Origin of the sequence: Kitasatospora sp. NPDC056184, from assembly GCF_042268405.1 — a bacterium.
GTDB lineage: Bacteria > Actinomycetota > Actinomycetes > Streptomycetales > Streptomycetaceae > Kitasatospora.
In genome coordinates this window covers 57672-115342 of record NZ_JBHJUI010000018.1, presented here as the reverse complement: position 1 = coordinate 115342, position 57671 = coordinate 57672, and the positions used below count along the sequence as shown (strand labels likewise).

The 57671-nt window shown below is 72.0% G+C and carries 46 protein-coding genes and 2 pseudogenes (2 of these 48 cut by a window edge); 28 read left to right on the top strand and 20 right to left on the bottom strand.

Going from position 1 to position 57671, the window contains the following annotated elements; translation table 11 throughout:
* Nucleotides 1-2599 carry the beginning of an RHS repeat domain-containing protein gene (locus tag ACFC0B_RS29630; protein ID WP_376092442.1) on the bottom strand. The gene continues 3455 nt to the left of window position 1, outside the view, so 2599 of the gene's 6054 nt are visible here — the first part of the coding sequence; the start codon lies at nt 2597-2599; its stop codon lies off the left edge, out of view.
* A gap of 410 nt (nt 2600-3009) precedes the next feature.
* Between ACFC0B_RS29630 and ACFC0B_RS29625 the strand changes: the two genes are divergently transcribed.
* From ACFC0B_RS29625 to ACFC0B_RS29610, 4 genes are all read left to right on the top strand, one after another.
* Complete coding sequence (locus ACFC0B_RS29625) at nt 3010-7128, top strand: FG-GAP-like repeat-containing protein (RefSeq protein ID WP_376092439.1); 4119 nt, start codon at nt 3010-3012, stop codon at nt 7126-7128.
* Between the two features lie 272 nt (nt 7129-7400).
* The gene (locus ACFC0B_RS29620) at nt 7401-8024 is read left to right on the top strand and encodes a hypothetical protein (RefSeq protein ID WP_376092436.1); all 624 of its coding nucleotides are present in this window, start codon (nt 7401-7403) and stop codon (nt 8022-8024) included.
* A 113-nt stretch (nt 8025-8137) separates the two neighbouring features.
* Complete coding sequence (locus ACFC0B_RS29615; RefSeq protein ID WP_376092433.1) at nt 8138-8518, top strand: hypothetical protein; 381 nt, start codon at nt 8138-8140, stop codon at nt 8516-8518.
* Between the two features lie 249 nt (nt 8519-8767).
* Nucleotides 8768-9997: a hypothetical protein gene (locus ACFC0B_RS29610; RefSeq protein WP_376092430.1), complete on the top strand. Its 1230-nt coding sequence runs from the start codon at nt 8768-8770 to the stop codon at nt 9995-9997.
* Nucleotides 9998-10016: 19 nt separating this feature from the next.
* Here the strand turns inward: ACFC0B_RS29610 and ACFC0B_RS29605 are convergent, their stop codons facing one another.
* From ACFC0B_RS29605 to ACFC0B_RS29580, 6 genes are all read right to left on the bottom strand, one after another.
* Complete coding sequence (locus ACFC0B_RS29605) at nt 10017-10271, bottom strand: hypothetical protein (RefSeq protein WP_376092427.1); 255 nt, start codon at nt 10269-10271, stop codon at nt 10017-10019.
* Nucleotides 10272-10274: 3 nt separating this feature from the next.
* Entirely contained in the window at nt 10275-10601 is a 327-nt protein-coding gene (locus tag ACFC0B_RS29600; RefSeq protein WP_376092424.1) for a cupin domain-containing protein, read from the bottom strand.
* 81 nt (nt 10602-10682) lie between these two features.
* A complete protein-coding gene (locus ACFC0B_RS29595; RefSeq protein ID WP_376092421.1) occupies nt 10683-11909 on the bottom strand; it encodes an MFS transporter in 1227 nt (408 codons plus the stop codon).
* A 98-nt stretch (nt 11910-12007) separates the two neighbouring features.
* The gene (locus ACFC0B_RS29590) at nt 12008-12319 is read right to left on the bottom strand and encodes an ArsR/SmtB family transcription factor (protein ID WP_376092418.1); all 312 of its coding nucleotides are present in this window, start codon (nt 12317-12319) and stop codon (nt 12008-12010) included.
* 78 nt (nt 12320-12397) lie between these two features.
* Nucleotides 12398-13069, bottom strand: coding sequence for a response regulator (locus ACFC0B_RS29585; RefSeq protein WP_376092415.1), 672 nt, complete (start codon nt 13067-13069; stop codon nt 12398-12400).
* Nucleotides 13066-14340, bottom strand: a complete 1275-nt coding sequence (locus tag ACFC0B_RS29580; protein WP_376092412.1) for a sensor histidine kinase — start codon at nt 14338-14340, stop codon at nt 13066-13068. Before ACFC0B_RS29580 ends, ACFC0B_RS29585 begins: the two co-directional genes overlap by 4 nt.
* A gap of 135 nt (nt 14341-14475) precedes the next feature.
* Between ACFC0B_RS29580 and ACFC0B_RS29575 the strand changes: the two genes are divergently transcribed.
* The gene (locus ACFC0B_RS29575; RefSeq protein ID WP_376092409.1) at nt 14476-15699 is read left to right on the top strand and encodes an alpha/beta hydrolase family protein; all 1224 of its coding nucleotides are present in this window, start codon (nt 14476-14478) and stop codon (nt 15697-15699) included.
* On the opposite strand, the gene ACFC0B_RS29570 is transcribed toward ACFC0B_RS29575, so the two are convergent.
* From ACFC0B_RS29570 to ACFC0B_RS29545, 6 genes are all read right to left on the bottom strand, one after another.
* On the bottom strand, nt 15653-17239 hold the full coding sequence (locus ACFC0B_RS29570) for an alpha/beta hydrolase (RefSeq protein WP_376092406.1): 1587 nt from the start codon (nt 17237-17239) through the stop codon (nt 15653-15655). The genes ACFC0B_RS29575 and ACFC0B_RS29570 overlap by 47 nt on opposite strands.
* Before the next feature lie 102 nt (nt 17240-17341).
* Nucleotides 17342-17803 (bottom strand): pyridoxamine 5'-phosphate oxidase family protein, encoded by a 462-nt coding sequence (locus ACFC0B_RS29565; protein ID WP_376092403.1) that lies wholly within the window; start codon nt 17801-17803, stop codon nt 17342-17344.
* 76 nt (nt 17804-17879) lie between these two features.
* The gene (locus ACFC0B_RS29560) at nt 17880-18656 is read right to left on the bottom strand and encodes a hypothetical protein (protein ID WP_376092400.1); all 777 of its coding nucleotides are present in this window, start codon (nt 18654-18656) and stop codon (nt 17880-17882) included.
* Nucleotides 18657-18742: 86 nt separating this feature from the next.
* Nucleotides 18743-19426, bottom strand: a complete 684-nt coding sequence (locus ACFC0B_RS29555; RefSeq protein WP_376092397.1) for a hypothetical protein — start codon at nt 19424-19426, stop codon at nt 18743-18745.
* 196 nt (nt 19427-19622) lie between these two features.
* Nucleotides 19623-19817, bottom strand: coding sequence for a hypothetical protein (locus ACFC0B_RS29550; RefSeq protein ID WP_376092394.1), 195 nt, complete (start codon nt 19815-19817; stop codon nt 19623-19625).
* Nucleotides 19807-20268, bottom strand: coding sequence for an ATP-binding protein (locus tag ACFC0B_RS29545; RefSeq protein ID WP_376092391.1), 462 nt, complete (start codon nt 20266-20268; stop codon nt 19807-19809). Before ACFC0B_RS29545 ends, ACFC0B_RS29550 begins: the two co-directional genes overlap by 11 nt.
* Before the next feature lie 141 nt (nt 20269-20409).
* Here ACFC0B_RS29545 and ACFC0B_RS29540 point away from each other — a divergent pair, with 141 nt between their 5' ends.
* Together ACFC0B_RS29540 and ACFC0B_RS29535 are read left to right on the top strand one after the other, a co-directional pair.
* Nucleotides 20410-21285 carry a helix-turn-helix domain-containing protein gene (locus ACFC0B_RS29540; protein ID WP_376092388.1) on the top strand — a complete coding sequence of 292 codons (876 nt, stop codon included), beginning with the start codon at nt 20410-20412 and terminating at the stop codon, nt 21283-21285.
* A gap of 2 nt (nt 21286-21287) precedes the next feature.
* Nucleotides 21288-21473 (top strand): DUF397 domain-containing protein, encoded by a 186-nt coding sequence (locus tag ACFC0B_RS29535; protein WP_376092385.1) that lies wholly within the window; start codon nt 21288-21290, stop codon nt 21471-21473.
* 45 nt (nt 21474-21518) lie between these two features.
* On the opposite strand, the gene ACFC0B_RS29530 is transcribed toward ACFC0B_RS29535, so the two are convergent.
* Nucleotides 21519-23204, bottom strand: a complete 1686-nt coding sequence (locus tag ACFC0B_RS29530) for an IS1182 family transposase (RefSeq protein ID WP_376092383.1) — start codon at nt 23202-23204, stop codon at nt 21519-21521.
* A 131-nt stretch (nt 23205-23335) separates the two neighbouring features.
* On the opposite strand from ACFC0B_RS29530, the gene ACFC0B_RS29525 reads away from it, so the two are divergent.
* From ACFC0B_RS29525 to ACFC0B_RS29510, 4 genes and pseudogenes are all read left to right on the top strand, one after another.
* Nucleotides 23336-23518, top strand: coding sequence for a DUF397 domain-containing protein (locus ACFC0B_RS29525; protein WP_376092380.1), 183 nt, complete (start codon nt 23336-23338; stop codon nt 23516-23518).
* Nucleotides 23515-24243 carry a hypothetical protein gene (locus tag ACFC0B_RS29520; protein WP_376092377.1) on the top strand — a complete coding sequence of 243 codons (729 nt, stop codon included), beginning with the start codon at nt 23515-23517 and terminating at the stop codon, nt 24241-24243. Before ACFC0B_RS29525 ends, ACFC0B_RS29520 begins: the two co-directional genes overlap by 4 nt.
* Before the next feature lie 367 nt (nt 24244-24610).
* Nucleotides 24611-24919: pseudogene (locus tag ACFC0B_RS29515) on the top strand (transposase); the annotation flags it as partial.
* 23 nt (nt 24920-24942) lie between these two features.
* On the top strand, nt 24943-25161 hold the full coding sequence (locus ACFC0B_RS29510; RefSeq protein WP_376092374.1) for a transposase: 219 nt from the start codon (nt 24943-24945) through the stop codon (nt 25159-25161).
* A 6-nt stretch (nt 25162-25167) separates the two neighbouring features.
* On the opposite strand, the gene ACFC0B_RS29505 is transcribed toward ACFC0B_RS29510, so the two are convergent.
* Nucleotides 25168-26001 (bottom strand): DUF4097 family beta strand repeat-containing protein, encoded by an 834-nt coding sequence (locus tag ACFC0B_RS29505; protein WP_376092371.1) that lies wholly within the window; start codon nt 25999-26001, stop codon nt 25168-25170.
* A gap of 269 nt (nt 26002-26270) precedes the next feature.
* On the opposite strand from ACFC0B_RS29505, the gene ACFC0B_RS29500 reads away from it, so the two are divergent.
* The 3 genes and pseudogenes from ACFC0B_RS29500 to ACFC0B_RS29490 all read left to right on the top strand — a co-directional run bounded on the left by ACFC0B_RS29500 (nt 26271) and on the right by ACFC0B_RS29490 (nt 27561).
* Nucleotides 26271-26447: a hypothetical protein gene (locus ACFC0B_RS29500; protein WP_376092368.1), complete on the top strand. Its 177-nt coding sequence runs from the start codon at nt 26271-26273 to the stop codon at nt 26445-26447.
* A pseudogene (locus tag ACFC0B_RS29495) lies at nt 26444-27274 on the top strand (IS3 family transposase); the annotation flags it as partial. The gene ACFC0B_RS29500 and the pseudogene ACFC0B_RS29495, both read left to right, overlap by 4 nt.
* Nucleotides 27275-27375: 101 nt before the next feature.
* Nucleotides 27376-27561, top strand: a complete 186-nt coding sequence (locus tag ACFC0B_RS29490) for a hypothetical protein (protein WP_376092533.1) — start codon at nt 27376-27378, stop codon at nt 27559-27561.
* A 294-nt stretch (nt 27562-27855) separates the two neighbouring features.
* On the opposite strand, the gene ACFC0B_RS29485 is transcribed toward ACFC0B_RS29490, so the two are convergent.
* Nucleotides 27856-34752, bottom strand: coding sequence for an RHS repeat-associated core domain-containing protein (locus ACFC0B_RS29485; RefSeq protein WP_376092365.1), 6897 nt, complete (start codon nt 34750-34752; stop codon nt 27856-27858).
* A gap of 354 nt (nt 34753-35106) precedes the next feature.
* On the opposite strand from ACFC0B_RS29485, the gene ACFC0B_RS29480 reads away from it, so the two are divergent.
* Entirely contained in the window at nt 35107-39507 is a 4401-nt protein-coding gene (locus ACFC0B_RS29480) for a LamG-like jellyroll fold domain-containing protein (protein ID WP_376092362.1), read from the top strand.
* Nucleotides 39508-39792: 285 nt separating this feature from the next.
* On the top strand, nt 39793-40509 hold the full coding sequence (locus tag ACFC0B_RS29475) for a hypothetical protein (RefSeq protein WP_376092359.1): 717 nt from the start codon (nt 39793-39795) through the stop codon (nt 40507-40509).
* 150 nt (nt 40510-40659) lie between these two features.
* Here the strand turns inward: ACFC0B_RS29475 and ACFC0B_RS29470 are convergent, their stop codons facing one another.
* Nucleotides 40660-42150, bottom strand: coding sequence for a glycoside hydrolase (locus ACFC0B_RS29470; protein ID WP_376092356.1), 1491 nt, complete (start codon nt 42148-42150; stop codon nt 40660-40662).
* Between the two features lie 219 nt (nt 42151-42369).
* On the opposite strand from ACFC0B_RS29470, the gene ACFC0B_RS29465 reads away from it, so the two are divergent.
* Nucleotides 42370-43074: a hypothetical protein gene (locus ACFC0B_RS29465; RefSeq protein ID WP_376092353.1), complete on the top strand. Its 705-nt coding sequence runs from the start codon at nt 42370-42372 to the stop codon at nt 43072-43074.
* Between the two features lie 177 nt (nt 43075-43251).
* Here ACFC0B_RS29465 and ACFC0B_RS29460 read toward each other — a convergent pair whose 3' ends face one another.
* Together ACFC0B_RS29460 and ACFC0B_RS29455 are read right to left on the bottom strand one after the other, a co-directional pair.
* The gene (locus ACFC0B_RS29460) at nt 43252-43509 is read right to left on the bottom strand and encodes a helix-turn-helix domain-containing protein (RefSeq protein ID WP_376092351.1); all 258 of its coding nucleotides are present in this window, start codon (nt 43507-43509) and stop codon (nt 43252-43254) included.
* Nucleotides 43509-44117 carry a DUF2975 domain-containing protein gene (locus ACFC0B_RS29455; protein ID WP_376092348.1) on the bottom strand — a complete coding sequence of 203 codons (609 nt, stop codon included), beginning with the start codon at nt 44115-44117 and terminating at the stop codon, nt 43509-43511. The genes ACFC0B_RS29460 and ACFC0B_RS29455 overlap by 1 nt, the downstream gene beginning before the upstream one ends.
* A gap of 375 nt (nt 44118-44492) precedes the next feature.
* On the opposite strand from ACFC0B_RS29455, the gene ACFC0B_RS29450 reads away from it, so the two are divergent.
* Together ACFC0B_RS29450 and ACFC0B_RS29445 are read left to right on the top strand one after the other, a co-directional pair.
* Entirely contained in the window at nt 44493-44963 is a 471-nt protein-coding gene (locus tag ACFC0B_RS29450; RefSeq protein WP_376092345.1) for a hypothetical protein, read from the top strand.
* A 313-nt stretch (nt 44964-45276) separates the two neighbouring features.
* On the top strand, nt 45277-46446 hold the full coding sequence (locus ACFC0B_RS29445) for a methyltransferase domain-containing protein (RefSeq protein WP_376092342.1): 1170 nt from the start codon (nt 45277-45279) through the stop codon (nt 46444-46446).
* On the opposite strand, the gene ACFC0B_RS29440 is transcribed toward ACFC0B_RS29445, so the two are convergent.
* Nucleotides 46415-46966, bottom strand: coding sequence for a hypothetical protein (locus ACFC0B_RS29440; protein WP_376092339.1), 552 nt, complete (start codon nt 46964-46966; stop codon nt 46415-46417). The two genes, ACFC0B_RS29445 and ACFC0B_RS29440, sit on opposite strands and share 32 nt — an antisense overlap.
* A gap of 106 nt (nt 46967-47072) precedes the next feature.
* Here ACFC0B_RS29440 and ACFC0B_RS29435 point away from each other — a divergent pair, with 106 nt between their 5' ends.
* From ACFC0B_RS29435 to ACFC0B_RS29395, 9 genes are all read left to right on the top strand, one after another.
* The gene (locus ACFC0B_RS29435) at nt 47073-47582 is read left to right on the top strand and encodes a GNAT family N-acetyltransferase (RefSeq protein ID WP_376092336.1); all 510 of its coding nucleotides are present in this window, start codon (nt 47073-47075) and stop codon (nt 47580-47582) included.
* A 133-nt stretch (nt 47583-47715) separates the two neighbouring features.
* Nucleotides 47716-48486 (top strand): hypothetical protein, encoded by a 771-nt coding sequence (locus ACFC0B_RS29430; protein ID WP_376092333.1) that lies wholly within the window; start codon nt 47716-47718, stop codon nt 48484-48486.
* The gene (locus ACFC0B_RS29425) at nt 48486-50057 is read left to right on the top strand and encodes a hypothetical protein (protein ID WP_376092330.1); all 1572 of its coding nucleotides are present in this window, start codon (nt 48486-48488) and stop codon (nt 50055-50057) included. Before ACFC0B_RS29430 ends, ACFC0B_RS29425 begins: the two co-directional genes overlap by 1 nt.
* The gene (locus ACFC0B_RS29420) at nt 50054-51631 is read left to right on the top strand and encodes a S41 family peptidase (protein WP_376092327.1); all 1578 of its coding nucleotides are present in this window, start codon (nt 50054-50056) and stop codon (nt 51629-51631) included. The genes ACFC0B_RS29425 and ACFC0B_RS29420 overlap by 4 nt, the downstream gene beginning before the upstream one ends.
* 669 nt (nt 51632-52300) lie before the next feature.
* Nucleotides 52301-53806 carry an amino acid adenylation domain-containing protein gene (locus tag ACFC0B_RS29415; protein WP_376092324.1) on the top strand — a complete coding sequence of 502 codons (1506 nt, stop codon included), beginning with the start codon at nt 52301-52303 and terminating at the stop codon, nt 53804-53806.
* A 98-nt stretch (nt 53807-53904) separates the two neighbouring features.
* The gene (locus ACFC0B_RS29410; RefSeq protein ID WP_376092321.1) at nt 53905-54147 is read left to right on the top strand and encodes a phosphopantetheine-binding protein; all 243 of its coding nucleotides are present in this window, start codon (nt 53905-53907) and stop codon (nt 54145-54147) included.
* Nucleotides 54144-55517, top strand: coding sequence for a flavin monoamine oxidase family protein (locus ACFC0B_RS29405; RefSeq protein ID WP_376092318.1), 1374 nt, complete (start codon nt 54144-54146; stop codon nt 55515-55517). The genes ACFC0B_RS29410 and ACFC0B_RS29405 overlap by 4 nt, the downstream gene beginning before the upstream one ends.
* Nucleotides 55518-55636: 119 nt before the next feature.
* Nucleotides 55637-57373 carry a class I adenylate-forming enzyme family protein gene (locus ACFC0B_RS29400; protein ID WP_376092315.1) on the top strand — a complete coding sequence of 579 codons (1737 nt, stop codon included), beginning with the start codon at nt 55637-55639 and terminating at the stop codon, nt 57371-57373.
* Nucleotides 57374-57380: 7 nt separating this feature from the next.
* Nucleotides 57381-57671 carry the 5' end (the start) of a KamA family radical SAM protein gene (locus ACFC0B_RS29395; RefSeq protein WP_376092312.1) on the top strand. 1146 nt of this gene lie beyond the right edge of the window, so only the first 291 of its 1437 coding nucleotides appear in the window; its start codon is at nt 57381-57383; the stop codon falls past the right edge of the window.

The window sequence follows — 57671 nt, the reverse complement described above, 5'->3', positions numbered from 1 at the left end:
TCGTGGCGCAGGTGTCGTCGTTGCCGTTCGCCTCGTCGCCGAGGTCGGAGACGGTGCTGACCATGCCGTACCCGTCGAAGGTCCGGGACAGCGAGGTGACGCGCTCGCCGCCGCTCACCGCGGTGCGGGTGCGCTCCTTCTCCACCCCGGTGGAGTACGCCTCCAGGGCGGGCAGGCCGGTCCTGGCGCGGGTCGCGCTCGCCGCGGGGGAGCGCCAGGGCGTGTAGGAGGTGGCGGAGACCAGTGCGCCGCCGTCGCCGTTGTAGGTGCTCTTCTCGCGCGCCTGTCCGGCGAACTGCGGGCGGTCGGTGGCCACCGCGCCGGTGGAGTCGGCGACCTGGGCCCCGTCGATGCCCCGGAAGTAGCGGGTCTCGGTGAGGGTCCGGGCGTCGTACCCGGCGCCGGTACGGGTCTGCACCCGGCCGTAGCCGCGGAACACGGAGTGGACGCGGTCCTCGGCCTTGGTGAACTCGTCCTCGTTCTTCGCCCAGGCGGCGCCGTCCAGGTAGGAGTACTCGGTGACCTTGTCCGGGCTCTCCACGACGTTGTCACCCTCGACGACCTTGGTGACCACGTAGGTGTTGAACCAGTCGAGCTTGGCGGTGGTGCCCTCGGCCGCCCACTTCACCGGGTAGCAGCGGGTGGTGTTGCCGCCGTCCGAGGGCGGCAGGGTGGTCGGGGTGCAGTCCTGCTCGGAGTAGTACGCCCCGATGGTGCCGCCGGTCTCGGTGGTGACCTGGTTCAGGCGCAGCCGGACGAACGGGGCCAGCCCGTCACCGGTCCTGTCCACCCGGTTGGCCATCTGCTCACCCGCGAACGTGACCGCCGGGAGCGTGGTGCTGCCGTTGCTCCTACCCGTGCGGGCGACCGAGGCCAGCCACATCGGGGTGGAGATGCCGTCGCCCGAGGGCGGGAAGCTCTGCACCAGGTTCCAGGTGTCGATGTCCTGGTGGGTGCCGCCGGTCAGCACCTTGGTACTGATCGCGGTCAGCCGCTTGCGGGACCAGAAGGTCGGCGAGGCGTTGGTCTTGCAGTCCGCGCCGTCGGCGCAGTACTGGTCGAACGGGACGTCGGGCCAGTTCCTGGCGTTGGCCTCGTCGAAGGTGCCGCAGTTCGCCAGGCAGCGCTCGTCGACGTCGAACTTGACCACGCCCGCCGGCTTGGCGCTGTAGACGGTGTCGGAGCGCAGGCCGTACTCGACCCGGTCCAGCCAGCCGCCGCGCACATACGGCGTCGCGGTGCCCTTGCCGGTGGTCGAACTCCAGTTGCGGGCGTAGTTGTTGGACTCGGTGTTCCAGTAGTACGCCATCGCGTTGCCGCGCGGGTCGACCACGTAGTCCAGCTGCCAGCGCCAGGCCTGCTGGCACCAGGCGCCCGCGAAGGAGGCGTTGTAGCAGGGCTCGCCGGACTGGTTGCCGAACACCGGCACCGTCCACGCCGACTTCGTCTCGGCCGCGCCGGCGGTGTACCCGGGCAGCCGGTTCAGGCCGAAGAAGTACTGGGTGCCGTCGACCGTGGTGATCTTCCAGTACTCACCGTCGTTGTCGCCGTTGGTCGCGCCGGTGAGCCGCTCGACCCTCTCGCCCGAGTCGGTCGCCGGGTGCCAGCCCTTGCCGGCCTCGTAGACCAGCTCGGTGTGCTTGTCCCCGAGGGAGAGCACCGCGTTGTCGTTGTACCAGCACAGGTCGCCGACCTTGGCGGTGTTGGTGCCGCCGGACTGGTCGTCGTTGCAGCCCTTGTAGCGGCGCTCGACGAAGCCGGGCTCGTAGGACCAGCCGTCACCGAGCCAGCCGGGCTGGTTGTTGGAGGCCGAGGTGCGGCCGTCCACCGAGGACGAGGAGTACCCGAGCGCCACGGTGGGCTGGAGCGCGCCCGGCACCGAGGGCACGCTGATCGGGTAGGACCAGTCGAAGCTCCCGGTGGAGCCGCCGGCCGTCCAGGCGCCGGACGGCTGGAGCGAGGTCGCCCGGTAGTCGCCGGACGGGCCCGAGGCCGCGGCGGTGGCCGCGAGCACCATCGGCGCACCGGCGCCGGCCGCGGCCGGGGCGGCGAGCGGGGCGCTCTTGGCCGCGGCGGCCTCGGCGGCCGGCCGGGACGCCGCCTCCACGGAGGCCGAAACGGTGCCCTTCACGGGCTCGTTGACCGACGCCAGCGGTTCCGGCGTCCGGCACTCGGCGTTCTCCGGGGTGGTCAGCACACAGCCGGGAAGCCGCACCAGGGTGAGGCGGGACGCCCAGTCGCCGCCGTACGTCTTGGCGAAGGAGGAGTAATCGACGGAAACGTCGACCTTCTCCGCCGTGCCCGATCCGGGACCGGCCACCGAGAACAGGACGCCGTCGATCCCCGCCGCCCGGGCCTTCTCCCGGTCGGCGACCGTGACGCCGAGCCGTTCGGCCGGTACGTCGTCGGACTGCTTGCGCAGTGAATTCGCTTTCGTTCCCGGCGATTTGTCGGCCGCGCCGCGCACCCGCGCGGAAATGCGGCCGGATCCCGGCCAGACGGCCGCGGGCACCGGCCCCTCGGTCGCCGCGGCCTGGTTCGGCCGCTTCTCCTCGCCGAACCGCACCGGCGCGACCGGCACCGGCTTGACGTCCTGCAAGGCCGGCAGGTCAGGCCGTGTGCTGCGGGAACCCGCAGCGACGGCCGAACCCGGCAGCGCCCCCAGCAATGCCGTGGCGGCGACGGCCGTCGCCAACCAGCGAACAACGGAATGTCTCACTCCGGTCCCCTCCGAAGATTCTGAATGAAGCCGGGGAAGGCTAGCAAGGGGGCCCGGGCACATCCTTTGCCACGTCCACCTGCAAATCCGGGCAATATGTCCGGTTGTGCGGCCAATGATCGCCATCGCGCGAATTACGGCTGAATGCCACTCAACGTTCGTCCGAATACCGATTCATGAGGGGAAGTCACTCTCACGACCGGTCGGAAAAACCGTGCCGGAGGGGGGTTGACCGGCCGGTATAGAGTCCTACCGCTTCGTGCAAGGAAACCCATCCCGAAGGAATCAGCGTGACCAACCTTTCCTACAACGGCCGCAGAGGCTTGCGGCCGAACGGGGCGATAGCCCTGGCACTGGCGGGGGGGCTCGCGGTCGGCCTCGCCGTCGTGCCGCCCACCGCCGCCCGGGCGCTGCCGGCCGCTCCGGCCGTCGCCGGCACCACCTCCCCGGACGACGGCTCGGTCAGCCCCGAGGAGAAGGCCCTCCAGCAGGCCAGGTCGACCGGCGCCCCCGCCGAACTCGTCAACGCCCGCACCGAGTTGTCGGACACCTGGGCCAACCCGGACGGCACCTTCTCGGTGCGCCACTACGGGACCCCGGTCCGCGTGCTGCGCGGCGGCGCCTGGGTGGCCACCGATCCGACGCTGCAGGTCTCGGCCGACGGCTCGGTCCGGCCGAAGGCCGCCTCGGTCACCGTCGCCTTCTCCGGCGGCGGCACCGGTCCGCTGCTGACCGGCGTGAAGGACGGCCGCACGCTCTCGCTCTCCTGGCCGAAGCCGCTGCCCGCGCCCACGCTCTCGGGCAACGTCGCCACCTACACCGAGGTGCTGCCCGGCGTCGACGTCCAGCTGAAGGCCGAGGTCGAGGGCTTCTCGCAGCTGGTGGTCGTCAAGACGCCCCAGGCGGCGGCCAATCCGGAGCTGGCGACGCTCAAGTACACGATGTCCACGGTCGGGGTGACGGTCGCCACCGACCCGGCCACCGGCGCCGTGCGGGCCACCGACCCGGCCGGCCGGCCGGTGTTCACCAGCCCGCCGCCGATGATGTGGGACTCCACCACGGTCAGCAGCGCCCCGCCCGCCGCCCCGGCCGCGAAGTCGGCGGCCGCCCCGGCGGCCGAGGCCCTCAGCGTCGCCGGCCCGACCGCCGACCCCGCGAGCGGGTTCGAGCAGCCGGCCGGCGCCAAGGACGCCGTCATGCCGACCGCGGTCAGCGGCAGCACCCTGCAGATCACGCCGGACCAGGCGCTGCTGACGGCCGCCGACACCCGGTACCCGGTCTACATCGACCCGTCCTGGGCGTGGGGCGGGCGGCAGAACTGGACGCGGGTCTACAAGAAGTACCCGAAGATGAGCTTCTGGAACGCCAACGAGGTGGCCCGGGTCGGCTACGAGAGCGAGACCAACGGCCTCTCCCGGTCCTTCTTCCAGCTGGACACCAGCAACATCAAGGGCCGGAAGGTGATCTCCTCCACCTTCCGGATCAACAACGTCTGGTCCTGGTCCTGCCAGGCCCGTCCGGTCCAGCTCTGGCACACCGGCGGCATCGACAAGAACACCACCTGGGAGCACCAGCCCGGCAAGATCGACTGGCTGGGGACCGTCAACCAGTCCAAGGGCTGGAACTCGGGCAGCTGCCCCGGCGGCAACCTCGAATGGGACGTCACCTGGAAGATGCAGCGGGTCGCCGCGGCCGGGGACCCCAACATCACCCTCGGCCTGTACGCCGAGAACGAGGGCGACACCTTCGGCTGGAAGAAGTTCGACTCCAAGTCGGCCTACCTGGAGACGAAGTACAACGACCCGCCGCTGACCCCCTCCGGCCTGGGCACCAACCCGCGCACCGACTGCGCCACCGGCGGCCTGATCGGCAACACCACGGTCAGCCTGTACGCGCTGGTGGACGACCCCAACGCGGGCAACCTCTCGGCGCAGTTCCAGATCTTCCGCGGCGGCGCGCTGGTCGCCGACAAGTGGATCCCGGCGCTCAAGGGCCGGGTCTCCACCCTGGTCGTGCCGGACGCCGAACTGCCCACCGGTGACTACACCTGGCAGGTCCGGGCGTACGACCAGAGCGAGTACTCGGGCTGGAGCACCACCTGCCGCTTCACCGTCGACCGGACCCGCCCGGTCAAGGCCCCCAAGATCGACTCCGCGGCCTTCCCCGACGGCGAGAACGGCTGGCCGGCCGGCACCGGCAAGGCCCGCACCCCCGGCGACTTCACCCTCTCCGCCAACGGCGTCGGTGACGTCGTCCGGTACGGCTACTACACCGACTGGGACCAGTCGGTGAAGTCCAGGGACGTCCCCGCCGGCGGCTCCGCCACCATCTCGCTCACCCCCTCCGGCGTCGGCCCGCACTTCGTCCACGCCTTCAGCCAGGACGCCGCCGGAAACCGCTCCGACACCGCGACCTACCTGTTCTACGCCGGCCGCTCGCAGAGCAGGGACCAGGCCTACGACCTCAACGGCGACGGCCACAAGGACATCTGGAGCGTCGACTCCAACGGCACCCTGCTGACCTACGCGGGCCAGGGCGACGGCCGGTTCTCCTCCGCCACCAACGGCGGTCTGAGCTTCACCGACCCGCGCATGACCTACTCCGGCGACTGGGGCGAGGACGGCTACAACGACCTCGTCAGCCTGGAGTACGACAGCGTCGACAAGCGCCGCAAGCTCTGGAGCTACCCGAACAACGGCCTCGGCACCGCGACCGTCAACTTCGGCAAGCGCAAGCAGGAGCTCAAGGTGTTCTGCCCGGTCGCCGACGAGGAGGGCACCTGCCCGTCCGGCAACGACCACTTCCAGAGCCCGAACACCCAGATCCTCTCCCCCGGCGACCTCAACGGCGACGGCGTCCCGGACCTCCTGGTGCGCGACGGCAAGCTGCTCTGGGCCTACTACGGCGCCCGCAACGACTACCTGGACAACACCGACCCGGTCCTGGTCGGCGGCGACGACTGGGACAAGTACACCGTGATCGCCCCCGGCGACCTCAACGGCGACGGCGTCCCGGACCTCTGGCTGCGCGACGAGGCCGGCGGCGACATCCTGCGCACCTACGGCAGCAAGGACGCCAACGGCGTCGTCGACCTGGCGACCTGGGGCACCAAGGACCGCACCAAGGTGGGCTACGGCGTCACCAAGGACCTCTGGCCGACGGTCGGTTCGATCGGCGACATCAGCGGCGACGGCGTCCCGGACCTGTGGGCGCGCAAGGCCGACAACACCCTGTTCGCCTGGTACGGCCAGGCCTGGAGCGGCACCGTCAACTCCTTCTCCGGCGGCTGGACCGTCGACGGCGTCGTCGGCGCCCGGATCCCCTCCGGCACCAACCTGTCCTCCGGCCAGGAGTACGCCACCGGCACCGCCAAGCTCACCATGCAGGCCGACGGCAACCTGGTGCTGACCAAGGCCGGCAAGACCTTCTGGGCCTCCAACACCGCCGGCAACCCGAACGCGTTCGCCCGGATGCAGGCCGACGGCAACCTGGTCGTCTACAGCGCCGACGGCTCCAGGGCGCTCTGGAGCTCCCGCACCAACGGCAAGCCCAACTCCTACGCGATGGTCCTCGAACACGGCGTCCTGGTGATCTACAACGCCGTCGGCCAGGGCCAGTGGACCAGCGGCAGCCAGAGCCGCCCCGACTTCAACGCGGACGGCAAGACCGACATCCTCACCCGCGACGCCAACGGCGACGTCTGGGTCTACCCGGGCACCGGCGGCACCGGCACCTCCACCCTCGGCGGCCGCTACTTCGCCGGCAACGGCTGGTGGCGCGACTACTGGACCAACGCCTACACCACCGACCTCAACAACGACGGGCACACCGACATCGTCGGCATCACCCACGAGGGCGACATGTGGCTGTACTCCGGCACCGGCGGCACCGGCACCAGCACGGTCGGCGCCCGGACCCTGATCGGCGTGGGCTGGGGCTACACCACGCTGGCGTTCGGCGACGTCACCGGTGACGGGAAGACCGACGTCGTGGCCCGGGACTCCGGCGGCGACCTCTGGGTCTACCCCGGCACCGGCGGCACCGGCACCTCCACCCTCGGCGGCCGCTTCTTCATCGGCAACGGCTGGTGGCCCGACGGCTGGATCACCCTGCGGGTCGGCGACGTCAACGGCGACTTCAAGGCCGACATCATCGGCCGCACCAACGGCGGCGACCTGTACATCTTCCCGAACACCAGCAACGCCCAGAGCACCAGCTTCGGCCCGCGCTACTTCTGGGGCAACGGCTTCTGGCCCGGTCTGTGGAACCCCTTCGTGAGCGACCTCGACAACGACGGCGCGGCGGAGGCGGTCGGCACCACCAACACCGGTGAGCTGTACGACTTCCCGCCGTCGGGCCGCACGCTGGTGGGCACCGGCTGGACGTCGTTCTTCGACGTCCTGCTGTAGCGCCTCCGGCAGCACCTCTCCTCCACCGGATCCGCAGCGGCCTCCGCCGCTGCGGATCCGGCGTTTCCGGGACCCTCGTTCCCCCGGACCGGCCCGCGCCCGGGACCCTCGCTCCCCCCGACCGGGACCAACGGCCCGCAGACCGGCCGCCCGCGGCACGGCAGGCTTGACCGCAGATGAACCGCACCGCCGCTCCGCCGCACGGCCCGGTCCGACGCCCGTCGGACCGCCCCGGTCCACCCCACGGACCCTCCCCAACGAGGAGCCCCGCCATGGCCGTTCACCACACCGCCGCCCACACCTCCGGCACCGCCGCGCGCCACACCGGCACCCGCCGCTCCATCGCCCACCGCACCGCCCGCGCCGTCCCCACCGCCCTCACCGCGAGCGGCGCCGCCCTCGCCACCGCACGGATCGCCCTCGGCGCGGTGTTCCTCTGGGCCTTCGCCGACAAGACCTTCGGGCTCGGCTACTCCACCGCCGACGGCCGCGCCTGGCTCGACGGCGTGTCACCCACCGAGGGCTTCCTCAGCCACGTCGCCGCCGGCCCGCTCCAAGGGACCTTCCACGCCATGGCCGGCCAGGCCTGGGCAGACTGGCTCTTCATGCTCGGCCTGCTCGGCATCGGGCTCGCCCTGGTCGGCGGCGTCGCCCTGCAGATCACCGCGGCCGGCGGCACCGCCCTGCTCGCCCTGATGTGGGCCGCCGAGTGGCCGCCCGCCCGCCACCTCGCCGACGGCACCGCCAGCGGCTCCACCAACCCGCTGGTCGACTACCACGTCCTCTACGCCGTCCTGCTGGTCGCCCTCGCCGCCACCAGTGCCGGCCGCACCTGGGGCCTGGCCCGCCGCTGGGCCGCCCTCCCGGTCGTCCGCGACCACGCCTGGCTCCGCTGACACCCCGCCCCTCCCCCTTCCCCCCTCCCCCCGACAGCCGGGGCCGGTCGCGATCTCCCCCCGCGACCGGCCCCGGCTCACGTCCGCCCCCGGACGGTTGAGAGGCTGGCGCCATGAGCAAGAAGCGCCCGCGCGCCGCCACCCTGGCCGAAGTCACCGCCGCCCTGCCCCCGGTCGAGCACCCCTACCGCGAGGGCGTCCTGTCGTCCGCCGGCCGCACCGAGTTCGTCGACGACCGGGGACAGCGCTGGCGCAAGGTCCGCGGACCGCTCCCCCCGCAGATGGTGAAGCGCCTGCTCACCACGGCCGACGCGGTGATCATCGGTGTCGGCGCCGGTTTCGAGTACCGCCACATCGCCCCGGAAGACCGCGCCGACACCTGGCAGGCCGTCAAGAACCGGCTGAGCGACACGGGCGAGTCCCCGACCTACCGCCCCTTCGAGTTCGCCTCGGCCGACGGCCTGACCCTCCTCTACCTGGACGAGTGCTGCTGAACCGCTCCCCCTTCTCCCTCACCTCTCACGGCGGTGTCGTCCCGGCACCTGCGGAACGCACCCGGAGTCGCCGATTCGCCTGCGAAGGCGAGGCGGCGCGGCTAGAGTCGCGCCCGTAACGACCGCCGCCCCGACCGCCGGCGGAGCACACGGCGCACCCCGTACCACCGCACGCACCAGCGGCCCGTCCACCACGAACACCTCCGCGACCGGGCCGACACGCCGCCGAGCAGACAGGGAACCCGTGCCATGACCGTCCGACCCGGCCGACGGGCGGCGACCGCCGTCGTCGCCGCCGCGCTCAGCACCGGAGCGCTCCTGGGCGCCGCCCCCACCGCCTCCGCCGTCTCCACCGCACCCACCATGACCACGCTGCCGACCGGCGTGCCCGGGAAGTCGTACAGCGACCCGACCGGGGTCAACAGCGCCGGCGTCGTCGTCGGCTACGCCTACGCCTCCGGGCAGGGCGTCGAGGCCAGCGCGGTCCGCTGGGCCGCCGACGGCACCCCCGCCACCCTCCCGCCGCTGCCCGGCGAGGCCTACGCCCAGGCCCTGGGGGTGAACGACGCCAACCTCGCCATCGGCATCTCCTGGCCCACCGGCCGCACCGCCTGGCAGTCGACCGCCGTCCGCTGGGCCGCCGACGGCACCGCCACCGCGCTGCCCCCGCTGCCCGGCGACCTGTACAGCAGGCCCAAGGCGGTCAGCGGCAGCGGCATCGTGGTCGGGACCTCCTACAGCAGCTCCGCCGGCACCCACGCGGTGGCCTGGCGCCCCGACGGCACCACGGTCACCCTCGCCCCGCTGCCCGGCGACACCACCAGCGAGGTCATCGGCGTCAACAGCGCCGGCCTCGTCATCGGCCGGTCCTCCAGCGGCATCGACGCGTTCCACGGCATCGTCTGGCGCCCGGACGGCACCCCGGTCCGGTTCCAGACCGGCCCGACCGCCGGAAGCGGCGACTGGCCGGTGGGGATCAACGACGCCGGCACGGTGATCGGCGTCGCCGACCGGCCGCAGGGGGTCGGCAGCAGCCGCCACGGCCTGGTCCGCTCGCCCGGCGGCACCCTGCGCGACCTGGGCGCGTACACCTCGCCGACCGCGATCAACGCCTCCGGCACGGTCGTCGGCAGCTACCAGCCGGACCCGGGCCAACTCGCCTCGCACGCCGCCCGCTGGAGCCCGGACGGCACCCTCACCCCGCTGGCCCGGGAACCCCTGACCGGCGGCAACTCGTCCGCCGTCGGGATCAACGACGCCGGCACCGCGGTCGGCTACGCCTGGGACGGCATCCCGGCGCGGCAGTACCAGTCGGGCCGGATCTGGGCCGCCGACGGCACCCTCACCGACCTCGCCCCCAACAGCTCCGACCGGACCGCCCTGTTCGTCAACAACGCCGGCCTGGTGGTCGGCCTCTTCCTGCTCCGCTCACCGGGCAGCCTCTACCCCTCCCACCTGACGGCGGTCTGGCGCCCCTGAGACCCGCCCCGCCACCGGCTCACCCGCCCGTGCCGTACCCGAGTTCCTCGGCGGCGACGCCCCAGAACGCGTTCTCGTCGCCGACGGCGGCGGCGTCGAGGTCGCCGAAGCGTTCCACCAGCCGTTCGGTGAACGCGTCGGCCGCCTCCTCGTCCGCCTCCGGGGCGGCTTCCTCGTCCAGGTCGTCACCGGGGCCGTCGTACGCGGCGGCCCCGGTGGCGGCCGCCGCGTAGGCGCGGGTGCACACGACGAAGGCCGCGCCCCCGCTGTTCACCGGCTACTCCGCGCCGCCGACACCGGCCCCGGCGGCCGACTCCACCAGGACGAGCGTCCCCGTGCTGCCAGGTCGCACGGCGTGCCGGACGCCCGCCGCCACCCGGTACAGCCCGCCCGGGCCGACCGTCACCTCGACGCCGTCCACCAGCAGTTCGAGCCGGCCGTCGAGCACGAGCAGCAGCTCGGCCTCCTCGTGCACCTCGACGGGCAGCGGCCGCCCGTCCATCCGCAGGACCTTCACGGCGGCCGTCCCCACCCGCCCGAGCACGGCGGAGCTCCACGGCTCCGGCCGTGCGGACGCCGCCTCGTACAGATCGACCGGGTTCATCGCAGGCCTCCTCGGCGCGCCCCGCCCCGCCGGGGAGGCGGCCGGGACGCGCGGTGGTGTTCGGAAGGGATGTCCCGGACGCTACCCGAGCACCCCGTCCGATTGGTCGACCGTTCGGTAAAACCTCGTGGGCTCCGGCTCCGACCCCGGCTCCGACCCCGGCTCCGCCCCGAGCCGGCGGCGCAGCAGCACGGCGGCCAGCGCCGCCAGCGCGAACGCCGCACCGGCCCACGGCAACTGGCGCGTCCCGGCGGTGGCGACGACGAGGCCGCCGACCGCGCTGCCGAGCGTGATGCCCAGGTTGGAGAAGGAGATGAAGAGGCTGTTGCCGAACTCCGGCGCGTCCCGGGCGTCCCGCGCCAGCCAGGTCTGGCTCACCACCAGCCCGCCCGAGTGCACCGCCCCCCAGAGCAGCACTCCGAGGACCATCGGCACGGGCCACGGGCCGACGATCCGGACCAGCGCGTAGACGAGCGCGTACAGCACCGGGAAGGCGGTCACCGTCCGGACCGGGTGGCGCTCCAGCAGCCGCCCGAAGAGCAGGTTGCCGAGCACCATCACGATGCCGAAGGCCATCAGCAGGGCGCCGACCGCGGACCCGTCGAGGTGCGTGACGCGCTCCAGGTACTCGGCGAAGTAGCCGTAGACCGAGAACATCGCGGCGAAGACCAGCACCACGGCCGCCAGGGCGAGCCAGAGCCGGGGGCGGCGCAGGATCCCCAGCTGGCTGCCGTAGGAGAGGCGCCGCTCGGTCGGCATCGCCGGGAAGAGGGCCAGGATCCCGAGCAGCGCGAGCAGGTTGGCGCCCGCCCCGAACCAGAACGCGGCGGCGAGGGAGAGGTGTTCGGCCAGGTAGGAGGTGATCGGCACGCCGAAGGCGAAGCCGAGCGTCACGCCCGCGAAGACGGTGGTGGCGGCCCGGGTCGCCTTCTCCGGGGGCACCAGCCGGGCGGCGGCGGTGAGCGCCACCGCGAAGAACACCGGGTGGAAGACGGCCGGCACGATCCGGAAGACGAGCATCACGGAGAACCGGTCGGTGAGCGCGTAGACCGCGTTGGAGGCGGCGAACACCGCGAGGGCGGTCGCCAGCACCGTCTTGCGCCGCACGCCGGAGGCCAGCAGCGTGGCGAACGGGCCGGCCACGGCCACCACCAGCGCGAAGACGCCGACCAGCCAGCCGGCCGTGGACGGCGGCACGCCGAGTTCCTCGGAGATCCGGGGCAGGACCCCGACGACGCCCATCTCCGTGGTGATGATGCCGAACACCCCCAGGGAGAGGGTCAGGACGACAGGACCGGTCTTTCCCATGGCAGACCAACCTACAAATCTAGATAGTTAGATGAATTTTCCCGAAAAAAGGCCCGCGCGAGCAGGCCGCGCCCACCGGGCGCACCCTCGCGCGGGTGTCAGAGCTCGTCGCGGACGTACGCCGCGAAGGCGGCGATCGTCTCCTCGTCACGGCGGTAGAAGGTCCACTTGCCGACCCGCTCCGAGACCAGCAGTCCGGCGTCCCGCAGGATCTGCAGGTAGCCGGAGACCACCGACTGGGCCAGCCCCGAGCGCTCCCGGATCTCCGTCACGCACACGCCGATGTGGAAGCCGACGCCGCGCTCGCGGTAGTACTCCTCGTCGAAGTAGCGCTCGGGCGTCTTCAGCCAGTGCAGGAACTCCGCCCGTGCGGGGTTCGCGAGCGCCTTGTGAACGGCCAGCGGATCCACCGTCCACCTCCTTCCGCGAACCCCTCATGACGTATCCAATATTCTCGATACGAAGAAGCGTGTCAACCCGGCGGGAGATCACCGGGACAGGCCCGCGTGGTGGGCGAGGATCGCGAGGCGGACCCGGTCGCGGGCGGCCAGCTTGTGGAGCAGGCGGCCGATGTGGGTCTTGGTGGTGCCCTCGGTGATGTGCAGGCGGGCGGCGATCTCGGGGTTGGTGAGGCCGTCGCCGACCAGCGCGAGCACTTCCCGCTCACGGCCGGTGAGGGCGGCGACGGCCGCGCGGGCGCGGGTCCGGGCCGGGTCCTCGGGGGCGGCGGGCGGGCCGTCGGCGAGCAGGGCGGCGATCAGCCGGCGGGTGACGCTGGGCGCGAGCGCGGCCTCGCCGGCGGCCACCGCCCGGGTGGCGGCGAGGAGTTCGGCCGGCTCCGCGTCCTTGAGCAGGAAGCCGCCGGCCCCCGCGTGCAGCGCGCCGCGCACGTACTCGTCGAGCTCGAAGGTGGTCAGGATCAGCACCCGGCTGCCGGACGGTCCGGCGGTGATCCGGCGGGTGGCCTCGATGCCGTCCAGCCCGGGCATCCGGACGTCCATCAGGACGACGTCCGGCCGTTCCCGGTGGGCGAGTTCGACGGCCTGGGCGCCGTCGGCCGCCTCGCCGGCCACCGCGAAGCCGGGGGCGAGGCGCAGGATGCCGGCGAAGCCGGCCCGCACCAGGGCCTGGTCGTCGGCCACCACGACGCGGATCGTCACGGCCGGACCACCTCCGCCGCACGCCCCGGGACGGCCGCCGCCTCCAGGGGCAGGCCCGCCGTGACCCGGAAGCCGCCCGCCGGGGTCGGCCCGGCGGCGCACCAGCCGCCGTACGGGGCCACCCGCTCGCGCATCCCGGCCAGGCCGGTGCCGCCGGGCGGGGTGTCGGCGCGGGCGCGGCCCCCGGCGGGACCGTCGTCGGTGACCTCCAGCCACAGCTCGCCGTCCCGGTACTCCACCTCCACCCGGGCCGCGGCCGCGCCGGAGTGGCGGACCACGTTGGCCAGCGCCTCCTGGACGATCCGGTAGCCGGACAGGCCGACGCCGGGCGGCAGTTCGCGCTCCCCGCCGCGGATCCGCACCCGCACGGCGACCCCGGCGGCGCCCGTCCGGTCCGCCAGCCGCGCCAGGTCCGCCGCCGTCAGACCGGGGGCCGGGGCGGTCGGCGGCGCCCCGTGCTCCGTGTCCTCGCGCAGCACGGCCAGCAGCGCCCGGATCTCGCGCAGCGCCTCCGCGCTCACCGTCCGGATCGCCGCGAGCGCGGCCGCGGCCGGCCCGTCCTCCTGCGCGGCACGCTCCAGCGCGTACTGCCCGAAGCCCGCCTGGACGCTCACCACCCCCAGGCTGTGCGCCACCACGTCGTGCAACTCCCGTGCCAGCCTTAGCCGTTCCTCCGAGGCCGCGGCGCGCTCCAGGGCCGCGGCCCGCGCGGCGAGCGCGGCGGTGTGCGCGCGGTGGCGGCGCACCGCGTCCCCCACCGCCCAGCCCACCGTCTGCCCGATCACGGCGAGCAAGACATTGCCCGCCACCTCGGCGGGCGCCGCGAGGGTGACCGCCCAGCCGGCGGCGGCCGCGCCGAGCGCCACCCGCGCGGCCCGCCGGTCGTGGGCCGCCGCCGTGTACGCCACCAGCACCCCGACCAGCACCGCCCAGAAGCCGACGACCACCCCGATCGCGGGCTGCCGGCAGCCCGCCACCGTCCCCGCCCAGGCGAGCAGGGCGAACGCGCACGCCCCGACCGGGTCCCGGTGCCGGGCGGCCAGGGCCATGCCGAGCACCACGGCGGCGAGCAGCGCGACGGCCACGGCGGCGGGCCCGTCCGGCGGCGGGTTGCCGCGCCCGTGCGGGTCGAAGTGCCGGGCCGCTTCGAGCACCCGGGCGGCGGTCAGCGCCGTACCGGCCAGCGCGGCCAGCGGGTCCGTCCACGCCCGGTGCGCGGGCGCCAGCCGCTTGGTCCACGGGACGGGCGCGACCCGCTCGTCGTTCAGCATCCGGCCAGGCTAGCCACGGCCGGGCGGGCCGGCATCCGACCACGGTCGTATGCCCACGGCCGGACGCGCCGGCCGCGGTCCGGCCGCCAAGGTGGGGAGCGCACCGACCGACCCGCTCCTCGGAGGAACTCCCGCATGCCGCACCACCGTTCCCGCCCGGCCGCCGCCGCGCTCGCCGTGCTGCTCGCCACCGGCGCGCTCACCGGCGGCACCGCCGCCACCGCCCACGCCCAGGCACCCGCCGCCACCGCCACCGCGCCGGTCCCGATCACCCTCCCGGCCCCGACCGGCCTGCTGCCCGTCGGCACCACCGCCCTCCACCTCGTCGACCCGCGGCGCCCCGACCGCTGGGCGCCCACCCCGCGTCCGCGCGAGCTGATGGCGCAGCTCTGGTACCCCGCCGCCGCCTGCGGCGCGCCCGCGCACCGGCTCGCGCCGTGGGCGGGGGCGGCCGAGCGGGCCCATCTGGAGGCCGACTACCTGGGCGTCGCCCCCGGCCGGCTCGTCTGGCCGGCCACCCACTCCCGCGAGGACGCGCCTGTCGACCGCACGGCCCGCCGGCCGGTGGTCCTCTACTCCCCCGGGTCGCGCGCCGACCGCTCCTTCGGCACCCTCGCCGCCGAGGACCTCGCCTCCCGCGGCTATGTGGTGGTCGTCCTCGACCACACCTTCGACGCCGGTGAGGTCGCCTTCCCCGACGGCCGCCTGGAGGTCCGCAACAAGCCCGCCGTGTTCGCCATGACCGACGAGGAGATCGTCGCCTACCGCACCGCCGACACCCGCTTCGTGCTCGACCGCCTCACCGACCTCGCCGCGGGCACCAACCCCGACGCCGAGCACCGCCCCCTCCCGCCGGGCCTCGGCGCGGCGCTCGACCTCACCGCCGTCGGCGTGGCCGGGCACTCGATGGGCGGCGCCACCGCCGTCCAGACCCTGCACGACGACCCGCGGGTGCTGGCCGGCGCCTCCCTCGACGGCCCGGTCTTCGGCACCGTCGCCACCGACGGCCTGGACCGCCCGCTGCTGCTGTTCGGCGCCTCGGACGTGCGCCCGGCCCGCGACGCCATGTGGGACGCGCTCTGGCCGCGCCTCACCTCCTGGCGCCGCCAGCTCCGGCTGGACGACTCCGGGCACGGCAGCTTCGCCGACCTGGAGGTCCTGCTCACCGCCGCCCGGCCCGTCCTCCCCTGGCCGGCCGACGAGGTCGACCACCTGCTCGGCACGATCGACCCCGCCCGGGCCGTCTCGGCCCAACGCGCCTATCTGGCCGCGTTCTTCGACCTCCACCTGCGCCACCGGCCGACGCCGCTGTTCACCACGCCGTCCCCCGGACACCCCGAGGTCCGCCTGGTCCGCTGACGGCGGCCGCCCGGGCGGCGGGGTCCGCGACGGGGACGGGGACGGGGTCAGGGTCGGGGCGGCAGGACTGGTCCCGGGCGGGCAGCACGCCGGTGCTCAGGAACCGGTCGGCGGCGGTGACGGCGCAGGACGGCGTCCACCGGTCGTAGGCGCCGTGGTTGCCGCCGTCGACGGTGACCATCCGGGCCCGCTTGCCGAGCGCCGCCCGCATGCCCAGCGCGCCGACCAGCGGCGTGGCCGGGTCCCGCTCGGTCTGCAGCAGCAGGATGTTCGCGGGCCCCCGGTCGGTGACCCGGACGGCGGGCTCCACGGGGGCGGGCCAGAAGGCGCAGGGCCACACATTGGCCCCCATGCCGTTCAGGATCGGGTGGCGCTGCCGGCTCTCGGTGACGTTCCGCTGGTACCGGCCGAGGTCGCGCGGCGCCGGGGTGTCCCCGCAGAGCACCGCCGTCAGGGCGACCACGTCGTTGTCGTCCGGGATGCCCGGGGTGCCCTTGGACAGCCACCAGTACGGGACCGGGCCTGCGCCGCCGGAGGCGAGGAAGCGCCACCAGTCGGCGATCTCCGGGAACAGCGCGGTGTGGTACGAGTCCAGCCGGTAGAGCGTCCGCCACAGGTTGCCGTTCACCGGACCGGCCACCGGGTGGGTCACCGGGGTCCGGTCCAACTGCGCCGCCAGGGCAAGGTAGTTGGCGCGCACGGCCGCCGGGGTCGCGCCGAGTCCCAGGTCGGCGTCCCGCTCGGCCGCCCAGGCGGCGAAGTCCGCGAAGCGCAGCTCCCCCGCCCGGTCCCAGGTGGCCAGCCGCTCCTGCCAGGTGACGTTGGGGTCCGTGTTGCTGTCCAGGACGAAGCGGTCCGTCCGCCCCGGGAACAGCTCGGCGTAGACCGCGCCCAGGTAGCCGCCGTACGAGGCGGCGCGGTAGGAGATCCTCGACTCACCGAGGGCGGCCCGGATCCGGTCCAGGTCGCGCGCCGTGTTGGCGGTGGTCAGGTGGCGGACCAACTCGCCGTTGCGGGCCAGGCAGTCGCGCGCCAGCTCGCGGGCGTAGCGCACGTTGGGGGCGATCGAGCCGTCCGGGGACGGGAAGGGGAAGGCCAGTTCGTACGGCACCTCGGTGGCCGTCCGCCCGCAGGTCAGCGGGGTGCTGCGGCCGACCCCGCGCGGGTCGAAGCTCACCAGGTCGTACTGGTCCAGCACGTCCTGCGGGTAACCCGCCTCCTGCGCGCTCGGCAGGTGCAGGCTGGCCACCCCGGGCCCGCCGCCGTTGTGCACCAGGATCCCGCGCCGCACGCCGGGCTTGGCGGTGGCGAGCTTCGACACCGCGATCTCGATGGAACGCCCGTGCGGGGCGCGGTAGTCCAGCGGCACGCGCAGCGTGGTGCAGCGCAGCCGCGGGTCCACCGGCGCCCCGGACGGGTCGGCCGGGCAGTCCGCCCAGACCAGGCGCTGGGCGGACGGCGCCGGTGCGGCCTGGGCGGTCCCGGAGCCCGCGAGCACCAGGGCGAGTGCGACACCGGCGGTTCTCAACGGGCCGGTCACGCGTGATCTCTTCAGCATAGGTCTGGACCATAGGGACGGCGCGCCCGGCTGTCATCCCCTCGCGGAGGTAGGGATCCGACTTCCCTGGCGCACCGTCAGCCGCTAATCCAGCCAAGCCCCGTCGCGCATGATGAGCCTGCCGTTCAGCTCCGGCTCGCCGCGCCAGGCGCGCACGACCGCCGGCACCACGCGGAGGTAGACGAAGGACCCCTCCTCCGTCCGGGGGTCCCACCCGAACTTGGCGGTGAACGCCTCCGCCGCCTCGGCGGGCACGTCCTGCTCCGCGAAGCCCTCCGCCTCACCCTGGATCAGCACCACGTCGAGGGTGTGGGGCAGCGCCAGGCGCACGCGCGGCTCGGCGCGCACGTTCCGCGCGGTGGCGGAGCCGGCACTGGTGCACATCCACACCGCGCGCCCGTCCCACAGGAACCACAGTGGCACCTGGTGCGGCCCGTGGTCGGGGTGCGAGGTCGAGACCCAGATGTCCCGCTCGGCCACGAGCCGCTCCAGAGTTTCCCGCTTGCGCTCCGTCACCTGGCGGCCGGTGATTCCTGTGCTGTGCATGGGAACCGACCCTAGTCGGCGGTCTCACGGTGCGCATGGGGCGCGGGACCTACGCCCGACGACCGAGAGCGAACTCCTACTGGGACCGGTAGACGCAGTAGATCTTGTCGCCGTGCAGCGCGAGCGCGGGCCGGTCCCCGGCGTCGGTCACGCCGGCGATCGTGGTGGGCCCTTTCCACGCGGCGCCGTCGAATTCCAACTGCTGGAGTTTTCCGGGACTGTAGTCGTCGTAGTAGACGCAGACGAGCCGGTCTCCGACGTAGGTCCTGGCCAGGGCCGGAACCGCGACTTCGGGACCGTTGGGGATCTGCTGGGGTGGACTCCACGCGCCGTTCTCGAAGCTGCCCCAGGAGAGACTGCTTTCCGTCGTGTCGAACACGCAGTACGGCTTGTTCCGGAACCGGGCGAGCGCGGGCGGATTGCCGAGATCGTACCCCTGGCCGAGCCACTGGCCCGGGGACCAGGACGCGCTGTCGAAGCCGGTCCACTGGATGTCATAGGGGCTGCTGTACACGCAGTACAGGTGATCGCCGACGGCGGTGGCCGCCGGCCCGAATCCGATACTCGTGGCCACCGGCTCGTCCGGGCCCCAGTTCTGCCCGTCGGGCGTCCTGGCCACCTGGAGGGCGAACTCCCCCTCACCGTCATGGAAGAAGTAGAGGTTCTGCCGGTACTCCGCCGCCCCGCAGTGCGCCCCGACCAGGTGCCGAGGGTCGGCGTACGGCTCGCTCCATTCGTGGTCGACCGCGCTGTATCTGACCCAGGAGAGTTCCGAACCCTCACCGGCGTAGACGCACACCAGCCGTCCGATGGCGTTGAAGTCGGCCAGGGCGTAGCAGCCGGGGTTCGTCACTCCCGGAATGGGTCGGGGATCACTCCACGCGCTGCCGTCGTAGACCATCCAGTGGAGGGCCGTGCTGCCCGTGGGATCCGGCGTGCTCACGTGATGATGTCCTGGGTGCACTCGACCTTCCACGTGTTGTCGGGCAGGAGCGTGACGGTGGCGTCGTAGCAACCGAGTGCCTCGAAGTTGACCACGCCCGCCTCGGTGGTGACGTCCGCCACGCTCGCCATCGCCCCTTGCTTGTAGTTGCCCGCCTTCACGAAGTAGGTGGGGGTCAGCGTGAACGTCTGGGAGAGGTGCGGCCCGGCCTGCGCGGCGATCACCGGGGTGGGCTCGGCGCCGTTGAGCGACAGGCCGATACCCACGGAGACCGCCGGGTCGTACAGCACGTTCCCGGTGTCCTCCACCCAGATCGTCTTCTTGTCGTGCTGGCCGTGCCGGGACGTGAACTCGTAGTCCGGGGCGTTGCTGCCGGGAGGGGGCGGGGCCGTGTCGAACCACCAGCTGCACTGCTTGTCGTCATCGGGATCGACGGCCTGACTCCCTTCCCCCGTGAACGCCACGCCGCTCTCGAATCCCGTCTGGGCGAAGGTCAGTGCCCAGGTGAGGTCCCAGTTCCAGGAGTACTCGTGCGTGGGTTCGATCTGCTGCGTGATCCACGCGATGGCGAAGGGGTCCTGGGGACCGGAGTCCAGGACCGGCAGTGTGAAGATGCCGAAGATCTGACCCGTCGCGTGCGGGTTGCCGTTCTTGACCCGGAGGGTGTACTGCTGCGTCATTGCCGCAACACCTTTCGTGTGCGTAGGGCTTCGGGCCCATCCCACACTCGAACACCCCTGGAAGGACGCAACTCGCCTGTACTGTCACCCGGTTGGGAGCCGAGGCTTACCCCGTTCAGCGCACGTCTGGCGCGAGACCCGCGTCCGGCAAGCGAAAGTGGGAAGTCGGCGCCTCCGACTTCCCACTCCGGCGGGGTCAACGGGGCGTGGCGGTCGCGGTGGAGACGGGGAGGGGGACGGGGTGCGGGTGGTGGCCGTGGTGGCGGGTGGTGAGGGGGTAGGCCCACGCCAGCAGGGCGAGCAGCAGCACGAACGGGAGCACGGTGCCGAACACGGCGCTTCCGGCGACGGCGGGCGGCGGCGGCCCGCTATGGCGGGGTTCAGCGCGCATCGGCGAGGTCGAGTTCGGCCCAGACGGTCTTGGCGCTGGGGTGGCGGGGCACCGCACCCCAGCGGTCGGCGAGGGCGTCGATGAGGACGAGCCCCCGGCCGGACTGGGCGTCCGAGCTGCGGGCCGGCGGGAGGGCGGGGAGGACGGGGAAGCGGTCGCCCCGGCAGTCGGAGATCTCGATCCGCAGGGTGGCGCCCCGGCGCACAAGGGTGGTGAGGCGGAGGTGCAGCTCGAATCCGCGCCCCGCAACGCGACCGTGCCAGATCGCGTTCGACGCCAGCTCCGCCACGATGATCAGCGCGGAGTGGAACGGTTCCCCGAACGTGGAATCGACTCCCCAGAGGGCGAGTTGGCTTCTGGCGGTGGCGCGACAGAGGCTGGCCCCCTTGGGCGTGGCGGCGAGCGTGACGGTGTGCCGGCGGGGGTTGTCGAGCGGGATTTCGGTCGTCATGGGGAAAATCTTGGTGGCCCGGACGTACGCTGACCACGAGTCGGGCAGGCACGGAGCGTGCTTGTGCGGACGCGGAGGGTCGTCCGGTCGGGGCGGCTCGGATCATTCGGTCGCAAGCACGTATGAGCAGGGGTGATTCCCATGGCGGGTGGCGTCGAGCGCACGGTCTTCGACGACGGGGAGACGGCGGAGAACTCGGACGGGGTGGCCGAGTTCTACAGCGCCGTGGGGAAGTTGATGAAGATGTTCCGCGAGCGGGCGGGGCTCACGCAGCGCGAACTGGCCGACATCATCGGCTACAGCGAGGACATGCTCGGCGCGGTCGAGCGGGGGAAGCGGACGCCGAGGATCGAGATCCTCGCGAAGGTCGACGACGCCGTGGGTGCAGGCGGGGCGTTGAAGGTCGTCGCGGACGACGTGATGAAGGCGAAGATCAGGATCAGCGAGCGCCACCCGGCTTTCTCCAAGGCCTTCACGGCCGAGGAGTCGAAGGCGATCGAGATCCACGACTACAGCACGATGGTCATCCCGGGACTCCTGCAGACCGAGGCCTACATCCGAGCACTGTACGAAATGCGTCGGCCTCTGCTCTCCCCCGAGCAGATCGACGAGTGGGTGGCGGCCCGCATGGCTCGAAAGGAGATCCTCGCCCGGTGGCCCCTGCCCGTGGTGACTTGGGTGGTCGATGAGAGTGTCCTCCGGCGCCCGTTGGGCGGGTGGGACATGCACAAGGAGCAGCTCCAGCACCTCCTCAAGGTGGGCGACATGCGAGGTCCCGAGCTCCAGGTCATGCCGCTCGACCGCATGAGCCACGCCGGCATGGGCGGCTCGTTCGCACTGCTCACCCCACCCGGTCGACCGCAAATCGGCTACGTGGCGGCGCAGCACGTGAACCGGCTGATCACGGATCCCGTGGAAGTCCGTAATATGGCCGCACGGTACAGCAGCATCCGGGCTCAGGCCCTGGGCCTGAGGGAGTCCATGGCCCTGATCGAGCAGATTCTGGGAGAGCGGTAGGCATGACCGACCTGGCCTGGTTCAAGAGCAGCCACAGCACCAACGAGGACGCCAACTGCGTGGAGGTCGCCGAGACGCCCGGCACCGTCCACGTCCGTGACTCCAAGGACAAGAGCGGCCCCCAGCTGGCCTTCGAGCCGGCCGCCTGGCACGCGTTCGTGAAGTTCGCCGCGAACGCCAACGTCTGAAACAGCACCACCCCGAGGGCCCGCCGCTTCCCAGGACGCTGTTGGTTAATTCGGGTCCTGCTTCGCCCCGCCGACCAGTTGGTCGGCGGGGCGAAGTGCTGCGAAGTGGCTGGTTCGGGTCCGGGCCCGGGGGGTTTGGGTGAGGTGGGCGTCGATGCGGGCGAGGTTGATCGCGGCGCCTGTGAGCTGGTGCTGGAGGCTGGTCTTGGCGAGGCCGCGGTAGCGGGATCTGCGCAGGCCGCAGCGCCCGACACCTTGGGAGATGGTGCCTTCGACGCCTGCGCGGATCTTGTAGCGGTCCTTCCACTCGTCGGTCTGCTGGAGGGCCCGGGCCTGATGCAGTGCCTCGTACTCGTCACGGGTCCGCAGCGTGATCTCCCGGCGCTGAGCGTTCGGGGAGCTGACACATGCGCGCAGGTGCGGGCAGGGGCCGCAGTCGGCGGGTGAGAAGCGAACCCGGATGACCGGGAGCCGCCGCTGGGAGCGGCGGGTGGCCCACTGGGTACTGACGGCGCCGTTCGGGCAGGTCATCTGCCGGCGGTTCCAGTCGATGGTGAAGGCGTCCTGACCGTAGGCGGCCTTGCCTTGGGACTGGGCCGAGGTGACGGACTTCAGCGGGCCGTGCAGTGCGACGCCGTGATCACGCCGTGCGGCTGCCACGGCGGGGGCATTCGCGTAGCCGGTGTCCACCCAGTGCTCGTCGGGCAGCATGTCCCGTTCGGCCAGGCCCGCGTGGACGACGGCGGCCATCCGGTCATCGGGGACCGGCGCGACGGTGGTGACCACGTTCGTCACCAGGTGCACGGCATCGCTCTCGCAGGTCTCGGTGAGGTGGACCTTGAAACCGTCCCACTGCATCTCGCGCCTGACGCTGCCCCGGGCTTCGACGTCATAGGGGGTGACCAGGAGCATCGCGCCCGGCGGCCGGTCTTTTGGGTCCCGGTTCCTCACCTCGCCATCGACCAGGTGGAACTGCTGGACCCAGACCCGCCGTAGGACCTCCATCTCGCCCAGCCCACGCAGGCCGTCCGGAGCGCCGGGGCCGAAGACAGCCTGCAGCAGCCGCGTGCCGTCGCGGCCGATCCGCAGAGCCACGTCCTCCCGCTTGGCACGACTACGAGGGAAACGGGACTCCTCGGCCCGGGTGGCGTAGTGCGTGAACCAGTCCGGTTCGGCGACGTCGGCCAACCATTGGGGGGCGGAGCGGGCGACGGCGTTCAGGGCCGCGCGCAGTGTCTCGGCCACCATCTCCAGTCGGCTCAGTGCGCGAGCGGCCGCCAGCACGTGGGTCGAGTCGGTCCTGGCCCGGCCCGTGGTCGTGAGCAGACCCCTGTCCCGGGCGGCGGCCAGGACGGAGTCCAGCACCCGGCGGCCGGCATCCGCTTCGACCAGGCGATCGCGGAACTCCGACAGCACCGAGTGGTCGAAGCCGGGATCATCCAGCGCCAGGGCGAGCGCGTACTTGAAATCGATCCTGGCCCGCACCGCCTCGGCCGCCTGCCGGTCGGTCAGCCCCTCCACGAACTGCAGCACCACAACGAGGGCAAGCCGGCCCGGTGACCAGGCCGGCTTGCCCCGCCCTGGGAACAGATCCGCGAACTGCTCGTCCCGGAACAAGACCCCCAGCTCGTCCCGGACCCGGATCGCCAGACTTCCCTTCGGAAACGCCGCCCGCGCCACCCGCACCGTCTCCGCCGGGATCTCCCCGGACTCCACTGGCCGCATCGACATCGACACCCTCCCCACACGACAACGCCGGCCTCCAAGACCACAACCAGGTCATGGAGGCCGACGTCACGCAAAGGCCCGAATTAACCAACAGCGTCCTTCCCAGCGACGGGCCCTCGGCGCATCCTGATCCCATGACCGAGCTGACCTGGTTCAAGAGCAGCCACAGCAGCAACGAAGGCGCCGCATGCGTCGAGATCGCCAAGACCCTCGGCACGATCCACGTCCGCGACTCCAAAGACAAGACCGGCCCCCACCTCACCTTCGACCCTCCCGCCTGGCAGGCCTTCGTCGACTTCGCCAAATCCACCGGATGAATGCTCGGATCACGGACGCGAGGCCGCCAAGCCGACCCCGGCCCCCCAAGGCCGTCGCCCGCGCGCTGATACCGGCCCTACTCATCCTCGCCGGACTGGCCGCCACCGTGCTCGGCTTCACCTGGTTCGCCGGTGCCGACCTGCGCGTGTACGGCTACCGCTCCGCCCCGCCGTGCAGCGTGAAGGCCGACCAGCCCGCCACAGGCTGCGTGCGGATCGAGACGGGCACCGTGACGGCCAAGGCCGTCCACGCCGGCGCCGGTCCCGCCGCCGGCGACCCGGCCGCCAGCCTCACGGTGACCGTGGCACGCGAGACGGCTCCCACCCAGAGCTACAAGGTCGGCGCGGCCTTCCACCAGGACGTGGAGATCGGCACGACAGTGGACCTGACGATCTTCCGGGGGCGGGTGGCCGCGCTCGCCTACCAGGGACACCGCGCCGACAACCCGAACGCGTCCTTCCCCGTCCTCCTCGGGGTGGCCCTCCTGGTCGGCCTGGGATCGGCGACCGCCTCCCACGGCCTGAGCTGGCCCCGGCTGGGCCCGGCAGCGGCCCGCTTCGCCGCCGTCGGCGCCCTCGCCGTCGTCTTCGCCTTCTTCGGCTGCTTCGCGCTCGTCTGGCTGCCGCTGACGCCCACCCTCCTCCTCTCCCTCCCCACCCTCCTCTGGCTGGCCGCGACCGCCGCCTTCACCGCGGCCACCTGGAACGACCGCCGGTCCAGGTAGCGCCCCCGGCACCCTCGCGGCCCACACCCAGCTCACGCGCCCTCTGCCGAGCTACCAGCTTCCCGCCTCCTCGACGACCGGCTCCACCCACGCCGTGTACGTAAGGACGGGACAATAGGAAGGGTGACCGGTGGAGCCGTCCGCCAAGTCCTGGCGGACGTGCAATCCGTAGTGAACCTCGAACTTCAGGTCGCCTAGCAGTACCTCGGCGAGTTGCGGGCCGACCTGACCAAGGCCCACACCACGGTCACCGGAGCGGAGGCGGACGAACTTGCCTCGCTCCTCGTGGAGATCGACACCGAACTCGCCGAGACCGGCGCCCGCGGCTCCCCCGCCCCGGCCGCGCGCCGGGGACCGGCTCCACCTGGTGGTGCTTCGAAAGCTCCGGTCCACCGGGCAGCTCGACTGGTCCAGGGCGGTGAGCGACTCCACCCACGTCCGGGCCACCCGACGAGGCCCAAAAGCGGACCCAGCCCGGTCGGCCGCGCGACCGGGCAGCAAGCACCACGTCCTCGTCGATGGGCAGGGAATCCCGCTCGCGGTGTCGCTGACCGGCGGCAACCGCAACGACGTCACCCAGCTGTTGCCCCTGCTCGCGAAGGTCCCCGCCGCGGCCAGCCTCGTCGGCCGGGCACGGCGCAAACTGGACGTCCTGCTCGCCGACCGGGGCTACGACCACGACAAGTACCGGCGGCTGGCGTGGAAACAGGGCATCAAACCGGTGATCGCCCACCGCGGAGTACCCCACGGATCAGAGGTCTCGGCGCCCACCGCTGGGTCGTCGAACGCGCCATCGCCTGGCTCCACGGCTTCCGTCGCCTTCGCATCCGCTGGGAGCGACGCGACGACATCCACGAGGCCTTCCTCGGCCTCGCCACAAGTCTGATCACCCACCGAAACGCCCGACGCCTTTGTTAGGACCTTTTACTGGTGTCGAACTTCGCCGCTGACGGAGGTGGCCGTTGGGTCCAAATGCAGAATCCCCCGGGTCACTACATCGCCACTCACGGTGGCAAGCCGAACCGGGCCTGAGGCTCCAGAAGCGGCGGCCAGCCGAATGCCACCGTTTGTCGAGCGCACGCCCAGGTTCCGCCCCGTGTAGAAATCGATTCTAATGTCACCGTCAATAGTGCTGATATCACCCTCCTCTTGGAGGCTACTAACCCCAACAGAACCACTGGTGGTGTGGATGAAGGCAATTGAAACGGCGTCGGCCTCAACGCTTCCGCCGACGGACTCGACTTCGAGAACCTTGAGGGCCCCACGCGTGGTGAGATGTGCCTCAGTAGTGATGAGGGTGAAGCTGGAGCTCTGAGGCAGGAAAACATCAACCGTGATAGGCGAAGGGGAAGAAGTGAAGGAACTAGCCAATTTCTCATCATTCAGAGCGATCTGACCGCCAGAGAGAGTAACGCCGTCCACGCTCCCCCTTTGAATAATCGTCCCAAAATGGGTACCGCCGCTGATAGTGTTGTTGTAAACATTCCCCCCAGTGGACCCAGAGGCGGCGTTCCGAACAGCCCCCATGGGGTGCGGAACGCGAATCCTGAGTGTCTTCTCATTATTTCCCGCCACTTCGTGGAAAGTGGAGCCACTCACAGCGTCGACACTAGGGCCGGTGACGTCCGCGGTGCGAACGGTCACACTCGTCTTCTCGGCGCCGGGATTGGCAATCACCCTTACCCTGCCTGTGGCAGAGGTGAGGTGAACGCGAACCGGACTCTCGCCCTCTACACTGAACGTCTGCTTGGTGGCCATGTGTGCGCCTCTCGATCTCTACCCTGTGAGGTTCTGTGACAGGCTCTTGTCGCCCAACGGCGGAGATTTGGGACTGATGCGGTGGAGCAGCCTAAGGTCCGACTATCAGGCAGCTCCATTATGCCAATTCACAGTGCGTTCTGTAGGGCGATCGACTCCTTTCACTCTTCATGGGGGACGGGGTGGGTGGCAGCAGTTCTGTCATGGCGCGGACCCCTGAGACGGGGCCGGGCGCGGCCTCCGGGCAGTAAGACCGTGCCCTATGTGGTGTGTGGGGCTGGGTCAAGCAGGACCGCACCGACCGGGGCGATGGCCGGCCCGGCGAGCTGACCAGCCCCGAGTGCGAGGAGCTCGCCCGGCTTCGTCGGCAGAACCTCGAGCAGCAGAAGGCGATCGAGATCCTGCGCAAGGCGGCCGCCTATTTCGCGGCCGAGACGAATCGGTGATCCGCTTCCGTTTCGTTGAGGAGCACCACGGTGCCTTCGGCGTCAAGCGGATCTGCCGGGCGCTGGGGATCGCCCGCTCCTCCTTCTACGCCTGGCGGGCTGGCGAACAGGACCGTCGCGCCCGCGAACGGGCCGAGGACCTCCTGGCCGCCGAGATCGCGGTGATCCACCTCGCATCGCGGGGCGCCCACGGCGCCCCGCGCGTTCACGCGGAACTTCGCCGCCAGGGCCGGGCGGCGAACCGGAAGAAGGTGGAACACATCATGCGCGAGCGCGGGATCACGGGCGTCACCCGCCGCCGGCGCCGCGGTCTGACCCGCCAGGCCCGCAAGCCGGTGTTCGCCCCGGACCTTGTCGGGCGCGACTTCACCGCGCCTCTCCCGGGGATGCGGCTCGTCGGCGACATGACCTTCCTGCCGACCGAGGAGGGCCGGCTCCACCTGGCGACCTGCATCGACCTGGCCACCCGCGAGGTGGCCGGCTACGCGATGGCCGACCACCACCGCGCCGATCTGCCGGTGGCCGCGCTGCGGATGGCCGCCGGCCGAGGCGACTTGGAGCGAGACTGCATCTTCCATTCGGATCGCGGCAGTGAATATACGTCAGCTGAATTCCGCAGTGAAATAGACAAGCTGGACATGCGGCAGTCAATGGGAAGAGTTGGCTCCTGTTACGATAACGCCGCCGCCGAGAGCTTCTTCGCCGTCCTGAAGGAGGAGATCGGCACCCGGGTCTGGCCCGACCGTGCCACTGCCCGCGCGGAGGTCTTCGCCTTCGTCGAGACCCTCTACAATCGCAGGCGCCTACGCAAACACCCCGAGTGGGGCTACCTCACCCCACTCGAGACTCGCCAGCGGCACCGGCAAGGTCACGGCCTCGCAGCGTTGACGGAGAGTGTCCAACCGCAGGGTGGAACTTCAATCCGCAGATGCTGGTCGTCATGGACTCCAGCTACGACATCGCCCACCTCTCCCACGCCCAGGCCGATCGCGGCCCGAAGCCGATCTGGATGTGGTGTTCGGCCGCCGACGCCGCGCCGACGACCGAGCACCGCTGGTGGCAGTTATCCTTCCGCAGATTCAACCTGGAGCACACGTTCCGGCCGATGAAGTAGACCTTGGGCTGGACCGCCCCGAAGGTCCGCCACGCGGACACCGCCGACCTGTGGACCTGGGTACCTACGTATTGGGCCGATGACCAGTGGGAATGAAGGGCGCGGCGGGCCAAATTATCCAGTCTAGGGGTCCGCACGGAAGAACACCTTTCTCAGGCAAGCATCTCGCCTCACAACCCTGGGCCGCCAATCCCGCTCCTTTAAATTTATAACCAAGGTACCCGCTAGGAGGTATACGGGAAATGCGACCACCAATCCACTGAATGCCAATCGCTGGAGAATCCGAGCACCATATCAGCCACTCTTGGAACGCTGCACAGCAGCGGCAGCCTTATCCACGACGGCATAGCCATGCATACTCCCCATCTCACCCACCTGCAGAATATAACCATCATTGGCTACACCATCGACAGTATTGTAATACATGAGATTCGCAGGCGCCTCCTGACCGAAAGGCTCAAGTCGATTGATTTGCACGATATTTTTGGCGTCTCCGATGAATGTATTGGAACCAGCCGGGCCCACCTTGCCGGCCATATTATTATTACCAATCTGAATAACGGTGCGCGCATTTCCCACCATGGTCCCACCCTCTATTATCACCACATCGCCATCCACATTCCCCTTGAGTGTTCCACCTTGCACAAGAACATCGCCGCGCACATTGCCAGTCTTAACCTTGCCAGCGCCAATGACTAGAAGCTGCTCGGCTTCCTTCGCTGCCTTGGATTCGCGACGCCAAGTCTTGAGGCCGTCGAAGAGTTCGCCAGCGAGCGTCTTGAGCGTCTTGGCGAGTTCGTAGGCCTTGCCCCAGCGGAAGGCGTACTTTGCGAGAAGCTTCGTCAGGGGGCCGCCGCTGAACATGCTGGTCACGACGTTGAGGGCGGTTTCACCACAGGAGCCGAGGTCCCCAGTGGTGACACAGTCGATGGCGTCGGTGATACCCAGTTCGTCGGAGACGATCTTGGCGAGCTTCTTGCCGGCGTTCACGACCTTCGTCTTGGCGTCGTCAGCCTTTTTGGCGCTCCCGTTCACCGGGGCAGGAGTTCCACCACTCCCATTACCGGTGGTGCCACTGCCGCCACTGGTGACGCCGCCTGTGTCGCCAGTCGCCTGGTAGGGGGTTCCATCGAACGGCTTCGGAGTGAACCCGTCCACCCAGGTCGAGGTCTCCGCCGTGTTGCTCATGGTGATACGGCCGCCGGGACCGCACTGGTAGAGGGTGCCGCATTCCTCTGAGCGCAGGCCGCTGGGGTCGGACTTGTTGATCGGGTCGTTCTCGGAGTAGGCGTAGCCGTTCCACTGCTGGGGGTCGCCGGTGTCAAGGACGGGGTCGAGGCTGAGGAAGCGGCCGGTGGTGGGTTGGTACTGGCGTGCGCCGAGGTTGGTGAGGCCGGTGACGTCGTCCTTGGTTCCGTTGACGAAGCCGTGGTCGCCGGCCCAGATGGAGGGCTGGGTGCCGCGGGAGTTGCCGAAGGGATCGGTCGGGCGGCGGCTCTCGGTCAGGGTCCTGGCGTTGATGGCCAGGGTGTTGCTGCCGTGGTGGTCGGAGAACTGGTAGGTGAGTTCGTTGCCGCCCTGGCGCACCAGGGTGATGCCGCCCGGGACGGAGTAGTAGCGGGAGGCCGTGAGGGTCTTGGTGGCGGTGTTGTAGACGAGTTCGTCGCCGTTGGCGAGGTTGATGGTGGTCTTGCCGGGGTTGCGGCGGACCAGCTGGTTGCCGTCGGCGTCGTAGACGTAGGTGGTGGTGCCGGCGCTGGTGCTGTTGAGGGACTCGAGCCGGTCCTCGCCGTTCCAGGTGAGGGTGGTGGTGCCGGCGGTGTCGGTCACGGCCGTGGTGTGACCGGCCGCGTCGTACTGGGTGGTGCTGGTGGTCGGGGTGTTGGTGCCGACGCGGTTGGTGGAGGTGAGCAGGGCGTGCGGGCCGCCGGTGCCGCCTCCGGTGCCGGGTGCGGTGGTGGGGAGGTTGCTGGTTCCGGGAGCCGGGAAGGTCTGGGTGGTGGTGACGTCCTTGGAGGTGTCACCGCCGGGGTTGTGGGCGACCATGCCCGTGCGGTTGCCGGTCAGGTCGTACTGGTAGCTCTGCCAGTAGGGGGCGGATCCACCGACGGTCGTGGTGGCCGGGGCCTGGGCACCGCTGGTCGGCGTGGCGTTGGCGCAGCGGCCTTGGCCGCCGACGGCGGGGCTGGGGTCCTGGTTGAGGCGCCCGGTGTCGCTCCAGGCCGTGGTGAGGCGGCCGAGGTAGTCGTAGCTGAAGCACTGCAGGTCGGTGGCGGAGGGAGTGTTGTTGGGGATGGTCCGGATCGCCGTGATGCGGCCGACCTGGTTGTAGGCGTAGGTGGTGTGCTGGACGGTGCCGGTGGTGGCCGTCTGCTTGTCGACGAACTGGTTGATCTGGCGGCCGGTCGGTTCGTCGAAGGTGTTGGTGGTGACGATCTGGGTGCCGTACGGGTTCATCGTGGAGCGGATGGTGCGGCCGTAGGCGTCGTAGTCGGACTGGACGTCGTAGGCGACGCCGCCGAGTCCGCCGATGTCGTGGAGGAGGCCGTAGACCTCGTAGTTGTAGGTCACCACCTCGGCGAACAGGTCGCCGGCGGCGGGCAGGCCCTGCTTGGTGGGCGCACCGGTGATGGGGTCGAAGACGGCCTGGTAGGTGAACGTGAGCGGATCGGCCTTTCCGACCTCGCTGCCGGGGATAGTGACGGTGCTCTTGGTGGGCCGGTAGGCGGTGTCCATCGCGGTGATCGCGGTGGTGTAGGCCGCGCCGCCCTGGCCGCCGACGTAGCGGGTGGAGGTGGCGGGCTTGCCCTTGGCGACGGTGTCGTAGGTGTTGCCGGTGAGCCGGTTCGCCGGAGTGGCGGAGTCCTTGTAGGTGCCGGTGCGGCGGCCGAGCAGGTCGTAGGTGGAGACGATGCTCTGGCCGCGAGCGTCGGTGGTGGTGGCGACGCGTCCGGCGGCGTCGTAGGTGACGGTGCTGGTGCCGGCGTCGGGGTCGTTGGTGGTGGTGCGGCGGCCGCGCTGGTCGTAGACGTAGGTCCAGGTGTTGCCGGCGGCGTCCTTGCGGGAGGTCTCGGTGCCCAGCTGGGAGTAGGTGTAGGAGGTGACGTCCGCGTCGGCGGGGTTGCCGGTGGGGGCGGGCGTGCGGTACTGCCACAGCTGCAGGGCGCGTCCGCGCGAGTCGCTGACGGTGGTGGTGGCCCGGCCGCCGGGCGGCGGGGTGACGTCGACACGGTCGGCGCCGGGGTAGGCGGTGGCGGTGGTGGTCTGCAGGGCGCCGTACGCGAGGGACTGGCCTGCGATCACGCGGCCCATGCCGTCGTAGACGTTGCGGGTCTGGCTGGGGACCTTCGAGCTGTCGGGCTCGAACCGAAGGGTGGTCGGCGGGTTGAGGCTGTTGTAGTACGTGTTGTTGGTGGCGGCGGGACGGCCGTGGGTGTCGTAGAAGGTGTCGGTGACCATCCGGCCCGCGTAGGCGGAGCTCGCCGGGTCGCTCTGCGTCTGCACGACACGGGCCTGGCCGTCCAGGATCTGGATGGACCGGTGGTAGCTCTTGTTGGAACGCAGAGTCTCGGTCGTGATGGAGGAGGCCGTGTCGTTGTTGAGCTGGTAGGTGAACTTGTAGTCGGCGGGCTCGGGGGCGGTACGACCGGCCTGCCAGACGGCCGTCAGGCGCCCGAGGGCGTCGTAGGTCTGGGTGACGGTGCGGCCGTTGAGGTCAGTGGTGGTCAGCGGCAGGGAACGCGTCGGGTCGAGGGTGACGGTGGAGGTCCAGCCGGTCGCCGCCTCGGGGGTGCCGGCCGGTGCGGGGGCGACGACGGTGTTCTTGTCGGGCAGCTCTCCCGCCGCACCGGAGGTGTAGAGGGTGGTGGTGGCTGCGCCGTTGGGGTGGGCGGCGTCGGTGGTGGTGGGGTCGGTGACGGTGGTGGGGCGGCCGTAGGCGTCGTAGGCGCTGGTTCCGGTGGTGGTCCACTGGGCGGTGCCGTTGGCGTCGTACTTCTCCAGCACCTGGAGGCTGGAGGCGGACCCGGTGGCGCCGAGCGTGCCGAAGGGCTGGTTGTCGTAGAGGGTGCGGCCGCCGGAGACGGTGTTCGCGGCGGTGGGGGTGGCCTCACAGGCGTTCGGCCCGGAGACGGTGAGGGTCTGGGAGACGGCGTTGATGATCGGCGAGGACGGGCCTGCGGCGTAGGTGGAGCGCACGCACACGTCGGGGGTGCCGTCAGCCTGCTGCAGCACCTTCGCGGGCCGGTAGGGGGCGCTCACGTCGGTGAAGGTCGTGTCCGTGGTGGTGCGCCAGGAGCCGTCGGCCTTCTTCGCCCTGGCCGTGACGGTGCTCTGGGCGGGCGCGGCGTAGCGGGCCTTGAGGGCGGGCAGGCCGGGGCCTCGACTGTGGGTCGCGCTCTCGCCAGGCTCGGTGCTGGTGTTGACGCTGCTGGCGGTGGGGGTGGTGGCGGCGGCGTCGGCGTAGGTGTCGGATTCGAGGACCTGGCCGACCAGCCAGTCATGGTCGGTGACGGGTCCGCTGGTGGGGCCCTGGAGGGTGCGGTTGCGGGGGTTGCCGACGGCGTCGTAATCGCCGTGCATGCCCTGGTGGTAGTAGGTGGCGGTCTTGGTCTGCGGTTCTTCGGGGAGGTTGGGGGCGCCGGTGACGGCTGTCACTGAGGCGAAGCCGCGGAACTGGTCCCAGGTGCGGGCGGCGGTGTCGATGCCTTCGGCGTCGTTGCGGTGCCAGGCGGCGGGGCCGTAGGTGTAGGTGGTGGTCTGGCCGATCGAGCCCTTGATGAAGTCGCGGGGGTCGACGGTGACGGTGCTGACGGGGTAACGCAGGAACCAGTCGTCGACGGGGGCACCGGTGTTGGGCTCGTACCACTTGACGTTGTAGCAGGCCAGGGTGTTGTTGTCCGGCGCGGCCGGCATGGTGTTGCCGACGCGGGAGCAGGACTGACGGATGTACTCGACGCGGATCGCGCCGCCGGTCTCGGTGGTGATGGCCGCCATGCGGAGGCGGAAGAAGTCGGACCTGGCGGGGACGGTTCCGTCGACGCGGTTCCGTAGGAGCATGCCGGCGAAGGTGACCGGCTTGAGGGCTATGTCGGGCTGGCCGGCGCTGTGTCCGGTGCGCTGGATCGAGGAAAGCCAGGGGACGCGGGGCGGGGTGGCGCCGGTGTCGTGAGTGTCTTCGAGGGTGTGGGTCAACTGGTAGGTGTCGACGGGGCGGTACTCGCCCTTGACCCGGACCTTGGTGGTGATGGTGGTGAGCCATCGGGTGGTCCAGTAGCTGGGGCCGGCGTTGGCGCACGGATCGGTGGCGGAGCACTGCTGGTCGACCGGGACGTCGGGCCAGTTGCCGGCGTTCGCGGCGGTGCGCTGCTCGGGCCGACAGGCGTCGGTGCCGGCGAGGCAGCGCTCGGCGGTGTCGAAGACGACCTGGGAGGCGCTGGGGTGGTTGCCGTTGGCGGCGAGCTGGTCGGACAGGAGCTGGCCGTAGGCGATGGACTGCAGGCTGCCGGCGCGGGTGTAGGGGGTGTTGGTGCCGGTGCCGTGGTTCTGGCCCGCGCCGAGCGCGTAGTGGTTGGTCTCGGGGGCGTAGGTGAAGGTGGTGAGATTGCCGTGGGGGTCGACGATCTGGTCGAGGTTCCAGCGCCAGGCGCTGCGGCACCAGGAGGCGTTGCCCTTGGCGGGGTCGTAGCAGGGGTCGCCGGGCTTGGGGGAGAAGACGGGGACGGTCCATGCGGAGCGGGTCTCGGGGCCGGTGCTGGTGGGGGTGCCCTGGGCGGAGGGGAGGTGGTTGAGGCCGAAGTAGTAGGCGGTGCCGGCGGTGTCGGTGACCTTGAGGTAGGAGCCGTTCCAGGTGCCGTTGTCGGCTCCGGTGAGGAACTGGACCTTGGTGCCGTCGTCGGACTGCAGGCGCCAGGTGCAGTTGGACAGCTCGGTGCGCGGGTCGGTGGTGTCGCAGGAGCCGTCGTTGGGGATGAGCTGACCTGAGTGGCCGACGAGCGACATCGTCAGGTTGGCGCCGGCCCAGCACTGGTCACCGGAGTTGGCGATGCCGGCCTTCGAGCAGGGCTGGTAGGAGCGTTCGACGAAGCCGGAGCCGAGGTCCCAGCCCTCGCCGATCCAGGAGGCCTGGGAGTTGGTCGCGGAGGTCTTGCCGTCGACGGACGCGGAGTCGTAGGAGAGGCCGATCTGCGGGACGCCGCCGCCCAGGCTGGGGGGCATCTGGACGGGGTAGTTGTACATGAAGGAGCCGGACGAGCCACCGGCGGCCCAGCCCTGGCTGGGGTTGAGGCTGGTAGCGCTGTAGGTGCCGGCGCTTCCGCCGGTGGTTCCCTGCAGGGCGAGGACGATCGCCGGCGCGATGGTGCTGGAGTCCTGCGCGGAGGCGGTCGCGGTCTTCGCGAAGGGCGAGGTGGTGCTCTGAGCGGCGGGCAGGTCGACGTCGGCGACAAGCCGGTCGGTCTGCGGGTCGTAGTGCGAGGCGACGGGGGTACGGGTGCGGCACTGCTCGGCGCCGGGGCTGGTGAGCGCACAGGCGGGCAGGGCGACCAGGGTCGCGCGAGTGGCCCAGTCGCCGCCGTAGGCGGGGGCGAGGGCGGCCGGGTCGAGGCCGACGCGCGCAGTGGTCGCGGGGTGCTGGTCGGCGAGGGAGAGGGCGACGAGAGCTCCGCTGACGCCCGCAGCCTCGGTGGTGGCGGCGTCGGCGACCGTGACGTTGACCTTCGGGTTCTTCGCCTGACCGCTCGTCGTGTCGGCGCGCCGTTCGGGCGAGGGGGCGTCGCCGCCGGCTATGGAGGACACCCACACCGGCAGGTCGCCGGCCTTGGTGGCGGGCGCTGCGGCCACTTCCCTGAGCGTGGTGGTCGCTTCGGCGGCGGAGGTCGATGCGAGGTCGAGTGTCGCTGTGCCGGAGGGGGCGGTGCGACCGCTCCTGTCCTCGGCGGGCTTGGCCGGCTCCGTCTTCGCGGCCGACCGCGAGGGAGCCTCGGCGTTCTTGCCGGTGACCGAGGCGGTGCCCGGCAGGGGCGTGTTCGGCGGCGACCAGACGCGGTGGTAGTCCGGGGCCGCGGCGAAGGCCACTCCCCCGGCGGGCACCACGAGTGAGCCGACGACCGCCAGGGTGGCGAGCAGGGCGGTTCGCGAGCGTCGCAACTTCGCGGCCCGGGTGCGGGCCGAGCGAGCACGGTGAGAGAACACCGTCACCCTCCACTTGGTGACCGCGCCCGGGGACACGGCGAGTTGATCAAAGGCCAGCCGACCCTACGGGTCGTCTACATCCGATGTCGAGGAATCGACAGAGACCCAAGGGGTGTGATTCAAATCACTTGACCAACAAATGGTATTAACTGATGTTAGATCAACCCGTCGATGTGGACGAACTATTGACGGTGCATCAGAGATCAAGACAGGTTGCGTCTGTCCTGTGCTCAGCGCCAGCCCCGGCCGCGTCCGCACCTCATCTCCCTTCGTCGGGAAGGCTTCGCCGTGCCCACATTCCCCAGACCACGCCCCGCCCGGCGCCGAACGCGGGCCGTTGCCCTGCGCCTGTCCGTGCTTGGCCTCGGACTCGTCCTGTGCGCCGGCCTTCCGGCGCCCGTCGCGCTCGCCGACTCCCCGCCGGGGACCAAGAGCCTGGCCGAGGTGATGGCCGAGGCGGACGCCGAACAGGCGAAGATACGCCCGCCCGCGACGGACGCCGAGAAGGCGATCGAGAAGGCGAAGGCCACCGGCGTGGCGGTACCGGTCGAATCACTGACCGACGACTTCAGCGAGACCGTCGCCACCCCCCAGGGCCACCTGCAGAAGACGCAGCACCTGGAGCAGCAGCGGGTCAAGCAGGACGGCGTGTGGGCAGACCTCGACGCGACCCTGGTCGCCGACCCGCAAGGCGGCTTCCGCCCGAAGGCGGCCGGCGCCGGCGTCCATCTCTCGGCCGGCGGTCCCGGAGCGCTGGCGACCCTCACCAGCTCCGACGGGAAGCAGCTCACCCTCCACTCACCCTTCCCGCTGCCCCAGGGGAACGTCGACGCGGACGGCGACGGCGTGCTCTACCCGGAGGTCGCCCCCGGCATCGACCTGAAGGCCACCGCCACCAAGTTCGGCGGCCTCAGCACCGTCTTCGTCGTGAAGACCGCCGAGGCGGCCGCGAACCCGGCACTGCGGTCCGTCACCTTCCCCGTGACCACCTCGGGTGTGAGCGTGACGTCCAACGCCGACTACAGCCTCACGGCAGCCGCCGAGGACGGCACCGTACGTTGGCACGCCCCCGCTCCCCGGATGTGGGACAGCACCACCACTGCCCCGGCCCAGGCTCCCCAACTCTCGCAGGACGCCCCCTCTTCCCCGGCCGCGGCGAAGAACGGTGCCGCTTCCCCGGCGGCGTCCGCCACCGGGGAGGCCGTGGCCGCCGGCGACCCGGAGGGCCCGGTAACCAGCACCGTCGACGGCCCCGGCAGCAACGCCCGGGTGTCGGTCATGCCCACCAGCACCGCGGCGGGCACCATGACCCTCACGCCCGACCAGGACCTCCTCGCCAACGGCCAGGGACCGTGGTTCATCGACCCGGACTGGATCTACGAGCACCCCATCGCCAACGCCTGGACCTGGACCCAGTCCGCCTACCCCAACACCAGTAACTACATGAAGACGGCCTCGACCCAGGAACCCTACAACCGGCCCGGCGTCGGGCTGCAGGACTACCAGGTCAAGACCGGCCTGGAGCGGGCATTCTTCAAGATCGACACCAGCACTCTCGGCGGCGCCTACATCAACTACGCCATCATGACGATGTCGCAGACCAAGTCCTCCAACTGGGACTGCACCAAGCAGTACCCGCTCAACCTGTTCCTCACGGACCGGCCGATGGACATCGGCACCACCTGGAACAACTCCCCCCAGCACTACGGCGGCCAGGTCGGGGACACCGCCTGGGTCGGCGGGTCCGGAAACCCGGGCTGCTCCAACCCCCTCGAGTTCAGGTTCAACGTCACCGACGCCTACCGCGTGCACGCGGTCGCCAACCCCAGCCTGACCTTCACCGTCGAGGGCAACGAGAGCGACAAGCTCGCCTTCAAGCGCCTCGACTACACGCCGAGCGTCATCGTCGAGTACGACCGTACTCCCAACATCCCCACCAACCCCTACGCCTACCCCGCGCCACGCACCGTCTCGCCCGACCGCACCGTCCAGGGCTGCGACGGCAACGGCTGGGGCTGGCTGGGCGCCGGAACCAACCTGAGCGGGGTCACCCTCAACGCCACCGTAAGCAGCCCCGTCCAGCAGAACCTGTACTCCTGGAGCCACATCTGGGACTACATGCTGCCCGGTGCCCCCGGCGCCGACGGATACAGCAGCCTCGTCGACAACAACAGCACCGCGGCCTTCCCCGTCCCCGGCAGCCTCCTCAAGGACGGCCACGTCTACGGCTACAGCATCATGGCCAGCGACCAGCTGATCGCCATGTCCGCCTCCACCCCCACCTGCCACTTCGGCGTCGACCGCACCCAGCCCACCCTGCAGGTCCCCTCGCTCTACGAGCAGCTGTCCGACGACGCGCTCGCCACCCAGTTCCCGCCCTCCGGCAACGGGCAGACCACCAAGGTGCGCCTCCACCAGGAGGGCTACGTCCCCTACACCGCCGTCGACCCGACCCCTTCGGGTGGCCAGGCCTCCGGCGTCGTCTGCGCCCGCTGGGGCTCGGACCCCCTCCTCGAGGGGGCATCCTGGCGGTGCGGAAGCAACATGCCCCCGGGCGGCATTCCCGTCACCCCCACCGCTTGGGGCACCAACCTCCTCCACATCCAGGTCCAGGACAACGCCGGCAACGTCTCCCCCATCGTCCCGTACGCCTTCTACGTCCCCTGGAACCCCGACGGCCCGCAGCCCGTCTTCGGCGACGTCACCGGCGACGGCGCCGCCGACATCCTCACCGCCGACCAGGCCGGCAACCTGCGCACCTACAGCATCCCCGGCAATACCAACGCCAAGAGCCCCACCGCCGCGCTCGCCGCGCGGCCCGCCGACACCCCGAACCTGCAGACCTGGGCCACCGACTCCATCCAGTACAGCCACCGCGGCGCGCTCACCGGCGGCAAGCACGTCGACGACCTGTTCGTCCACGTCAAGGACGACCCCAACCTCTACGTCTACGGCAACCCCGGCAACAGCCGCTCCGTCGGCCGCTACGACAGCAAGCTCGCGCTCGGCCGCCCGGCCTGCGTGACACCCCCCAACGACTCCGCCTACTGCACCGGCTACGCCGGCACCTGGTCACGCACCCTGCGCGTCGCCGCCCTCGGCGACCCCGCCCACACCGACCTCGACATCAAGCTCGAGTTCAAGAACAAGACCGGACTGGTGACCGTCGAGGCCAACAGCGACGGCAGCGACGCCGCCCTGTGGTTCTTCCCCGCCACCACCACCAATCGGCTCGGCCAGCCCGTGCGCCTCGCCGCCGGCGGCTGGAAGGACAAGGAGCTCATCACCCCCGGCGACTGGGCGAGCCAGACCCGCCCCGGCCTGTGGGCCCGTGACCTGCGCCCGCTCGGAACCTCCGCCACCTCGGGTGACCTGACCGCCTACACCTTCACCCCCGGCACCCTCAACGTCGTCGACCCCGACTTCGGCGACCCCGTCCTCGACGAGAACGGCAACCCCCTCGTCGTCCCGACCCTGACCGGCATCGCCGCCACCAAGCGCATCGGCAACGTCCCCCTCGACTCCTGGCCCGCCCTCGGCTCCGACGGCGACCTCCTCGGCAACGGCGCTCCCGCCCTGTGGGGCGTCAACAAGCACTCCGGCGACATCCAGATCTGGTGGGGCCACCGCACCGGAGACGCCGCCAACCCCGGCATGACCTGGGACGTCGGACCCGTGGCGGTCGCCAACACCCGCGTCACCCCCGACTGGTACACCCTCGACCGCCAGAACACCCTGCGCCCCGACCCCGGCGCACCCGTGACGGACAGCAGCGCCACCAATCCGCTGACCCGCAGCGGCAACCCCGTCTTCACCGCCGACCGCAACGCCACCGCCAACAACGCGACTGCCCTCGACGGCGGCAGCTACTACCGCGCCTCCCAGGCCCCCGGCATCGACACCCGCCGCAGCTACAGCGTCGCCGCCTGGGTCAGGCTCGACAGCGCCACGGACTACGAGACGGTGCTCTCGATCAGGGGCAACGAACGGAGTCCGTTCTACCTCCACTACTCCGCCGCCACCGGCACCTGGGCCTTCACCGCCCCCGAGGAGGACCGGATCAACACCGGCACCTACTACGTCGCCGGCGGATCCCCCGCCGCACAAGCACAGGTAGGCCGGTGGACCCACCTCGTGGGCACCTACAACGCCCAGAGCTCCACCATGACGCTCTACGTCAACGGACGCGCCGCCAACGCCGTCCACAACCCCAAGCCCTGGTACAGCGGCGGCCCCCTCACCATCGGCGCCGAGACCACCGTCTTCCGGCCCGACGACAAGGGTTTCAACGGCTCCATCAGCGACGTTCGCGCCTACCCCTACGCCCTCACCGACCCGCAGGTCAGCAACCTCGCCATCAGCAACACCGCCATCTCCGTCAACAGTGCCCTCAACGCCGGCAAGTGCCTCGACAACCTCGGCGGCGGAACCGAGATCGGCGTCTGGGACTGCTGGGCCGGCCCCAACCAGCAGTTCAAGTTCAACACCGACAACCACGCCCTGATCATCCAGAACAAGTGCGTCACCGTCCGCGACGAGGGCACCGCCAACGGCACCCCCGCCGTCCTCGCCGACTGCGACAACCTCAAGGGCGGCCAGAAGTGGCTGCGCCGCGCCGACAACAGCCTCTACAACCCCCACTCCAACCGCTGCCTCGAACTGCCCGGATGGAACACCACCAACGGCACACGCCTGGGCATCTGGGACTGCAACGCCGGGGCCAACCAGCGCTGGACCCTCAACCCCACCACCTGACCCCCGCCACACCCACCCACCAACCGGGCCCCCGCCGCACCCCCGCGGCGGGGGCCCGGCCCGTGTCCACCACCGATCCGACGGGCCCGCCGGCCAGAACGGGCTCGGCCGACCCGCAGCCGTCCGCCCTCGTGCTCGTGGGCGCGCCCCCGTGGACACCTCGGGGCCGAAATCCGCGGCTTCGCCGCGGAATTGGCCGCCCGCTCCCCTGTTGGCTGCTTCACTGGGAGCACCCGTCCTGGGCATCGGGGAGGTGCCCGTCGACGGCACTCTCAGGGGGTTGCCATGAACACCCGGACCACGAGGACGAAACCGCCGGGTCGGCTCCGCTTCTCCGGAGCGGCCGACCTCTCACTGCCGCAGGTCCTGCTCGTCCTGGCAGGCCTGGCCACCACCGCTCTCGGCTTCCTCTGGTTCGCCGAGGCCGACATACGGATCCACGCCTACCGCAACGCCCCGGTGTGCGGGGCGGCGGCGCACGCGCCCGGCGCGGACTGCGTGCGGCACGAGACGGGCACCGTGACGGCCAAGAACGCCCACCCCGGCGCCGGTCCCGGCGCGGCCAATCCGGAAGGCGGTCACACCGTGACCGTGGCGCGCAAGGCGCGCCCAGCGCGGGGCTACGAGGTCTCCGAGGCCTTCTACGACAGGGTGCGGATCGGCGCGGACGTGGACCTGACAGTCTTCCGGGGGCGGGTGGCCGCGCTCACCTACGAAGGGCACCGCGTGGACAACCAGGACGTGTCCTACCTCGTCTCCCTCGGAGTCCCCCTCCTGATCGCCCTGGGATCGGCACTCACCACCCACGGGCTGACCTGGTCGCGGCTGGGCCCGGGGCCGGCCCGCTTCGCCGCCGTCGGCGGAGCCGCCTTCGTGGTCGCTCTCACCACCTCTCTCGCCTTCGTGTCCCTGCCGATGCCGACCGCCCTCCTCCTGGCCCTCCCCATCCTCCTCTGGCTGACCGTCACCGCCGCCGCCACGGCGATCACCTGGGACTTCTGACCCGCACGGAACCACGCGCGCGGGAAGCCGGCCGAACCGGCAACCGGTGCGGCGGGAGCCGTACAGCTGCGCGCTGTCGGGCGGTGGGCGTGGGAAGTCGGCTCGGCCGACTTCCCACGCCGCTGGGGACGACGGGTCCGCCCCCGCCGCTTACAGGTGGACGTTCGAGAGCTCGAAGGTCTGCACGGTGCGGGCGTTGAAGTAGGACCAGAACACGTTGCCGTGCAGCACGGTGTCCGCGGGGTAGTGCTGGTAGCGCTCGCCGCCGGCGTCGGTTCCGGTGGCCCAGCGCGGGATCACGGAGCCGTCCTGCCCGAGGCTGCTGAAGCGGGACAGGTCGAAGCTGATCCACTGCCCTTCCGTGTAGTTCACGGCGACGATGACCAGCTTGTGGTTCACCGGGTCGTAGGCCGCGACGGCGTCGGGGTGGCCCGCGTCGATGATCGTCATGCCCGGGCGGATGTGCCGCATGTACTGGGCGAGCACGTAGTACTTCGGGTTGACCGACTTGATCACGCCGCTGGTGAGGGTGATCGGTCCGTAGCTCTCCCAGTCGAGGATCTGCCAGACGACCCACGCCGTGGGGTGCAGCCAGCGCAGGTCGAAGTTGAGGTTCCGAGCGAGCTTCAGGCCGCTGGCGTCCTCGTCGCCGTACTCGGACATCCAGATGTTCTTGCCGTCCGCCGCCACGGCCCAGTACAGGGCGTCGCGGTCGCCGTCGAACTCGTAGCCGTGGACGTTCACCCGCCCCACGGCGGCACGGGTGGCGGCGTCGAAGTCGGAGTTGTTCGTCCAGTTGTGGACGGCGGCGCCGACGCCCCAGTCGTCGAGGCCCGACACCATCATCCACTGCAGGCCGCGCGCGTCCAGTTGACCGCGGGTCAGCCGGATGAGCTCGGCCACCTGGGCCCGGTCGAAGTGGCAGCCCTCCTGCCCGCCGGTTTGATCCGGCGCGTATCCGCCCCACTTGGCCCCCGGCTCGTTGACCGGCTGGACGGAGGTGAAGTCGATGCCCCAGTGGTCGTGGGCGTACCGGGCCACCGTCGCCAGGTAGGCGGCGTGGCGGCCGAAGTTGTCGGCCCGCAGGTTGCAGGCGTAGCCGTCCGCCGCTCCGCGCGGATCGTCGTTCGTCAGCATCCACCACATCGGCGAGTTGCTGAAGAGCTCGAACGTGTCGGCGCCGCGGTCCCGGGCCAGCCACATCATGTCCCGCTGGTGCGCGTCGGCGTTCCAGTTCCAGCTGGACGAGCCCGGGTCGGCCGAGTACCAGTCGAGCTGGTAGCCCTCGATGTTCTTGAAACCGTCCAGCGCGGCCACGGGCTGCATCGTCCGGCCGCCGATGCTGTTCGTCCCCGAGGCGCCGGCGTTGTAGCGGACCACGTTCATGCCCAGCCCCGGCACCGCCTGCCCCAGGAACTGGACGGTCTTCCGGCTGAACAGCACGTCGGCGAGGTCCTCCCGGGGGCCGAGCTGGTTCGCCCACCAGGCCAGCGAGGTGCCCCACCCCTCCCAAGTCCCCCATTGGGTCCCGGGCTTCACCGTCACGGAGTAGTCCGCCCAGGCCGGTTGGGCGGCGGAGACGACCGCCATCGCCCCGATCGGCAGGCCCACCAGACCACGCAGAACCGTACGACGTTCCATCTAGCCCCCTCGACAGAAACGACACATCCGGAGTGGGATGCGTACGAAGCAACGCCCAGTCTGCACCACCGCCGGATGCGTGACCAGACCCCTCCGTGAGCCGAACATCCACAACTTCGCTACAGGAACGTTCGTGCTCTGCCCCTCCCGGCCACCCCCTGGAACCATCCCTATGGGGCACCGGGGAGGTGCCCGTGGACACGATCGACGGGGGTTGCGATGAACGCTCTGATCATGGACGCGAAGCCGACCCGGTCCCGGCTCTCCGGGGCGCTCGCCCGCGCGCTGGTGCCGGGCCTGCTCCTCGCGGCCGGACTGGCCACCACCGTTCTCGGCTTCCGCTGGTTCCTCGACGCCAACGACGCGGCGGTCGCCTACCGCTCCGCACCGGTGTGCGACACGGCGGAGCACACCCCCGGTACGGACTGCGTGCGACGCGAGACCGGCAAGGTGACGAACCGGTACACCGTGGAGGGCGACGGAACCACCTACCTCGTGACGGTGGCGCGCGAGTCGGGCCGCGGACACCGCTACGAGGTGAACCGGGACTTCTACGGCGCCGTGAAGGTCGGCACGGACGTGGACCTGACGATCTACCGGGGACGGGTGGCCGAGGTCTCCACCCAGGGGGAGCGCACCGGCAACGCGGGCACGCCCTGGCTGTCCTCCCTCAAGGTGGCCCTCCTGGCCGGCCTGGGAGCGGCCCTCACGATCCAGGGCCTGGCCTGGTCACGGGCGGGCGGGCGGGCAGGCTCCTTCGCCGCCGCCATGGGCGGTTTCACCGCCGTCTCCGCCATGCTCGGCTGCCTCACCCTCATCACGATGGAGCTGCCGCTCGCCGCCCTCCTGGCCGTCCCGGTCCTCGGCTGGCTGTTCATGACCGCGGCCGCCACCGTGATCGTCCGGGACGGCGCCCTCCCGTGACGGCCCGGCTGTGAACGGAGTGGGAAGTCGGCCGGCCCGACTTCCCACTCCCCCAACCCCTGCGGAACCCGGCTGTCGGTGGCCCGCCCGCGGGATGCCCGCGGATCGGACGGGCAGGTACCGGCCAGGACCCGGCCGGGCGGCCGGAGGCGAGTCGCCCGGCGCTCCCGGCGGCGCTCAGTGCCCAGGCTCTTCCCCCGCCCGGTCCCCGGGCCTGCCCGACACGCTGAGCAGGTCTCCGGGCCGGCAGTCGAGGACGTCGCACAGTGCTGTGAGGGTGCTGAACCGGATCGCGCGCGCCCGGCCGTTCTTGAGCACGGACAGGTTCGCCAGGGTCAGGCCCACCCGGTCGGCCAGTTCCGTCAGGGTCAGCCCGCGTTCGGCCAGCAGCCGGTCCAGGTGGATGTCGACCCGGTGCTCCTGTTCGGGCGGCATCAGATCACCGCCGCCAGCTCGTCGCGCATCGCCACGCCGCGGCGGAGCACCTCGGCGATCGCCAGGAACCCGACCCCGGCCAGCAGCCAGCCGACCGGGAGTTCCCACACCGCGAACCCCGCTCCGGGCGTGAGGGTGGAGGAGAGGTCCAGTGCCGCGAGACTCTCCACCACGACGGCGCCGGACCCCGCGAGCGCGGTGACCAGCCCGAGCGCGCGAAGGTCCTGGACGGTGTGCGCGGCGAACGGGTCGCCGCGGCGGGCTTCGCGGACGATGTGCAGCAGCAGGGCGAGCACGGCGGCGAGCACGACCAGGGTGGGCAGGGAGGTCAGCAGCTCGGCGATCCGTTGGTGAACGCTGGGATCGGCGACGTGTACGTCGACGACCGATTCCGGGGTGATCGCAGCACCGTCGGGCAGTCCCCCGACACTTCCCGTGAACCCCGCCGCCGAGTCGGCCGTCAGCCGGACGATCACGGGGCCGTCCCCGAAGACGGCTCTCGCGACGGGCACCGCGACCGCGAGCCCCGCCCCCGCCAGGCACACCACCACCGCCGTCTGCATCTCGCCCAGCCAGTCGGCCTTGCGCCACCGGTCGGTCAGAGACATTCCATCCCCCGCTCTTATCGATTAACGATATGCCGATTATCGATAAGGGTGCGCGCCCGGTCAAGTGCATCCATCGACCCCCCAGCGGACACACGTTACCCACAAGTTACACACAATCAAGACACCCCCCATTCACCACCACGCCCGTCGAGCCTGATAACTGAGCCCTCGTCAATCACCGGAGATCACGATGCGATCTGGCCATCCAAGGTTATTTTCCGGTCTTGATCATCGTTTCCGCCCGAATGCTCCAACACAGCATTCAAACCTGAGCCACACTGAAGCCATTGGACATGTGACATTGCACATGTCCAATGCATTACCCACCCCGGCGAGGTCCCCACGCCGGGCACCACAAGTGAAGGAGCACACCCGATGAACCGACGTTCGATCAAGGGGCTGACCCTGGTCGCGGCCGGCACCGCCGCCGCCGGCATGCTGATGGCCGTCCCCGCCCAGGCCGCCACCGCCAGTACCGCCACCACGACCGCGGTCAGCGAGACCTGTAGCCCGTGGTCGCTGCAGAGCGGTCTGATGACCCAGGTCTGCGCCGCGATCAACGGCACCAACGTCCAGTTCCTCGGCCGCATCGCGCTGGCCGGCCCGCCGAGCCCCGACTTCCCGCCGCAGTGGCAGAGCCTCTCCACCACGATCTCCGGCCAGGTCGTCGGCGGCGCCTCGCTGGGCTCGGTCAACCAGAACGTGAACTTCCTCGCGAGCACGGTCACCGTCAACGGCCCGAGCAGCACCGTCCCGTGCAACAACGTCGTCAGCGGCACCTTCAGCGTGGCCAAGTTCGGTTGGTTCCCGGCCCCGGTCTCCGTCAGCACCCCGGTCCCCTGCTGACCCGAGCGCGCGTGAACCCGTGAACCCCGGGGCCTGGAGGCGCACACCTCCCGGCCCCGGCCCGGCGGGGCCGGTCGATCCGTTGCCGTACGGATCGACCGGCCCCGTTCCGTCACCGAGGCCCCCTCGACGTCCGGACCTCCACCCCGGCGCCGTCCGAGGGCCGCGGGCAGCACACGCGGTGAGCACCGCCCTGAGTGGGACGTCGGACCGGCCGACTTCCCACTCCCGACGGCGGCCGCCTGCCCGCACGCCCCGGGCGCGCTTCCGCACTCCTCTGCCGCCGCGCGGGCCCGGCGGCGAGGATGGGCGCGTGGATCTGGCGAAGCGGCGGGCGTCGCTCGACGAGGCGATGGACGCGCGCGGGGACTGGCCCGAGCGGTCCCCGTGGCTGCGCGAGGCCGTGTCCGAGCTGCCCCGGGACCTCTTCGCGCCGACGCTGCTGTGGCGCCGGGACGGCCACGCGTACGTCCCCGTGGACCGGCGGACGGACCCGGAGGGCTGGGCCGAGGAGCTGTACGGGAGCCAGGACGCGCCCGCCGTCACCCAGGTCTCCGGCGGGCAGCCGTCCTCCAGCCTGTCCGCCCAGGGCGTGGTGGTGGACATGCTGGACTCACTGCGTCTGGAGCCCGGACACCGGGTGTGGGACGTCGGCGGCGGGCAGGGCTGGAACGCCGCGCTCGCCGCCTGGCGCGCCGGACCGGGCCGGGTGGTGTCCACCGAGATCGACCCGGAGCTCGCCGCGTTCGCCCGCGACCGGCTGGCGACCGTCGGCCTGGGCGTCGAGGTCCTGACCGCCGACGCCACCACCACCCCGCCCGACGGCGGACGCTTCGACCGGGTGATCGCCGCGTACGCCGTCGAGCGCGTGCCGTGGACCTGGATCGAGGCCACCCGGCCGGGCGGGCGGATCGTCCACCCGTGGGGCCGGCTGGGGCACGTCGCGCTCACCGTCGCCGAGGACGGGCGCAGCGCGTCCGGCCGGGTGCGGGGCCTCGGCCGGTTCATGGCGGACCGCAACGACCCCGTGCCGGCGGCGTTCCCGGCCCAGCGGCGGGGGCCGGCCGACGTGCGCGAGCTCGTCGCCCGGGACCCGGCCCCGCTGCACGACGACCGGGACCTGCGGTTCGCGCTGCGGGTGGCCGTCCCCGACGCGGTGCTCGCCACCGGCCACGACGAGCACGGCGCGACCGTCCGGGTCCACGACGGCGCCGCCTCCTGGGCGTCCTTCTCGGCCGTGGACGGCGGCCGGACCGTCCTCCGGCAGGGCGGTGCACGGCGGATCGGCGACGAGGTGCTGCTCGCCTGGTCGCAGTGGGAGTCGCTCGGCCGCCCGGAGCCGGGCGCCTACGGGCTCACCGTCACCGGGGAGGGCCAGTTCGCCTGGCTGAACGACCCGCACGGGGGCGTGCGCTGGCCTTCCGGCGCGCCCGCCCCCGACGGCCGCGGCGCTACGGTGCGGGCGGGCAGACCAGGGAGCTGACGGCGGGCGGGTTGGGGAGCTCACCGCCCTGGTAGGTGCCCTGGGCGTACTCGTAGTAGAAGTAGTAGACGTGGAAGCCCACGAGGGCCCCGGCGGTGCAGTCCGAATCCGCGGTGAACCGGAAGGGCAGGGTCACGGTGCGGCTGTCTCCGGGGGCGATGGGAACCGACGGTGCGACCAGGTTGAAACGGACGCTCGTGGGCCCGAAGTCGCACCAGCTCGCGCCGGAGCATCCGGTGATCTCCCGGTGGACCGCCGTGGAGGGCGGCGAGCCCCACTCGGAGGCGAACACCGTGGCGTAGAGGAAGGTCACCGGGGTGGCCTGGCGGTTGGTGAAGGTCACGGACAGCGTGGCGCCCTGGCCCGGGGTGAGCGTCGTGTCGTCGACGCTCAGCGCGAAGTACGGCGGCGCGGGGTCGGACGCGGCGAAGGCCTGCCCGCCGAAGCCCATCAGGCCGAGGAACAGCATCAGTGCCGCGACGAGGCGCGCACGCCTGGTCGCCGATGTGGGGGTGGACATGGACGCCCAGCGTAGGTATCCGCCTCCCGGCCGTCTGCCCCGCGCTCGCGAAATCGGCCATGATCGAAGGAACACACGCGCTGCCACGAGTGAAGGGTGATCACGGATGCTGCTTCGCGAGGTCGGGTACGGCGACGTCGACGCGTACGTCCGGATGCGGTGCGACCCGGTCATGATGGCCGAGTTGGGCGGGCCGCAGCCCCGGGAGGGCATGGCGGCCCGGGTCGGCCGCGACATCGAGCGGGTGGCGGCGGGCACGGACTGGATCAGGATGATCGTGCCCGACCCGGCGCGGCCGGAGGTGGTCGCCGGGACCGTGAACCTGTGGTTGGACGGGGACGGCGGGGAGCGGACCTCCGAGATCGGGTGGATGGTCCTGCCGGAGTTCCAGGGCCGGGGTCTCGGCAAGCGGGCGGTTCGCGCACTGCTGGAGCAGGCCCGCGAGGACGGCCGGTGGGGCCTCGTCCACGCGTACCCGGCGACGACCAACGGCCCGTCCAACGGCATTTGCCGCAGCCTGGGCTTCCGGCTGCTGGGCGAGCGGGACACCCCCTTCGGCGACCGGGTCCTGCGCTCCCACCACTGGGCCCTCGACCCGCGCACCGACCTGCGCTGAGCCCGCGCCCCGGCGGCGGGGCCCCGTTTGCGGGGGCGGGGGTGGTGTGGTGCATTGGGAGGGCCACCGCAACGGCCGACGTGCCCCGTGAGCGCCGGTGCCCGGGTGGCCGCCGCTGAGGAGGTGGTGCGCGATGGCGGACTTCGACCGGGGGCCTTCCGACGTGCTCGCGGAGCTGTTCGGGCGGGTGCCCGACCCGCCCGACGCGCAGGCGTTCTGGTTCGACTGGGGGCCGGTCTTCTACCGGGGGCGGCTGGACGGCTCGGCGCGGGTGCTGGTGGTGGCCTCGGATCCGGGGCCGACCGAGCGGATCGCCGGGCGCAGCCTGGTCGGCGACGCGGGGCAGCGGGTGCAGGGGTTCCTGGGGAAGCTGGGCCTGACCCGGTCCTACGTCTGCCTCAACGGGTGGGCGTACGCGGTGCACCCCTCGCGGGCCGAGGCGATGAAGGAGCGGCTCGCGGATCCCGCCCAACTGCAGTGGCGCAACGAGGTGTTCACCTCCGCGGTCGGCCCGGCCCTGCAGGCCGTGGTGGCGATGGGGTTCATGGCGCAGGAGGCGGTGCGGCTCTGGGACGGCCGGCCGCAGCAGGCGGTGCTGGTGAAGGTGCCGCACCCGTCCAGCCACGACCCGGTGGCGCTGCTGAACGGCTGGCGCGCGGCGGTCACCACGCTGCGCGCCGTCGTCGGGCCGGACGAGGACGGCGACAGCACCGGCCCGAACTACGGTGACGCCTTCGAGGAGGCCGACTACCGTCCGATCCCCCGCCGCGACCTGCCGTTCGGCGCGCCGGCCTTCCTGGGGGACGACGCGTGGGTGCGCGCCAAGGGCACGGGGCTGCAGAACTCGGTCGGCCGCCCGACCCCGGACGACGGGCACACGCTGGTCTGGAAGGCGCCGGACTGATGGCGCTCGTCCTGCGCGGCACCGTCGTCACCTTCGACGAGCAGCACCGCGTCCTGGACCCCGGCGCGGTGTACGTGGGCGACGACGGCCGCCTGGACGCCGTCCAGCCCGCCGGACAGCCGGCCCCCACCGGGTTCGGCTCCGCCCCGGTGGTCGACCTCACCGCGACGGGCGCGCTGGTCCTGCCCGGCCTGGTGGACCTGCACGGCCACCTCGCCTACCACACGCTGCCGCTCTGGGAGGCGGTCGGCGTCCCGTACCTGCACCACGACCGCTGGGTGGACGAGCGGCACGCGCCCGACTACGCGAGCACCGTCACCTGGCCCGCCAAGGTGCTCGGCCACGCCGCGCCCGCGGAACTGCTCGCGTACGTCGCGGTGAAGGCGCTGGTCGGCGGGACGACCTCGGTCCAGGGCGCGCCGCGCTCGACCCGTCCGCTGGACGGCGGGCCGGTGCGGATCGTCGACACCGAGAAGCTGCCGGCGGGGCGCGACGTGGTGCTGACCTCGGCGCTCCAGCAGGACGCCGAGGTGCTGCGCGAGGAGACGGCGCCGAAGCTCGACGGCACCCGGGTGCTGATCTACCACGTCGCGGAGGGGCGGCGCGCCGCGGAGCCGGACCCGGCCAGACCGGTGTCGCACGTCCACCGCGAGTTCGCGGACCTCGCGCCGTGCCTGCGGCCGGGCCTGGTCGGCGTGCACGGCACCGCGCTCACGCCCGCCGAGTTCGCCGCCTGGCAGGGCGCCGTGACGGCGGTGGACCCGGCCGAGCGGGGCACCGTGGTGTGGTCGCCGTTCTCCAATCTCTGGCTCTACCGCGAGACGACGGACGTGGTCGCGGCCGCCGCGCAGGGGCTGCGGATCGCACTCGGCTCCGACTGGTCGCCCTCGGGGACCAAGCACGTGCTGGGCGAGCTCAAGGTGGCCGACGGCCTCAACCAGCACGAGCTGGGCGGCCACTTCGACGACCGCGGCCTGTGCGACCTCGTCACCGCCAACCCCGGCGACGCGCTGGCCACCGCCTGGGGGCCGCAGGTGGGACGCCTGGCGGCCGGCAGCGCCGCCGACCTGCTGGTGCTGGAGCGCCGCGAGCCCGGCCAGGACGTGTACCGCGCCGTCATCGACGCGACCGAGCGCCACGTCCTGCTGGTGGTCGTCCGGGGCCGGCCGCGCTACGGGACGCGGGCGCTGATGACCGCCGCCGGGGCCCCGGCCGCCGGCGCGATCGAGCCCGCGCCCGGGCTGCGCCGCCGGGTGGCCCTGGACGGCCCGGACTGGCCCGCGGTCAAGCGGGCGCTGGCCAGGGTCCGCCAGGACCCGCGGGCCGCCTGGCACGACGCCCAGGACGCGCTGGCGGCCTGGGGCGGTCCGCTCGACGACCCCGACGCGCCGCTCGCCCTGTTCGGCGACATGCCCGAGGGCGAGGCGGCCGCGCTGGCCGGCACCGACGACCTCCCGGCCGGACTGGTCGTCCCGGAGCCGGACGCGCTGACCCACGACGCCGCCTTCCTCGCCGCCGTGGACCGCAGCGGGATCCCCGAACTCCAGCGCCTGAAGGCGCGCTACCCGTGAGCCCGCGGGTCCTGGCCCCGGTCCGCGCGCTGCCGGACTCCACCGGGCTGGACGTCTTCCTGGCCCGGGCCGCCGCCGACCCGCTGCCGCTCGCCGACCGCTACCGGCTGCTGGCCGCCGCCCGGGTCCTGGTCGAGGAGCTGTACGTCCACCTCCCGCTCAAGCGGGCGCGCTACGCCACCGACCCGGTCCAGCGGCTGCGGCTGCTGGAGCGGCGGGTGCCCGACCTCAGCGAGCTCCAGTTCCACGGCGAACTCGCCGCCGTCTTCCGGGACCTGCGCGATCTGCACACCGGCTACCAGCTCCCCGACCCGTACCGGGGGCAGGTCGCCGTGCTCGGCTTCCTGGTGGAGACCTACCGGGACGAGGACGGCGTGCCGCACTACCCGGTCTCCCGGATCGACGACGCGCTGCGGCACGCGGACTTCGACGCGGGCGTCGAGCTGGAGCTGTGGAACGGGGTCCCGGTGGAGCGGGCCATCGAGCGCAGTGCGGCCGCCCAGGTGGGCTGCAGCCCGGACGCGCGCCTCGCCCGCGGGCTGGAGTCGCTGACGCTGCGCCCGCTGCGGACCGCTCCCCCGCCCGACGAGCGCTGGGTCCTGCTCACCTACCGCACGCCGGACGGTCGGCTGGGCGAGACCCGGGTGCCGTGGCGGGTGCGCGCCGCCGACCGACGCCAGGGGCGGCACCAGGACCCGGTGCCCACGCTCGGCACCCACCTCGGCATCGACGCGGGCAACGAGGCGACCCGCCAGGCCAAGCGCGCGCTGTTCGCGCCGCCCCCGGCCCGCCGTTCGGCCGCGCGGGCGCCCCGGGACGTCCTCGCCTACCGCAGGACCCGCGGCCGCCGCCCGTACGGGTACCTGCGCGTCTTCTCGTTCAACGTGGCGAGCGCGCGGCGGTTCGCCGAGCAGGTGGCGGCGCTCGCGGCGGCCGCGCCGGCGGACGGCCTGATCGTCGACGTCCGCGGCAACCCGGGCGGCAACATCCTGGCCGCCGAGGCCGCCCTGCGGGTGCTGGGCGCGGGCCCCGTCGACCCGGTCAGGTTCGCGCTGCCGACCACCCGCACCGCGCTCGCCCTGGCCCGCGCCAATCCGGCCTTCCGCCCGTGGGCGCGCTCGATCCGGGACGCGGTGGAGAGCGGCGAGCCGTACTCACAGGCGTTCCCGCTCACCGACCCGGAGGCGGTCGCCGACGGGCTGCCGCGCTACCCGGGGCCCAAGGTGCTGATCGTCGACGCGCTGACCTACTCGGCCGCGGACATCTTCGCCGCCGGCTTCGCGGACAACGGGCTCGGGCCCGTCCTCGGGACCGCCGCGACCACCGGCGCGGGCGGCGCCAACGTCTGGACGTACGAGCTGCTGAGCGTCTGGCTGCCCGATCTGCCGGGCCCGCTGCCGCGCGGCGCCGGCTTCCGGGTCGCCCTGCGCCGCGCCACCCGGGCCGGAGGCAACGCCGGTGTCCCGCTGGAGGACTTCGGCGTCGCGGCGGACCCGCTCCACCGCTTGACCAGGCGCGACGTCCTGGGCCACAACCAGGACCTGCTGGCGGCCGCCGCCGCGCTGCTGTCCTGAGACCCCGGGGCCCGCCGCTCGGGACGTGTCGGGCCATGGGTCGACCGCGTGGCGCGCGAACCCCGGAGGGGTGGCCTGCGACGGCGTGCAAGGGCGGATTCCCGGAATCGGGCACCGCGGCGATTCCGGTGGGTGCTTCGCTCCCGAAGCACCGCGTCACCCGCCGACTTCCGGAACCCCCCGCGAGGAAACCGCGAGGCTTCCGCGCACCGCGTCGAGGGCGGCCCCGCCCTCCGCGCCGGACCGCCCCTCCCCGGCCGGGCGGACGGCGCCGACTCCCCGGTGGTCAGCGAGTTCCCGTCGAGCCGCCGACCACCGCGGGGCGGGAGGCGGCGCGCGGCCGGCGGGCGGACGATCCGTCGGCGCCCCATCGGTCCGCCGGATCCGATACTGCGTCAGCTTCCATGGCATAAAGGCGAGTTCCACCGTGTGCGATCTCCACGGGAAACGGCGCCGCCCCACCGGCGCGCTGCGCGACCGGGCGATCACCCTCCGAAGCCACTCAGGCCACAGCAGTCCGCCCGGATAGCGGCAGCCCCGTTCACATGTCAACCACACATCCTTGAAGCGACATCCTCAACAACCATTGTGGCTCCGCAGGTTCGGCCGGTAGAGTCCCGGTCCGCCGAGTACCGAACACGTGCTCGCACGGCATTCTTTGGGGCGGGCATGACAAATAACCGCAACATCAACGGGGCCACTTCCGACTTGATTGACGCGTTCACGGAAACCGTGCGCCGATATCCCGAACGACCGGCGATCGTCCACCAAGGACAGGACATCAGTTATCGCCAACTGCACGAATCGGCAGGCTCTTTGGCCGACCGGATCGGCACCGCACCGGGGGTGGTGGCGGTTCCGGCGGTGCACACACCGGACACCGTCGTCGGGCTGCTCGGCATCCTGGCCGCCGGCGGGGCGTACTGCCCGGTCGACCCGGCGTTCCCCCGGCAGCGGCAGCAGGACATGCTGGCGGCGGCCGGCTGCCGGACGACCCTCGGCCTCGATCCCGAACTCGTCCCGGACCCCCCCGAGTTACCGCGATCGGTCGAGACCCCCGAGGACGGCTCGGAGCGTCCGGCCTACCTGCTCTTCACGTCGGGTTCGACCGGGCAGCCGAAACCCGTCGTCACCCCCCGGCGCGCGATCTCCGCCGCCGTCGACTCACTGCGCACCCTGTTCGGACTCACCCCCGAGGACCGGGTGCTCCAGTTCGCCTCGCTGAACTGGGACACCTGCTTCGAGGAGATCCTGCCGACGCTCACCACCGGCGCCGCGCTCGTCCTGGACCGCGAGGCCCACAGCGGGTCCTTCCCGCGCTTCCTGCGGATGATCGGGCGCGAGCGGGTCACCGTGCTCGACCTGCCCACCGCCTTCTGGCACGAACTGGTCCTCCACCTCGCCGAGGAGGGCGCCGCGCTGCCCGGATGCGTCCGGCTGGTGGTGATCGGCGGCGAGGCCGCCAACCCGGCGCGGCTGGGCGACTGGGCCGCCCTGGACACCGGGCGGATCCGGCTGCTCAACACCTACGGGTCCACCGAGACCACGCTGATCACCCATGCCGTCGACCTGCACGGGCCGCTGGCCGCCGCCCGGGACCGGCCCTGGGCGCCCGGCGACCGGGTGCCGATCGGCCGGGCACTGCCCCATGTGCGCGAACGGATCGACGAGCGCGGCGAGTTGCTGATCGGCGGGCCCGCGGTGGCGCTCGGCTACCTCGGCCTGCCGGAGGCCACCGAGGCCCGTTTCGGCGCGGACGCCGAGGGCGTGCGCTGGTTCCGCACCGGCGACCGGGTGAGCCGTGCGCCGGACGGCGTGCTGACCCACCAGGGTCGGCTGGACGGCGAGTTCAAGGTGCGCGGGATCCGGGTCGACCCGGCCGAGGTCGAGGCGCACATCGGCGGGCACCCGGGCGTGCACGCGGTGGCGGTGACGGGGGCGACCGTCGCCGGCCGCTCCGCGCTGGTCGCGTACGTGGTCCCGCGCGCCGCGGCGGCGGCCGGGACGCTGGACGCCGAGGTCCGCGCGTACCTGCGCGACCGGGTGCCCGGCCATCTCGTGCCCAGCCGGATCACCGTCGTACCCGAGCTGGTGCTCACGGCGAGCGGCAAGGTCGACCGCGCCGCCTCGCACCGCCGCCACTCGGTGCCCGTCCCGGCGGCGACCAACCCCTGACGACGCCCCGCGTCCGGGCCGGCGCGTACGAACGGCCCCCGACCCTCACCGGTGCCGCCCCGGCGCACCGCACCACCCGACGGTTCCAGGAGACCCCCTTGAGCAGCGTAGACACCACTCCCGCCGACACGGAGGGCGTGGCGGCGATCTTCCGCCGCGTCCTGGAGACGGACGAGGTCGCGGCGGACTCGGACTTCTTCCTCCTCGGCGGCGACTCCCTCATCGCCACCCGCGTGCTGAGCGCCCTCGCCCGGACGTACGGCGTCGAGCTGTCCTTCGAGGACTTCGTGCTCGCGCCGACCCCGGCCGCCCTCGTCGAGCTGATCGCGGGCGCGAGATGACGGGCGGCAGAGCGCGTTCCGCCGTCGTCGTCGGGGCCGGACTGGCGGGGCTGACCGCCGCCGAGGGGCTGGCGGCCCGCGGAGTGGACGTCACCGTGCTGGAGGCGCGGGAGCGGGTCGGCGGGCGGACCCACGGGATCGAGGTCGCCCCCGGCGCCTGGATCGACGCCGGCGCCGCCTACCTCGGCGCCCGGCACACCGAACTCCTGGACCTCATCAAGGAGTTGGACCTCCACACCGCCCCCACCACGATGCTCGGCGCGAGCCGCTTCGCACTCGGGAGCCGCCGGGGCGGCGGGACCGAACACGCCACCCGGGACGGCCGCTTCCCGCCACTCAACGCGGTGGCCCTCGGCGACCTCTTCGACCACCTCGCCGAACTCACCGCCGTCGTCCGGCCCGAGGCGCCCTGGCTCACCCCGGACGCCGAGCGGCTGGACACCCTCACCGCCGCCGAGTGGGCCGAGCAGTACCTCACCCACCCGGACGCCCGACTGTTCTTCCCGCTCTTCCTGGGCGAGATGATGGCCGCCGACCCAGCCGACATCTCGGTCCTGCACATGGCGTTCTACCTGCGCTCGGGCGGCGGCCTGCGCTATCTCAACGCCTTCGAGGGCGGCGCCCAGCAGGACCGCGTCGCGGGCGGCGCGCACCTGCTCTGCGAGCGGCTCGCCGCCCGGATCACCGAGCGGCACCGCGGCACCGTCCGGCTCGGCGAGGCGGTGCGCTCCGTCGCGCAGGACGCCGACGGGGTCACCGTGCACACCGGGAGCGGCGCGGCCTACCGGGCCGACGCCGCCGTGGTGGCACTGCCGCCGCTGCTCGCCGACGCCCTCGACCTGGGCCCCGAGCCGCCGGCCCGCCGGGCGGGCGGGCGGACCGGGCGCGGCTGCGCGGTCAAGGTCAACCTGGTCTACCCGTCACCGGTCTGGCGCGAGCACGGCCTCTCCGGCTGGTCGGTGAACGCGGAGGGCCCGCTGCTCTCCACGGTGGACGACTCGCCGGCCGGCGCGGAGGTCGGCGTGCTGACCGGCTTCGTCACCGGCGCCGAGGCGCACCGCTATGCCGCGCTGGAGCCGCGCGAGCAGCGCGCGACCGCCGTCGCGCAGGCCGCCCGGCTGTTCCCGATGCTCCCCGATCCGGTCGGCTTCCACCTCACCGACTGGGTCAACGAGCCGTACAGCAAGGGCTGTTACGCGGCCCTCTTCGGGCCGGGCGACTGGCTGCGGCTCGGCCCGGCGCTGACCGCGCCGCACGGCCGGGTGCACTGGGCCGGCACCGAGACCAGCACGGAGTTCTTCGGCCTGCTGGAGGGCGCGATCCGCTCCGGCCACCGGGTCGTCGCGGAGATCCTCGACGGCGAGGCCTGATCCGCCGCGAGGCCTGATCCGCCGCCGCCCGGGCAACAGCACCAACCGGCACCGTTCCCCCCGCCGCCCGTGCTCACGTTCCACAAGAACAGCGGGCCACCCCCTTCTCAGGAGACGCCATGAGCGACCCGAGTTCCCCCCTGAGCAGCACCCCGCCCACCCCGATCGCGCCGCTCGCCGCCCGCGAGCGGCTGATGGCCGAACCCGGCCTCGGGGCGGGCAACTTCCTCGACCACGCCCTCGCGGTGAACCCGAACCGCGCGGTCCCGTTCGCCTACAGCCACCACACCGACCACCGCGGCGCCGTCGTGCTGCGCGGCCACAGCCTGCTCGACCTGGCCGCGCTGCGCGACCGCTACGCCGCCTGGTACCACGCCAACGGCGTGCGCCCCGGCGAGCCGGTGGCCGTGGTGATCGCCGAGGGCCTGGAGCCGCTGCTGCACTTCCTCGCGCTCTCCGCGCTGGGCGCCGTCCCGGCGCTGGTCAACGACGCCATGCGGCACGACGTGATGGTGCGCTACCTGAACCACGTCGGCGTGGTCGGCGTGGTCGCCGACGACACCACCCGGCTCGCCGCCGCCTACCGCCAGGACCCGCAGCGCCGGCCCCGGTTCCTCGCGCTCGCCGCCGAGGTCCAGGCCTTCGACGCGGAGGCCTCCGGCGCCCTGCCCGCCGAGTACCCGTACCGGCACGCGCCGGACGACGTGGTCGCGCTGATCCACTCCTCCGGGACGACCGGCACCCCGAAGTCCACGATGCTCGGGCACCGCCAGTTCTGGGACGGCAAGCAGCCGCGCATGGTGCGCTTCCCCGCCGAGCCGTACGACCGGCTGATGTCGCTGATGCCGCACACCCACGCCGGCGGCCTGAGCTACTTCCTCACCGCGGCGCTGCTCGGCCTGCCGACCGTGGTGATGGCCGACTGGCGCCGCGCGGTGGTCGAGCCGGTGATGGAGGCCTTCCGGCCGACCATGGTGGCCTCCTTCCCGCGGACCTTCGTCGAACTCGCCACCGGGGAGGCGCCGGTGAAGGGCGCCGCCAAGGTGCACTCCTGGTTCAACACCGGCGACAGCGCGCACTACGGGCACATCCGCCGCCTCGTCCGGCTCGGCGAGCGCCCGGCCGGACTGATCCGGCCCTGGCTGCTGCCGCAGGAGAAGGCGGAGCAGCCCGCGCTGCCCGGTTCGCAGTTCGTCGACGGCCTGGGCTCCTCCGAGATGGGCATGGCGCTGTTCGGCCAGGTGACCACGCCGGAGTCGGTCCGCGACGACCGGTGCGTCGGCAAACCGCTGGAGGTGGTGCGGCGGGCCGCCGTCCTGGACCAGGACGGCGCCGAGGTGCCGGACGGCACGGTCGGGCTGCTGGCGATCGACTCCCCGTCGCGCACACCCGGCTACTGGAACAACGAGCGGCTGACCGGCAGCTTCGAGCTGGCCGGGTACTGGCTGACCGGGGACGTCGCCCGGCGCGACGCCGAGGGCCGGTTCTACCACCTGGACCGGACGGTGGACGTCATCGACACCGCGGCCGGCCCGGTCTACAGCCTGCCGATCGAGGAGGTGCTGCTGGCGGACTGCGCCGAGCTGGTCCGGGACTGCTCGGTGGTCGGCGTGCCCGGAGCCGCCGGGGAGGGCCAACGGCCGATCGCCGTCGTCCAGTTGCAGCAGGACGCGGCGGACGCCACGGAGGCCGACGTGCAGGAGGCCGCCAACAAGGCGCTCGCCGGGGCGGGCCTGGCCGCGCTCGCCGCCGTCCGGATCGCCCGCACCGCGGAGGAGTTCCCGCTCGGGCCCACCGGCAAGGTGCTCAAGCGCGAACTGCGCACCCGCTTCGCCACCCTCTTCACCGGCCAGTAGTCCCGGGATGGACGACCAGCACGCTGCCGCCGCGCACCCCGCGCCCGCGCAGCCCTACCAGTACGTCCGCACGCCCCTGGTGGAACCGGACTGGCGCCGGCTGCCGGGCTGGCGCGACGTGACCGAGGCCCAATGGCGCGACGCGCAGTGGCAGCGCGCCCACTGCGTCAAGAACACCCGCCAGCTGCGGGCCGTCGCCGGAGACCTGCTCACCGCGGAGTTCTACGCCCAACTGGAGGCCGACCAGGAGCGGTTCGCGACCATGCCGCTGCTGGTGCCCCCGCAGCTGCTCAACACC

Bases quoted from the DNA above. Each gene is read 5' to 3' on its own strand.
- ACFC0B_RS29595 (WP_376092421.1), bottom strand. From the start codon at position 11,909: ATGGGAAAGACCGGTCCTGTCGTCCTGACCCTCTCCCTGGGGGTGTTC.
- ACFC0B_RS29425 (WP_376092330.1), top strand. From the start codon at position 48,486: ATGGCGCTCGTCCTGCGCGGCACCGTCGTCACCTTCGACGAGCAGCAC.
- ACFC0B_RS29540 (WP_376092388.1), top strand. From the start codon at position 20,410: ATGGCGGGTGGCGTCGAGCGCACGGTCTTCGACGACGGGGAGACGGCG.
- ACFC0B_RS29565 (WP_376092403.1), bottom strand. From the start codon at position 17,803: ATGCACAGCACAGGAATCACCGGCCGCCAGGTGACGGAGCGCAAGCGG.
- ACFC0B_RS29530 (WP_376092383.1), bottom strand. From the start codon at position 23,204: ATGTCGATGCGGCCAGTGGAGTCCGGGGAGATCCCGGCGGAGACGGTG.
- ACFC0B_RS29450 (WP_376092345.1), top strand. From the start codon at position 44,493: ATGAACCGACGTTCGATCAAGGGGCTGACCCTGGTCGCGGCCGGCACC.
- ACFC0B_RS29575 (WP_376092409.1), top strand. From the start codon at position 14,476: ATGCCGCACCACCGTTCCCGCCCGGCCGCCGCCGCGCTCGCCGTGCTG.
- ACFC0B_RS29550 (WP_376092394.1), bottom strand. From the start codon at position 19,817: ATGCGCGCTGAACCCCGCCATAGCGGGCCGCCGCCGCCCGCCGTCGCC.
- ACFC0B_RS29465 (WP_376092353.1), top strand. From the start codon at position 42,370: ATGAACGCTCTGATCATGGACGCGAAGCCGACCCGGTCCCGGCTCTCC.
- ACFC0B_RS29415 (WP_376092324.1), top strand. From the start codon at position 52,301: ATGACAAATAACCGCAACATCAACGGGGCCACTTCCGACTTGATTGAC.
- ACFC0B_RS29600 (WP_376092424.1), bottom strand. From the start codon at position 10,601: ATGAACCCGGTCGATCTGTACGAGGCGGCGTCCGCACGGCCGGAGCCG.
- ACFC0B_RS29525 (WP_376092380.1), top strand. From the start codon at position 23,336: ATGACCGAGCTGACCTGGTTCAAGAGCAGCCACAGCAGCAACGAAGGC.
- ACFC0B_RS29620 (WP_376092436.1), top strand. From the start codon at position 7,401: ATGGCCGTTCACCACACCGCCGCCCACACCTCCGGCACCGCCGCGCGC.
- ACFC0B_RS29520 (WP_376092377.1), top strand. From the start codon at position 23,515: ATGAATGCTCGGATCACGGACGCGAGGCCGCCAAGCCGACCCCGGCCC.
- ACFC0B_RS29400 (WP_376092315.1), top strand. From the start codon at position 55,637: ATGAGCGACCCGAGTTCCCCCCTGAGCAGCACCCCGCCCACCCCGATC.
- ACFC0B_RS29430 (WP_376092333.1), top strand. From the start codon at position 47,716: ATGGCGGACTTCGACCGGGGGCCTTCCGACGTGCTCGCGGAGCTGTTC.
- ACFC0B_RS29440 (WP_376092339.1), bottom strand. From the start codon at position 46,966: ATGTCCACCCCCACATCGGCGACCAGGCGTGCGCGCCTCGTCGCGGCA.
- ACFC0B_RS29490 (WP_376092533.1), top strand. From the start codon at position 27,376: ATGCTGGTCGTCATGGACTCCAGCTACGACATCGCCCACCTCTCCCAC.
- ACFC0B_RS29405 (WP_376092318.1), top strand. From the start codon at position 54,144: ATGACGGGCGGCAGAGCGCGTTCCGCCGTCGTCGTCGGGGCCGGACTG.
- ACFC0B_RS29610 (WP_376092430.1), top strand. From the start codon at position 8,768: ATGACCGTCCGACCCGGCCGACGGGCGGCGACCGCCGTCGTCGCCGCC.
- ACFC0B_RS29580 (WP_376092412.1), bottom strand. From the start codon at position 14,340: ATGCTGAACGACGAGCGGGTCGCGCCCGTCCCGTGGACCAAGCGGCTG.
- ACFC0B_RS29535 (WP_376092385.1), top strand. From the start codon at position 21,288: ATGACCGACCTGGCCTGGTTCAAGAGCAGCCACAGCACCAACGAGGAC.
- ACFC0B_RS29545 (WP_376092391.1), bottom strand. From the start codon at position 20,268: ATGACGACCGAAATCCCGCTCGACAACCCCCGCCGGCACACCGTCACG.
- ACFC0B_RS29470 (WP_376092356.1), bottom strand. From the start codon at position 42,150: ATGGAACGTCGTACGGTTCTGCGTGGTCTGGTGGGCCTGCCGATCGGG.
- ACFC0B_RS29455 (WP_376092348.1), bottom strand. From the start codon at position 44,117: ATGTCTCTGACCGACCGGTGGCGCAAGGCCGACTGGCTGGGCGAGATG.
- ACFC0B_RS29460 (WP_376092351.1), bottom strand. From the start codon at position 43,509: ATGCCGCCCGAACAGGAGCACCGGGTCGACATCCACCTGGACCGGCTG.
- ACFC0B_RS29555 (WP_376092397.1), bottom strand. From the start codon at position 19,426: ATGACGCAGCAGTACACCCTCCGGGTCAAGAACGGCAACCCGCACGCG.
- ACFC0B_RS29505 (WP_376092371.1), bottom strand. From the start codon at position 26,001: ATGGCCACCAAGCAGACGTTCAGTGTAGAGGGCGAGAGTCCGGTTCGC.
- ACFC0B_RS29435 (WP_376092336.1), top strand. From the start codon at position 47,073: ATGCTGCTTCGCGAGGTCGGGTACGGCGACGTCGACGCGTACGTCCGG.
- ACFC0B_RS29615 (WP_376092433.1), top strand. From the start codon at position 8,138: ATGAGCAAGAAGCGCCCGCGCGCCGCCACCCTGGCCGAAGTCACCGCC.
- ACFC0B_RS29475 (WP_376092359.1), top strand. From the start codon at position 39,793: ATGAACACCCGGACCACGAGGACGAAACCGCCGGGTCGGCTCCGCTTC.